The sequence below is a fragment of the Bradyrhizobium sp. IC3195 genome, assembly GCF_020193585.1.
In the GTDB taxonomy this organism is placed as follows: domain Bacteria; phylum Pseudomonadota; class Alphaproteobacteria; order Rhizobiales; family Xanthobacteraceae; genus Bradyrhizobium; species Bradyrhizobium yuanmingense.
Genome location: NZ_JADYVG010000017.1, coordinates 55,818 through 112,150, shown reverse-complemented (window position 1 = coordinate 112,150; position 56,333 = coordinate 55,818). Strand labels below are relative to the sequence as shown.

52 protein-coding genes, 1 tRNA gene and 1 riboswitch (2 of these 54 cut by a window edge) are annotated in these 56,333 nt (G+C 65.2%); of the genes, 33 read left to right on the top strand and 20 right to left on the bottom strand.

Annotation, left to right across the window (positions count from 1 at the left end; genetic code table 11):
* The 3 genes in view from tsaD to I6F09_RS26945 are tightly spaced (at most 2 nt apart) and all read left to right on the top strand, a layout consistent with a single transcriptional unit that may run on beyond the window.
* Window positions 1-687 carry the 3' portion of a tRNA (adenosine(37)-N6)-threonylcarbamoyltransferase complex transferase subunit TsaD gene (tsaD, locus tag I6F09_RS26955; RefSeq protein WP_193374949.1) on the top strand. Its footprint begins 381 nt before the window's first position, so 687 of the gene's 1,068 nt are visible here — the last part of the coding sequence; the start codon falls outside the window, past its left edge; the stop codon is at window positions 685-687.
* A gap of 2 nt (window positions 688-689) precedes the next feature.
* The gene (locus I6F09_RS26950) at window positions 690-1,670 is read left to right on the top strand and encodes an NAD(P)H-dependent glycerol-3-phosphate dehydrogenase (protein WP_225189460.1); all 981 of its coding nucleotides are present in this window, start codon (window positions 690-692) and stop codon (window positions 1,668-1,670) included.
* A gap of 2 nt (window positions 1,671-1,672) precedes the next feature.
* Window positions 1,673-2,086: an EVE domain-containing protein gene (locus I6F09_RS26945; RefSeq protein ID WP_225135576.1), complete on the top strand. Its 414-nt coding sequence runs from the start codon at window positions 1,673-1,675 to the stop codon at window positions 2,084-2,086.
* Between the two features lie 92 nt (window positions 2,087-2,178).
* On the opposite strand, the gene I6F09_RS26940 is transcribed toward I6F09_RS26945, so the two are convergent.
* On the bottom strand, window positions 2,179-3,273 hold the full coding sequence (locus I6F09_RS26940; protein WP_225189476.1) for an adenylate/guanylate cyclase domain-containing protein: 1,095 nt from the start codon (window positions 3,271-3,273) through the stop codon (window positions 2,179-2,181).
* 101 nt (window positions 3,274-3,374) lie between these two features.
* Between I6F09_RS26940 and I6F09_RS26935 the strand changes: the two genes are divergently transcribed.
* Window positions 3,375-3,830, top strand: coding sequence for an SRPBCC domain-containing protein (locus I6F09_RS26935; protein ID WP_036002934.1), 456 nt, complete (start codon window positions 3,375-3,377; stop codon window positions 3,828-3,830).
* Between the two features lie 110 nt (window positions 3,831-3,940).
* On the opposite strand, the gene I6F09_RS26930 is transcribed toward I6F09_RS26935, so the two are convergent.
* Window positions 3,941-5,110, bottom strand: coding sequence for a DNA topoisomerase IB (locus tag I6F09_RS26930; protein ID WP_225189459.1), 1,170 nt, complete (start codon window positions 5,108-5,110; stop codon window positions 3,941-3,943).
* 392 nt (window positions 5,111-5,502) lie between these two features.
* On the opposite strand from I6F09_RS26930, the gene acs reads away from it, so the two are divergent.
* Together acs and I6F09_RS26920 are read left to right on the top strand one after the other, a co-directional pair.
* Window positions 5,503-7,449, top strand: a complete 1,947-nt coding sequence (acs, locus tag I6F09_RS26925; protein ID WP_225135575.1) for an acetate--CoA ligase — start codon at window positions 5,503-5,505, stop codon at window positions 7,447-7,449.
* A 441-nt stretch (window positions 7,450-7,890) separates the two neighbouring features.
* Entirely contained in the window at window positions 7,891-8,406 is a 516-nt protein-coding gene (locus I6F09_RS26920; protein WP_225189458.1) for a L,D-transpeptidase, read from the top strand.
* Window positions 8,407-8,460: 54 nt separating this feature from the next.
* Here I6F09_RS26920 and I6F09_RS26915 read toward each other — a convergent pair whose 3' ends face one another.
* A complete protein-coding gene (locus tag I6F09_RS26915) occupies window positions 8,461-9,045 on the bottom strand; it encodes a thermonuclease family protein (protein ID WP_036024234.1) in 585 nt (194 codons plus the stop codon).
* A gap of 202 nt (window positions 9,046-9,247) precedes the next feature.
* Between I6F09_RS26915 and I6F09_RS26910 the strand changes: the two genes are divergently transcribed.
* The 4 genes from I6F09_RS26910 to cysN all read left to right on the top strand — a co-directional run bounded on the left by I6F09_RS26910 (window position 9,248) and on the right by cysN (window position 15,004).
* Entirely contained in the window at window positions 9,248-10,966 is a 1,719-nt protein-coding gene (locus tag I6F09_RS26910) for a methyl-accepting chemotaxis protein (protein WP_057025815.1), read from the top strand.
* A 155-nt stretch (window positions 10,967-11,121) separates the two neighbouring features.
* A complete protein-coding gene (locus I6F09_RS26905) occupies window positions 11,122-12,141 on the top strand; it encodes a sulfotransferase family protein (RefSeq protein ID WP_225144191.1) in 1,020 nt (339 codons plus the stop codon).
* A gap of 5 nt (window positions 12,142-12,146) precedes the next feature.
* Complete coding sequence (gene cysD, locus I6F09_RS26900) at window positions 12,147-13,109, top strand: sulfate adenylyltransferase subunit CysD (RefSeq protein ID WP_225189457.1); 963 nt, start codon at window positions 12,147-12,149, stop codon at window positions 13,107-13,109.
* The gene (gene cysN / locus I6F09_RS26895) at window positions 13,109-15,004 is read left to right on the top strand and encodes a sulfate adenylyltransferase subunit CysN (RefSeq protein ID WP_225189456.1); all 1,896 of its coding nucleotides are present in this window, start codon (window positions 13,109-13,111) and stop codon (window positions 15,002-15,004) included. The genes cysD and cysN overlap by 1 nt, the downstream gene beginning before the upstream one ends.
* Before the next feature lie 49 nt (window positions 15,005-15,053).
* Here cysN and I6F09_RS26890 read toward each other — a convergent pair whose 3' ends face one another.
* Window positions 15,054-15,263 carry a DUF1674 domain-containing protein gene (locus I6F09_RS26890; RefSeq protein ID WP_036024240.1) on the bottom strand — a complete coding sequence of 70 codons (210 nt, stop codon included), beginning with the start codon at window positions 15,261-15,263 and terminating at the stop codon, window positions 15,054-15,056.
* Between the two features lie 188 nt (window positions 15,264-15,451).
* Here I6F09_RS26890 and I6F09_RS26885 point away from each other — a divergent pair, with 188 nt between their 5' ends.
* From I6F09_RS26885 to purH, 3 genes are all read left to right on the top strand, one after another.
* Window positions 15,452-16,798 (top strand): transcription antitermination factor NusB, encoded by a 1,347-nt coding sequence (locus I6F09_RS26885; protein ID WP_225189455.1) that lies wholly within the window; start codon window positions 15,452-15,454, stop codon window positions 16,796-16,798.
* 157 nt (window positions 16,799-16,955) lie between these two features.
* The gene (locus tag I6F09_RS26880) at window positions 16,956-18,674 is read left to right on the top strand and encodes a heparinase II/III family protein (protein ID WP_036002964.1); all 1,719 of its coding nucleotides are present in this window, start codon (window positions 16,956-16,958) and stop codon (window positions 18,672-18,674) included.
* Between the two features lie 59 nt (window positions 18,675-18,733).
* Window positions 18,734-18,815: riboswitch (ZMP/ZTP riboswitch) on the top strand.
* A gap of 24 nt (window positions 18,816-18,839) precedes the next feature.
* On the top strand, window positions 18,840-20,432 hold the full coding sequence (gene purH / locus I6F09_RS26875) for a bifunctional phosphoribosylaminoimidazolecarboxamide formyltransferase/IMP cyclohydrolase (protein ID WP_225189454.1): 1,593 nt from the start codon (window positions 18,840-18,842) through the stop codon (window positions 20,430-20,432).
* Between the two features lie 120 nt (window positions 20,433-20,552).
* Here the strand turns inward: purH and I6F09_RS26870 are convergent, their stop codons facing one another.
* Window positions 20,553-21,938, bottom strand: a complete 1,386-nt coding sequence (locus I6F09_RS26870; protein WP_036024247.1) for an MFS transporter — start codon at window positions 21,936-21,938, stop codon at window positions 20,553-20,555.
* A 100-nt stretch (window positions 21,939-22,038) separates the two neighbouring features.
* Between I6F09_RS26870 and ggt the strand changes: the two genes are divergently transcribed.
* A complete protein-coding gene (gene ggt / locus I6F09_RS26865; RefSeq protein ID WP_225189453.1) occupies window positions 22,039-23,790 on the top strand; it encodes a gamma-glutamyltransferase in 1,752 nt (583 codons plus the stop codon).
* Window positions 23,791-23,820: 30 nt separating this feature from the next.
* Here the strand turns inward: ggt and I6F09_RS26860 are convergent, their stop codons facing one another.
* A complete protein-coding gene (locus tag I6F09_RS26860; RefSeq protein ID WP_057025807.1) occupies window positions 23,821-24,486 on the bottom strand; it encodes a glutathione S-transferase in 666 nt (221 codons plus the stop codon).
* Between the two features lie 150 nt (window positions 24,487-24,636).
* Here I6F09_RS26860 and I6F09_RS26855 point away from each other — a divergent pair, with 150 nt between their 5' ends.
* The 4 genes from I6F09_RS26855 (at window position 24,637) to panE (ending at window position 28,401) form a co-directional block, all read left to right on the top strand.
* Complete coding sequence (locus tag I6F09_RS26855) at window positions 24,637-25,230, top strand: DUF2239 family protein (protein WP_225157715.1); 594 nt, start codon at window positions 24,637-24,639, stop codon at window positions 25,228-25,230.
* 88 nt (window positions 25,231-25,318) lie between these two features.
* Window positions 25,319-26,668, top strand: coding sequence for an MATE family efflux transporter (locus I6F09_RS26850; protein WP_225157714.1), 1,350 nt, complete (start codon window positions 25,319-25,321; stop codon window positions 26,666-26,668).
* Between the two features lie 101 nt (window positions 26,669-26,769).
* On the top strand, window positions 26,770-27,378 hold the full coding sequence (locus I6F09_RS26845) for a 2-hydroxychromene-2-carboxylate isomerase (RefSeq protein WP_225157713.1): 609 nt from the start codon (window positions 26,770-26,772) through the stop codon (window positions 27,376-27,378).
* 99 nt (window positions 27,379-27,477) lie between these two features.
* Window positions 27,478-28,401, top strand: a complete 924-nt coding sequence (gene panE, locus I6F09_RS26840) for a 2-dehydropantoate 2-reductase (protein ID WP_225127941.1) — start codon at window positions 27,478-27,480, stop codon at window positions 28,399-28,401.
* 90 nt (window positions 28,402-28,491) lie between these two features.
* Here the strand turns inward: panE and I6F09_RS26835 are convergent, their stop codons facing one another.
* The 7 genes from I6F09_RS26835 to I6F09_RS26805 all read right to left on the bottom strand — a co-directional run bounded on the left by I6F09_RS26835 (window position 28,492) and on the right by I6F09_RS26805 (window position 33,244).
* Entirely contained in the window at window positions 28,492-29,088 is a 597-nt protein-coding gene (locus I6F09_RS26835; protein ID WP_225157712.1) for a c-type cytochrome, read from the bottom strand.
* Window positions 29,089-29,279: 191 nt separating this feature from the next.
* Window positions 29,280-30,554, bottom strand: coding sequence for a PQQ-dependent sugar dehydrogenase (locus I6F09_RS26830; RefSeq protein WP_036003007.1), 1,275 nt, complete (start codon window positions 30,552-30,554; stop codon window positions 29,280-29,282).
* A gap of 381 nt (window positions 30,555-30,935) precedes the next feature.
* Complete coding sequence (locus I6F09_RS26825) at window positions 30,936-31,922, bottom strand: NAD(P)-dependent oxidoreductase (protein WP_225189452.1); 987 nt, start codon at window positions 31,920-31,922, stop codon at window positions 30,936-30,938.
* Window positions 31,919-32,305: a Fic family protein gene (locus I6F09_RS26820; protein WP_249784627.1), complete on the bottom strand. Its 387-nt coding sequence runs from the start codon at window positions 32,303-32,305 to the stop codon at window positions 31,919-31,921. The genes I6F09_RS26825 and I6F09_RS26820 overlap by 4 nt, the downstream gene beginning before the upstream one ends.
* Complete coding sequence (locus tag I6F09_RS26815) at window positions 32,281-32,646, bottom strand: hypothetical protein (RefSeq protein WP_225189451.1); 366 nt, start codon at window positions 32,644-32,646, stop codon at window positions 32,281-32,283. The genes I6F09_RS26820 and I6F09_RS26815 overlap by 25 nt, the downstream gene beginning before the upstream one ends.
* Window positions 32,643-32,897, bottom strand: coding sequence for a hypothetical protein (locus I6F09_RS26810; protein ID WP_036003012.1), 255 nt, complete (start codon window positions 32,895-32,897; stop codon window positions 32,643-32,645). Before I6F09_RS26810 ends, I6F09_RS26815 begins: the two co-directional genes overlap by 4 nt.
* A gap of 272 nt (window positions 32,898-33,169) precedes the next feature.
* Window positions 33,170-33,244 (bottom strand) — tRNA-Gly (locus I6F09_RS26805).
* A 271-nt stretch (window positions 33,245-33,515) separates the two neighbouring features.
* On the opposite strand from I6F09_RS26805, the gene trxA reads away from it, so the two are divergent.
* Together trxA and I6F09_RS26795 are read left to right on the top strand one after the other, a co-directional pair.
* Entirely contained in the window at window positions 33,516-34,439 is a 924-nt protein-coding gene (trxA, locus tag I6F09_RS26800; protein ID WP_025033093.1) for a thioredoxin, read from the top strand.
* A 105-nt stretch (window positions 34,440-34,544) separates the two neighbouring features.
* On the top strand, window positions 34,545-35,222 hold the full coding sequence (locus tag I6F09_RS26795) for an LON peptidase substrate-binding domain-containing protein (RefSeq protein ID WP_036003016.1): 678 nt from the start codon (window positions 34,545-34,547) through the stop codon (window positions 35,220-35,222).
* A gap of 136 nt (window positions 35,223-35,358) precedes the next feature.
* Here I6F09_RS26795 and I6F09_RS26790 read toward each other — a convergent pair whose 3' ends face one another.
* A complete protein-coding gene (locus tag I6F09_RS26790; RefSeq protein WP_225189450.1) occupies window positions 35,359-37,860 on the bottom strand; it encodes an EAL domain-containing protein in 2,502 nt (833 codons plus the stop codon).
* Window positions 37,861-38,212: 352 nt separating this feature from the next.
* The gene (locus I6F09_RS26785) at window positions 38,213-38,563 is read right to left on the bottom strand and encodes a hypothetical protein (protein WP_036003036.1); all 351 of its coding nucleotides are present in this window, start codon (window positions 38,561-38,563) and stop codon (window positions 38,213-38,215) included.
* A gap of 91 nt (window positions 38,564-38,654) precedes the next feature.
* Between I6F09_RS26785 and I6F09_RS26780 the strand changes: the two genes are divergently transcribed.
* Complete coding sequence (locus I6F09_RS26780; RefSeq protein WP_225189449.1) at window positions 38,655-39,185, top strand: TetR/AcrR family transcriptional regulator; 531 nt, start codon at window positions 38,655-38,657, stop codon at window positions 39,183-39,185.
* A 57-nt stretch (window positions 39,186-39,242) separates the two neighbouring features.
* The gene (locus I6F09_RS26775) at window positions 39,243-39,440 is read left to right on the top strand and encodes a Trm112 family protein (RefSeq protein ID WP_036003042.1); all 198 of its coding nucleotides are present in this window, start codon (window positions 39,243-39,245) and stop codon (window positions 39,438-39,440) included.
* A gap of 67 nt (window positions 39,441-39,507) precedes the next feature.
* Here I6F09_RS26775 and I6F09_RS26770 read toward each other — a convergent pair whose 3' ends face one another.
* The gene (locus I6F09_RS26770; protein ID WP_036024268.1) at window positions 39,508-40,728 is read right to left on the bottom strand and encodes a ubiquinone biosynthesis hydroxylase; all 1,221 of its coding nucleotides are present in this window, start codon (window positions 40,726-40,728) and stop codon (window positions 39,508-39,510) included.
* Between the two features lie 205 nt (window positions 40,729-40,933).
* On the opposite strand from I6F09_RS26770, the gene tesB reads away from it, so the two are divergent.
* Window positions 40,934-41,797, top strand: coding sequence for an acyl-CoA thioesterase II (gene tesB, locus I6F09_RS26765; protein WP_036003028.1), 864 nt, complete (start codon window positions 40,934-40,936; stop codon window positions 41,795-41,797).
* Between the two features lie 30 nt (window positions 41,798-41,827).
* On the opposite strand, the gene I6F09_RS26760 is transcribed toward tesB, so the two are convergent.
* The gene (locus I6F09_RS26760; RefSeq protein WP_036038878.1) at window positions 41,828-42,706 is read right to left on the bottom strand and encodes a DUF4339 domain-containing protein; all 879 of its coding nucleotides are present in this window, start codon (window positions 42,704-42,706) and stop codon (window positions 41,828-41,830) included.
* A 260-nt stretch (window positions 42,707-42,966) separates the two neighbouring features.
* Here I6F09_RS26760 and I6F09_RS26755 point away from each other — a divergent pair, with 260 nt between their 5' ends.
* The 8 genes from I6F09_RS26755 (at window position 42,967) to I6F09_RS26720 (ending at window position 52,731) form a co-directional block, all read left to right on the top strand.
* Window positions 42,967-43,305 carry a P-II family nitrogen regulator gene (locus I6F09_RS26755; protein WP_008142802.1) on the top strand — a complete coding sequence of 113 codons (339 nt, stop codon included), beginning with the start codon at window positions 42,967-42,969 and terminating at the stop codon, window positions 43,303-43,305.
* A 74-nt stretch (window positions 43,306-43,379) separates the two neighbouring features.
* Window positions 43,380-44,681 (top strand): ammonium transporter, encoded by a 1,302-nt coding sequence (locus I6F09_RS26750; RefSeq protein ID WP_225189448.1) that lies wholly within the window; start codon window positions 43,380-43,382, stop codon window positions 44,679-44,681.
* A gap of 309 nt (window positions 44,682-44,990) precedes the next feature.
* Window positions 44,991-45,329, top strand: a complete 339-nt coding sequence (locus tag I6F09_RS26745) for a P-II family nitrogen regulator (RefSeq protein ID WP_008142813.1) — start codon at window positions 44,991-44,993, stop codon at window positions 45,327-45,329.
* Window positions 45,330-45,366: 37 nt separating this feature from the next.
* A complete protein-coding gene (locus I6F09_RS26740) occupies window positions 45,367-46,815 on the top strand; it encodes an ammonium transporter (protein ID WP_036003055.1) in 1,449 nt (482 codons plus the stop codon).
* 324 nt (window positions 46,816-47,139) lie between these two features.
* Complete coding sequence (locus tag I6F09_RS26735) at window positions 47,140-48,354, top strand: aminotransferase class I/II-fold pyridoxal phosphate-dependent enzyme (RefSeq protein ID WP_057025794.1); 1,215 nt, start codon at window positions 47,140-47,142, stop codon at window positions 48,352-48,354.
* A 9-nt stretch (window positions 48,355-48,363) separates the two neighbouring features.
* Entirely contained in the window at window positions 48,364-50,844 is a 2,481-nt protein-coding gene (locus I6F09_RS26730) for a DNA translocase FtsK (RefSeq protein WP_225189447.1), read from the top strand.
* A 152-nt stretch (window positions 50,845-50,996) separates the two neighbouring features.
* On the top strand, window positions 50,997-51,755 hold the full coding sequence (locus tag I6F09_RS26725; RefSeq protein WP_036003066.1) for an outer membrane lipoprotein carrier protein LolA: 759 nt from the start codon (window positions 50,997-50,999) through the stop codon (window positions 51,753-51,755).
* Between the two features lie 160 nt (window positions 51,756-51,915).
* Complete coding sequence (locus tag I6F09_RS26720) at window positions 51,916-52,731, top strand: exodeoxyribonuclease III (RefSeq protein ID WP_036003067.1); 816 nt, start codon at window positions 51,916-51,918, stop codon at window positions 52,729-52,731.
* 148 nt (window positions 52,732-52,879) lie between these two features.
* On the opposite strand, the gene I6F09_RS26715 is transcribed toward I6F09_RS26720, so the two are convergent.
* A complete protein-coding gene (locus I6F09_RS26715; protein WP_025033074.1) occupies window positions 52,880-53,323 on the bottom strand; it encodes a cyclic nucleotide-binding domain-containing protein in 444 nt (147 codons plus the stop codon).
* 58 nt (window positions 53,324-53,381) lie between these two features.
* Entirely contained in the window at window positions 53,382-54,068 is a 687-nt protein-coding gene (locus I6F09_RS26710; RefSeq protein ID WP_008142830.1) for a response regulator, read from the bottom strand.
* 203 nt (window positions 54,069-54,271) lie between these two features.
* Here I6F09_RS26710 and I6F09_RS26705 point away from each other — a divergent pair, with 203 nt between their 5' ends.
* Window positions 54,272-54,841, top strand: a complete 570-nt coding sequence (locus I6F09_RS26705; protein WP_036024277.1) for a L,D-transpeptidase family protein — start codon at window positions 54,272-54,274, stop codon at window positions 54,839-54,841.
* Window positions 54,842-54,920: 79 nt separating this feature from the next.
* Here the strand turns inward: I6F09_RS26705 and I6F09_RS26700 are convergent, their stop codons facing one another.
* Complete coding sequence (locus tag I6F09_RS26700; RefSeq protein ID WP_036003069.1) at window positions 54,921-55,610, bottom strand: YggS family pyridoxal phosphate-dependent enzyme; 690 nt, start codon at window positions 55,608-55,610, stop codon at window positions 54,921-54,923.
* Between the two features lie 110 nt (window positions 55,611-55,720).
* On the opposite strand from I6F09_RS26700, the gene I6F09_RS26695 reads away from it, so the two are divergent.
* A protein-coding gene (locus tag I6F09_RS26695; RefSeq protein ID WP_225189446.1) for a diguanylate cyclase crosses the window boundary here: on the top strand, window positions 55,721-56,333 show its 5' end (the start). The gene runs 1,091 nt beyond the window's last position; 613 of the gene's 1,704 nt are visible here — the first part of the coding sequence; the start codon lies at window positions 55,721-55,723; its stop codon lies beyond the right edge, outside the window.

Here is a 56,333-nt window from a genome sequence, read left to right as displayed (position 1 = left end):
GAATTTCCCTATTGCCTGTTCCTCGCCTCCGGCGGCCATACCCAGATCGTCGCGGTCACCGGTGTCGGCCAATATGTGCGGCTTGGCACCACGGTTGACGACGCCATCGGCGAGGCCTTCGACAAGGTCGCGAAGATGCTGGCCCTGCCGTATCCCGGCGGCCCGCAGGTCGAGCGCGCGGCGGCAGGTGGCGATGCCACGCGCTTTGCGTTTCCCCGGCCGATGCAGGGGCGCCCCGATGCCAATTTCTCGCTGTCGGGACTGAAGACGGCGGTGCGCACCGAAGCGAGCCGGCTGGCCGAGCTCACGCCGCAGGACATCAGCGATCTCTGCGCGAGCTTCCAGGCCGCCGTGCTCGATTCAACGGCCGACCGGCTGAGCGTCGGCCTGAAGCTTTTCCGCGAGCAGTTCGGCGCACCGCGCGCGCTGGTCGCCGCCGGCGGCGTTGCCGCCAATCAGGCGATCCGCGGCGCGCTTGACGATGTCGCGAAGCAGGCCGGGACGCAGCTGATCATGCCACCGCCCGCGCTGTGCACCGACAACGGCGCCATGATCGCCTGGGCCGGCGCCGAGCGCCTGGCGCTTGGCCTGACCGACACGATGGACGCGCAGCCGCGCGCACGCTGGCTGCTCGATGCCAACGCGACCGCGCCCGCAGGCTACGGCAAGACTCGGGCGGGATTCTAGGGATGACCGCGTTCCAATCCGTCGCAGTGATCGGCGCGGGCGCCTGGGGTACGGCGCTGGCGACGGTGGCGGCGCGAGCAGGGCGAAACGTGACGCTGTGGGCACGCAATGCCGAGCACGCCGCGCGGATCGCATCGACGCGCGACAATCCGCGTCTGCCCGGGATTCGGATCGTGCCTGAGACCGTCGTGACGAGCGATCTGGCGCTCGCCGCGCGTGCCGACATGCTGCTGATCGCAACGCCGGCGCAACATTTGCGCGGTGCGGTCAACATGCTGGCCTCGCACATCACGAAGGCGGTGCCGATCGTCGCCTGCGCCAAGGGTATCGAGCACGGCACCCATAAGTTCATGACCGACGTGATCGCCGAGGCCGCGCCGCACGCGCAGCCGGCGATCCTGTCGGGGCCGAGCTTTGCCGACGACGTCGCACGCGGCCTGCCGACGGCAGTGACCCTGGCGGCAAGCGATGAGGCGCTCGCCAGCAGCCTGGTGCAGGCGCTGGGCTCGCGGACATTCCGCCCCTATCACTCCACCGACATTCGCGGCGTCGAGATCGGCGGCGCCGCCAAGAATGTGCTGGCGATCGCGGTCGGCATTGCGGTCGGGCGCGAGCTTGGCGCCTCCGCGCAGGCGGCGCTCACGACCCGCGGCTTTGCCGAGCTGACGCGCCTCGGCCGTGCGCTCGGCGCACGCAGCGAGACGCTCACCGGCCTGTCGGGCCTCGGTGATCTCATTCTGACCTGCTCGAGCCCGCAATCGCGCAACTTCGCGCTCGGCCTCGCGCTCGGCCGCGGCGAGCAGCCTCCCGCCGGCAAGCTCGCCGAGGGCGAGTTCACCGCCCCCGTGCTGATCGAGCTCGCCGCTTCGCAAAACATCGAGTTGCCGGTATCTGAGGCGGTCGCATCGATCCTGAGCGGCAAAAGCACGATCGATGCCGCGATCTCGGCGCTGATGACGCGCCCCTTCAAGGCAGAGGAATAAGCATGGCGTACTGGCTCGTGAAATCCGAACCGTCGGTGTGGTCCTGGGACCAGCAGGTTGCGAAGGGCGCCAAGGGCGAGGCCTGGACCGGCGTGCGCAATTTCACCGCCCGTCAGAACCTCGTGAACATGAAGAAGGGCGACAAGGCGTTCTTCTATCATTCCAACGAGGGCAAGGAGATCGTCGGCATCGCCGAGATCATCAAGGAGGCCTATCCCGATCCAACCGACAAGACCGGCAAATTCGTCTGCGTCGACATCAAGGCCGACAAACCCCTGAAGACGCCGGTGACGATGGCCGCGATCAAGGCCGAGAAGAAGCTCGAAGGTATGGCGCTGGTGAAATATTCGCGCCTCTCCGTGCAGCCGGTGACGGCAGAGGAGTGGAAGCTCGTCTGCAAGATGGGCGGGATGTAGTTGCGTCGTTTCGTAGCCCGGATGGAGCGCAGCGCAATCCGGGAAAGTCTCGATTGAAGCCCGATCCCGGATTACGCTTCGCTCCATCCGGGCTACGATATCCGGGCTTGCGACTCCTCCAGCGCAAACACCTCGCACGGCGCGGCAATGCCGCGCAGCTCATGCGTCCCAAGCGCAACCAGCGGCATCTCTGTCTCGGCGGCGAGCGCGCCCGACACCAGCACCGTCCGGCCCAGCGGCTTGCACAATCCCTCCAGACGGCTGGCGAGGTTGACGGCGGGGCCGATCGCGGTGAAGTCGAGCCGGTTCGCGGCGCCGATATTGCCCCAGAGCATCTCGCCGAGATGGAGCGCGGCGCCAAACGACAAAGGCGGCAGCCCTTGCGCGCGGCGCTCCTTGTTGAGATACGCCATCCCGGCTTCGGCTGCGCTTGCCGCGCGCAAAGCAGCGTCACAGGCGCGGCGCGGGGACGCCTCGAGCACCGGAAAGATCGCGAGCACGCCGTCGCCGATGAATTTCAGCACCTCGCCGCCGAAGGCGTGAACCGCGCCGGCGATGCGATCGAACCACGCGTCGAGCGCCGCGATGACATCGGCCGGCGGGACGGTCTCCGACAGGTTCGTGAAATTGCGCAGGTCCGCATAGAGCAGTGCGGCCTGGATAGTCTCGCCGAGATCGCGGCGCAGAGGCGCCGCCAGTACCCGCTCCGCGCTGCGCGTGCCGAGGTAAGCATCGAGCGTCGCCCGCAAGGTCGCGCGCGCGGCGAGGAGGGCCAGCGGCGTTGCGGCGAAACGCGCGGCCTGACGCAATTGCTCGATCTCATCCGCCGTGAACGGGCGCGGCCCGATCCAGCCGAGCAGCGGGCCATCGGGCTGTCCGGCGACATCTTCATGCACATCGCCGCCGGCGATATCGCGCAGCCAGCGGCGGCCGGCGTCGTCGGGTGGATCGGGCGCGAGGCCGCCCGGCGCGAAGCCGAGCGCTTCGATCACCTGGCCGCTGTCGGCACGCCACAGCCAGGTCCGCTTCGCGATCAGCGGATGCGGCACCTCCAGCGTCAGGGCGCCTGCCGCGAGCGGCACGCCATCGGCGGCCAGATGCGCGCCGAGCTCCGCGAGCAGGTGGTCGGCCCCGCGACAATCCGAGGCCGCATCGAGGAGCCAGGCGAGGGTCGGCGAGAGCTGCATCCGGCGATCATGGCGAAACAGGGCCGTCTTTGCCACGGGCAATCCTTGACGGAGCGCAGGGCCGCCGCCATGTCCCATCGTCAGACCAGGGATGATCGCCGATGCCCGAGCCATTCATAGTGCGACGCGAGACCCAGATCGCGGCCCCGCGCGCCACTGTCTTCGCCTACCTCACCGACCCCGAAAAGATCCTGAGCTGGATGGGCTCCGACGCAACCACGGAGCCTTATCCCGGCGGGCTCTACCTGCTCAAGGGCGTCAGCCCGGACGGCGCCGCCGCCCGCGGCGCGTTCCGCGAGGTCGTGCCGGTGCATCGTCTGGCCTATACGTTCGGCTGGGAGGGTGGTCAGGAAGTGCCGCCCGGCTCGAGCCTGATCGAGATCGACCTGATCGAGCAGGACGGCGGCACGCTGCTGCGCATGACCCATAGCGGCCTGCCGAACGAAGCGCAGGCGGCCGCTCATGCAACGGGTTGGGCGCACTACCTTGAGCGGCTCACGATCGCAGCCGCAGGCGGCGACCCCGGTCCTGACAAGGGTGTGTCAGATAAGAAGTAGCTCTCGTAGGGTGGACAAAGGCGCGCTCTTCGCGCCGTGCCCACCACCCGTCACCATGGGCAAATGGTGGGCACGCTTCGCTTTGCCCACCTTACGAGAGCGGCGCTTCGTTACACTGCCGCGGTCGCCACCACCTGCGCCAGCAGCTGCTCGCGCCTGGCCTGCGAGCGCTGACCCGTCATGGTCGCGGCGAAGCGCTCGAGGATGCCCTCCTCGAAGGCGGTGACGATGGTGTCGTGGACGTAGCTCTTGCGGCAGATCGCCGGCGTGTTGGAGAGCTGGTCGGCGGCGGCGCGGATCGCATCCAGCACCTGCTTCTTGCGGCCGCGCTGGCTGCTCGCCGGCGTGATCCGCGACAGCGATTCCACCACGACGGCGGACGCCATCAGCGTGCGGAAATCCTTCAGGGAAATCTTGATGCCGGCGATCTCGCGCAGAAACGCGTTCACCTGGGTGGTGTTGACCGCGCGCACGATGTCGGAGGCATCGCGATACTGGAACATGCGCTTGCCGGGAACGCTCTGCAAAATGCCGATGGCGCGCACCAGCTTGGCGGCGTCGCACTCCTTGCGCACCGCCTTGCCGCCCTTGGCCTTGAAGGTCAGCACGAAACAATCGTCTTCCAGCGTGACGTTTGACTTCAGCAGTGTGGTCGCGCCGCGGGTGCCGTTGAGGCGGGCGTAGGATTCGTTGCCGGGGCGGATCGCGGTGCGCGCGATCAGCTCGATCACGGCCGAGAGCGCGAACTCGCGCGTCGGCTCGTCCCCTGACAGGAACGCCGAGACCTTGCGCCGGATTTTCGGCAGCGCGCCGACGAGCTTTGCCAGGCGATGCGCCTTGCGCTGCTCGCGGACCTTCTCCCAGTCGGCGTGATAGCGATATTGCAGCCGGCCCGCGGCATCGCGGCCTACCGCCTGAAGGTGCAAGTTGGGATCGGCGGAGTAGCGTACCTCGCGATAGGCAGGCGGCACCGCCATGGCGTGCAGCCGGCGTATGGTGCGGGCGTCGCGGATATGCGCCCCGTTGGGACGGACGAAGGAATAGCCCTTGCCGCGCCTGATACGGCGGATGGTCAGCTCGTTCTGGTCGCCGAGCCGCAAGCCGAGCTCCTTGGCGAGGGCCTCGACCGTCGCCGCAGGCGCCGTGTCGTAGGTCTTCTTGGGGCTCGGGCGCCTGAAACCACCCGGTTTCGGCCATTGTCCGAGGGCCTTGGCCAGGGCAATGGCTGCAGGATCGGCTGAAGCGGGCCGTATCGTCCCGAGATTCTGCTGATCCATCATGGTCTTACGCCTTAGCCCTGTCCTGTTGTCGATCAATGCCGCTGTTGTGATTTTTGTTCCGAGGAGTCTCTTTGGACCCGGGTTGGCCATTTAGGGTGTTCCGAACACGATTGCGAGTCCCGAATCAGTGAGAAGAGGTTGCTAAATACCTCTCCTCGCCGCATGGGGGCTCTGCGGTCTCTGTTCTGGCGGTTTGGGTAGAGAGCCGGAAGGTGCCCGTCGGCCCTGTTTCAGATTTGCGACAGCGGGCCTTCCGGACCTTGATCCTTCGCATGGCCAGCTGCCCGCCGAAGGTCCAGCTTGTGCTCCTTGTCGGGTCCGGTTAGCCCGACGCATAATCCATCAAATGATGATGTCGGCATTGCCTGAGCTTGCCGCATGTGGAGGGAAGCATGTCCGAGAAGATCTACGATATCCCCGCGGAGTGGGCGAAGCGCGCCTGGGTCGACCAGGCCAAGTACAAGGAGATGTACGCCCGTTCGATCTCGGACCCGAACGGTTTCTGGGCGGAGCAGGCCAAGCGCATCGACTGGATGAAGGCGCCGACGAAAATCGAGAACGTCTCGTTCGCGCCGGGCAACATCTCGATCAAATGGTTCGAGGACGGCATCCTGAACGTCGCCTACAATTGCATCGACCGGCATCTCGCCAAACGCGCCAACCAGACCGCGATCATCTGGGAGGGCGACGATCCCTCGCAGTCCAAGCACATCACCTACAAGGAGCTGCATGACGAGGTCTGCCGGATGGCCAACATCCTGCGCACCCGCAACGTCGGGAAGGGCGACCGCGTCACCATCTACCTGCCGATGATTCCCGAGGCCGCCTATGCAATGCTGGCCTGCGCGCGGATCGGCGCGATCCACTCCGTGGTGTTCGCGGGCTTCTCACCTGACAGCCTCGCCCAACGCATCAACGACTGCCAATCCAAGGTGATCATCACGGCGGACGAAGGCCTACGCGGCGGCAAGAAGGTGCCGCTGAAGGCCAATGTCGATGCGGCGCTTGGCAAGGCCGACGGCGTCGACTGGGTCGTCGTGGTCAAGCGCACCGGCGCCAAGGTCGACATGAACCCCACGCGCGACCTCTGGTACCACGAGGCCGCGGCGATGGTGACCACGGAATGCCCGGTCGAGCACATGCACGCCGAGGATCCGCTGTTCATCCTCTACACGTCGGGCTCGACCGGCCAACCCAAGGGCGTGCTGCACACCTCCGGCGGCTATCTCGTGTTCGCCTCGATGACGCATCAATACGTCTTCGACTATCACGACGGCGACATCTACTGGTGCACCGCCGACGTCGGCTGGGTCACCGGCCACAGCTACATTCTCTATGGGCCGCTCGCCAACGGCGCGACCACGCTGATGTTCGAGGGCGTGCCGAATTATCCGGATAATTCGCGGTTCTGGAACGTCATCGACAAGCACAAGGTCAACATCTTCTACACCGCGCCGACCGCGATCCGCGCGCTGATGCAGTCCGGCGACGAACCGGTGAAGAAGACCTCGCGCGCCTCGCTCCGCCTGCTCGGCTCGGTCGGCGAGCCCATCAATCCCGAAGCCTGGGAGTGGTATCACCGCGTCGTCGGCGACGACCGCTGCCCGATCGTCGACACGTGGTGGCAGACCGAGACCGGCGGCATCCTGATCACGCCGCTGCCGGGCGCGACCAAGCTGAAGCCCGGCTCGGCGACGCAACCGTTCTTCGGCGTGGTGCCTGAGATCGTCGATGCCGACGGCAAGGTGCTGGAAGGCGAGACATCAGGCAATCTCTGCCTGACGCGGTCCTGGCCCGGCCAGATGCGCACGGTCTACGGCGACCACGCCCGCTTCGAACAAACTTACTTCTCGACCTACAAGGGCAAATACTTCACCGGCGACGGCTGCCGCCGCGACGCCGACGGCTATTACTGGATCACCGGCCGCGTCGACGACGTCATCAACGTCTCCGGCCACCGCATGGGCACCGCCGAAGTCGAGAGCGCGCTGGTCGCGCATGAGAAGGTGTCGGAAGCCGCCGTCGTCGGCTTCCCGCACGACATCAAGGGTCAGGGCATCTACGCCTATGTCACCCTGATGGCCGGCGTGCAGCCGAGCGACGAGTTGCGCAAGGAGCTCGTGACCTGGGTGCGCAAGGAGATCGGCCCGATCGCCTCGCCCGACCAGATCCAGTTCGCCCCGGGCCTGCCCAAGACCCGCTCCGGCAAGATCATGCGCCGCATCCTGCGCAAGATCGCCGAGGACGAGCCGGGCAGCCTCGGCGACACCTCGACGCTCGCCGATCCCGCCGTTGTCGATGATCTCGTCAAGAACCGGCAGAACAAGAAGTCGGCGTAAGGCGAGTTCGTGCCCCGGACGCAGCGCAGCGCTCCTTCAGCGGTGCGCTGCTGAGCCGGGGCCCATCTAAACGTCAGAACGTGTAGCTTCCTGGATCCCGGCTCTGCGCAGCAGCGTTTCCTGCTGCAGCGCATCCGGGACACGCGATTAGTTTTCGCGTCAGCGCGCCCTCTCACCAACGGCCATTCACACCCTCACGCTGTTGTCAGCGGGCGCGGCAGCGCGCCTGCATCTTTCCCGCCGAGTGTTGTTTTCAGGTCATTTACTTTATTTCGAACATTTTCTTTGTTCCCCCTGCTGGCCGGCCCTCGGCAGCCGCGGCTGGAAACCATTGGGTTAACGGGCGCGGTTAAGAATGAGCATCGACGAGGGCTTGGTGCGGCGACGATTGCCGGTTCTGCGTCATTTTGGACGATCCGTTTTGGGCAAGGGGAAGCATCGATGTCGATGAGGATTGCGGTGGCGCTGGCCGCCACCATCGCGGCTGGGGCCTTGACGTCGACGGCGGCGCAGGCGCGGCCGGAAATGGTGGGGGCACACCTGGCTGACTATTCGCCGGGCACCATCGTGGTCAAAACCAGCGAGCGGCGGCTTTATCTCATCCTCGGGAACGGCCAGGCCGTGCGCTATCCGGTCGGCGTCGGCAAAGCCGGCAAGCAGTGGGCCGGCACCACGAAGATCGACGGCAAATATCTCAATCCGGCCTGGGCGCCGCCCGCCGAGGTGAAGCGCGACAAGCCTGGTATCCCCGACGTCATTCCGGGCGGCTCGCCGCGCAACCCGATGGGCGTTGCGGCGATGACGCTCGCCGGCGGCGAATATGCGATCCACGGCACCAACGTGCCGGGCTCGATCGGCGGCTTCGTCTCCTATGGCTGCATCCGCATGCTCAACGACGACATCACCGATCTCTACGGCCGCGTCTTCGTCGGCACGACGGTGGTCGTGACGCGCTGATCGCCTGAATCAGCCGAGATGAAATAAAAAGGCCGCGTCTTCGACGCGGCCTTTTTATTGCCAGAACCGCCAGCCGCGCGCGCACCAGCCGTCGCGATGGCCGCCATTGTAGCTGCGCACGAAGCCGCCGGCGAGCAGTGCCGCCGAGACGTTCGCAGTCCGCCGGGTCGCGACGTCGGCGAGGACTCGGCCGTATTTGTCGGGAGCGAGATTGGTGATGGTCACGCCGCCCTGGCCGAGCAGATCGCGCAAGGCACGGGCCGCAGCTTCGGCCTTGTCCAGCTCCTCCTGGCAGGACGCTTTCAGTTCGGGCGCATCGATGCCGCGCAGCCGAATGCGGACCACGGGATCGCGTCCCTCGTGCAGACGAACACGGGCGAGAAAAGTGTCGCCATCGATGGCGCGGATGAATTCGACCGGACGCACATCCGCGTGGCCGGTCTGCTGAAGAACGATCTCGGCATCTCCATTGCGATCGGTATCGCGAACAAGCCAGTGCGTTCCATGACGGAATGTGAGCACGACGGCCAGCGCGATGCCCACCACGAACATCCAGGGCAATAGGCCGGAGAGGCGGCGGCCGAACGGCGAGCCGCTGAACTGCGGCCGGTAGGAATTGGGGCGATCCTGGAAACGCATCAACTCACGCTATGTCTGAGTCGGGGGAACTCACAAGCACGAGCGTGTCCATAAACGACGCCGAATGCGCCGGAGGCCATGCACGAAAGTTCCGTCTGTCAAAGAGGTTAGCCGTAGTTCTACTGGGGATCCGCGAATATTTTCCAAATCTCAATCATTGGTTGCGAATAGCTGTTATACGACAAACCGAGGGGAGATTGCCGTGAGGTCATTCAGGTTTCGCATTGGAACAAAGCTCGGCATCGTGACGGGCGTGAGCGTCGTGCTCGTCGGCGGCATGCTGACCAATCAGATGCTCGGCAACCGCTCCATTGCCGAATCCAATCGCCTCGTCACGATCAACTATCTCAACAAGGGCAATGCGCAGGCGGCTCAGACGGCGATGGCACGCGCGCAGCTCGCCGCTCTCGAACTCGGCTCGGCACCGTCAGCCGGAGAGGTCGACAGGCTCCTCGAGCTTCTCCGTACCCGGGCCGGCGAAGCCGGCACCGAAATCGATGCCGCGAGAGAGCGGGCGACCCGCAAGGTCACACAGGACGCTTACCGCGAGGCCAAGAAGTTCGTCGATGCGTATCTGGCCAGCGGCGTCGAGCTCGCCGCGGCGCAAAAGGCGGTCATCGCCGCCCCCGCGGGTGGCGCCAAGCTTGCAGCAGAGTCGGCCAAGGCAAGTATTCTCGCAGAGCATATGCGTCCGGCAGCGCAGGAAGTCAGCAAGCGCATCGACGATCTCGTCGGCGTCGCCAACGAATTCGCCGCGCGCCGCAAGGGCGAGATGCTGGCCGAGTTGGACCGCGTCGCCAATTTCGCTTTGATCGTCGGCCTATTCGTCGTCCTGACGTTGGTCGGCTCCGCAGTCTTTTCCGTCTTGAACGTCGCCCGTCCGATCCGTCGCATCGGCGATGTGCTCCTGCAGCTCGCCGGAGGCAACAAGGCGATCGAAATTCCCTACACCCGCCGTGGCGACGAGGTCGGCGACAACGCCCGCGCGGCACAGACCTTCAAGGACAATCTGATCCGCATCGAGCAGATGGAAGCCGAGCAGAAGAACCATCAAGCCGCTGCGGCCGCTCAGCGCAAGCAGGAGATGACGCGGCTTGCCAACGCGTTCGAAACTGCGGTCGGCGGCATCATCAACTCGGTGTCAGCCGCATCCCAGGAGCTCGAATCCGCGGCCGGCACGTTGTCGGGTACGGCCGAACAAACCCAGCAGCTCTCCGGAATGGTCGCCGCCGCCTCGGAGGAAGCCTCCACCAATGTCGGGGCCGTGGCGTCCGCGGCCGAGGAAATGAGCACGTCGGTCGTCGAGATCGGCCGTCAGGTGCACGATTCCAGCCGTATCGCCGGCGATGCGGTCAAGCAGGCCGAGCGCACCGATGCCCGGATCAACGAGCTGCTCAAGGCGGCGGGCCGCATCGGCGACGTCGTCAAATTGATCACGGCGATCGCCGAACAGACCAACCTCCTGGCGCTAAACGCAACGATCGAGGCGGCGCGCGCCGGCGAGTCAGGCCGCGGCTTTGCGGTCGTGGCGAGCGAGGTCAAGGCGCTCGCGGCGCAAACCGCGCGAGCGACCGAGGAAATCAGCGCGCAGATCGCCGGCATGCAATCGGCAACGCAGGACTCCGTCGGAGCGATCAAGGAAATCGGAACGACCATCGGCCGCATCTCCGATATTTCCACGACCATTGCCGCGACGATCGAACAGCAGGGCGCAGCGACGGCCGAGATTGCGCGAAACGTCAGCGAAGCCGCCAAGGGAACGGTCGAAGTCGCGGACAAGATCGCCCAGGTCAGCCATGGCGCGAGCGCGACCGGCGCGGCGTCGGGACAAGTGTTGGCGTCGGCGCGTTCACTGTCGAGCGAAAGCAGCCTCCTGAAGACGGAGGTCGAGAAGTTCCTCAGCACCGTGCGCGCTGCGTAATGCACAACGAAGCCGCGAGCACGATTGCCGTGCTCGCCGGACATTTATGAAGCCCCCGGGATTTCCCGGGTTTGACCGGGGTCGTAATCAACACTAGGTTGAACATTGAGCCGTAAGCAACTGGCTTGCGGAACCTGTTCAGCGAGTCCCCCGCCATGAATATCGATGCGTCGTCCCCCGATTCGCTCGAGCGAATCGCCGAACTCGTTCGTCGGCAAGATAGTTCTCTCGACACCACGCTGCTTCCGCCGGTGGAGGGGTTCCAAACCAGGACCGTCGCGCTCGAAACACTGATGCGCGAGGTGACGGAGTGCCTGGCGGACGGCTTCCGGCATCGCTCGCCGCAAGACTTTCCCATGCTCTATTTTGCATGCGGCAAGGCGCGCGTCGGATCGACGGCCCTGAGCAATCTGTTCGGCATGACCGGGATGCCTTCCTACTATCAGCCTTTGAAGGCCATGCTGCGCGATGCGCTCGTCGGCAAGAGGCCGGCGCCGTGGGCCGTGCCGTCGGCAGACGACGAGCCGCACATCTTCAGCAAGGAAACGATCGGGCCCTACGTGCTCGCCGAGAGCCTGTTCAATCCGCTCAAGCTGCTGATCGAGGCGGGCTATCCGCGGCACCGGCTGCATCTCATCATGCTCGACCGTGAGCCGGCGAGTTCACTGGCATCGTGGCTCGACAAGCTGATCTCGCGCGCGCCTGAAGATGTATTGCTGCGGCACTATGTCGTCGCCGCGCTCAGCGCGGCTCAAGTCGCAAGCTACGCCCAGCGACAGGGCGTTGCCGTCACTCACTACGTCTACGAGGTGAGCAAGGAGGCCGTGTCCTCGGTTCGTGTCCTGTTCGAACGGATCGGCCTTTCGGGCAGCTTCAACGAGAATGCCGTGACGTCCTGGCGTGAGCCGGGAGACTCGCACGCGAACAATGCGCGCGTCATCTTCCCGAGCGAAGCGACGATCTACAAGGTGCCCAATTTGCACACCTCCGACAGTGCCTATCGCTACCAGCGCCGTGCGACGGCCTCTCTGAGCGAAGCGCAACGCGAGGCTCTGGAGCGCTGCGGGGTCAATGATGCCTATCGCGTCGCGGTCGCCGCCTGTGTTCGCGATCTCGGCCTGAATGCGGCACTGTCGCAACGTCTGTTCGGCGACTGGTTTGCTGCGGCTGCGTGATGGTCATGCTGGACGTTCCCACCGGAGCCGATTCCGCACTCCGTGAAGGTGCTGGCGGCAAGCAGCGTCACGTCGCCAGCCACCTCCGCCGTCTGGAGGCGGAAAGCATCCACATCCTGCGAGAGACGGCGGCCGAGTTCCGCAAGCCGGTCATGCTGTATTCCATCGGGAAGGATTCCTCGGTGCTGCTGCATCTGGCGATGAAGGCCTTCGATCCCGGCAAGCCGCCGTTTCCGCTGCTGCATGTCGATACGACCTGGAAGTTTCGCGAGATGATCGCGTTTCGGGACCGACGCGCGCGCGAGCTCGGCCTCGACCTGATCGTCCATACCAATAATGACGGATTGAGCCAGGGCATCGACCCTTTCACCCACGGCTCGGCCCGCTACACCGACGTCATGAAGACGCAAGCGCTGCGACAGGCGCTGGACTTCCACGGCTTCGACGCCGCGATCGGAGGCGCGCGGCGCGACGAGGAGAAGTCGCGCGCCAAGGAGCGCGTGTTCTCACACCGCAGCGCTGCGCATCGCTGGGATCCGAAGAACCAGCGGCCGGAGCTGTGGGGCTTGTACAACACGAGGCTCGCGCCCGGCGAGAGCATGCGGGTGTTTCCGCTGTCGAACTGGACCGAGATCGACGTGTGGGACTACATCCTGCTCGAGGACATCCCGATCGTTCCGCTCTATCTCGCAGCGGCGCGCCCCGTGGTCGAGCGCGACGGAGCATTGATCATGGTGGACGACGACCGGATGCCGCTGCAGCCCGGCGAGGAGCCGCAATCGCGCTCCGTCAGGTTTCGCACCCTCGGCTGCTATCCCCTCACCGGTGCAACGAGCTCGACGGCGGCAACCCTGCCCGAGATCGTGCAGGAGATGATGGCGTCGCGCACCTCCGAACGACAGGGACGCATGATCGACCGGGACAGTCCCGCATCGATGGAGCGCAAGAAGGCGGAAGGTTATTTCTGATGTCCTATCACGAGGCACCGGCGATCGCCGCCGCCGATGCGCCGCAGCTCGAGCAAGACGATCGCCCGACGTTGCGTTTCGTCACCTGCGGCAGCGTCGACGACGGCAAGAGCACGCTGGTCGGTCGGCTGCTCTACGATTCGAAGACGCTGCTCGACGACCAGCTCGACGCGCTCGCCTCGGAGAGCAGGACCGCCGGCACCACCGGCGGCGACCTCGACTTCGCGCTGCTGGTCGACGGGTTGCAGGCCGAGCGCGAGCAGGGCATCACCATCGACGTGGCCTACCGCTTCTTCGCCACGAAGCTGCGCCGCTTCATCGTCGCCGACACGCCGGGACATGCGCAATATACGCGCAACATGGCGACCGGTGCCTCCAATGCTGATCTCGCCGTGGTGCTGGTCGACGCGCGCAAGGGCGTTATCACGCAGACGCGGCGTCACAGCCACATCCTGTCGCTGCTCGGCGTCCGCCACGTCGTGCTCGCCGTGAACAAGATGGACCTGATCGGATTTGACGGCGATCGCTTCGCTTCCATCACCGCCGAATACCTGACTCTGGCCGGTCAGCTCGGGATCTCCCAGGTCCAGTGCATCCCGGTCGTGGCGCCCGACGGCGACAATATCGTCGCCGCGAGCACGCGCATGCCCTGGTACGAGGGACCGACCGTTACGGCCTATCTGGAATCCGTGGACGTGGCCGGGGACACCTCGCAGCAGCCGTTCCGGCTGCCGGTGCAATGGGTGAGCCGGCCGCATGCGGATTTTCGCGGCTTCTGCGGACGGATCACGAGCGGAACGATCTCGGTGGGCGATGCCGTTCGCGCGCAACCGTCGGGACACCAGACCCGCATCGCGCGCATTCTCACGCCCGCCGGCGAGCGCAATCACGCAAGGTCGGGCGAGTCCATCACCCTAACGCTCGCCGATGAGATCGACGTCAGCCGCGGCGACGTGCTGACCGCCGGATCTGCAGCGCCGGTGTCGGATCAGCTCGCGGCCCATCTCGTCTGGTTCGATGGCGAGGCCATGGTCGCCGGCCGGCGCTATTTGCTCCGGTGCGGTACCGCCTCGACCGGCGCGGTGATCACGGAACTCAAGCACCGGATCGCCATCGACACCATGGCGCGGGAAAGCGCCGCCACGCTCGACGTCAATGAGATCGGCTATGTCCATCTCGATCTCGACCGCCCGCTGGTGTTCGAGGCCTATCGCGACAACCGCGAGATGGGCAGTTTCATCTTGATCGACCCGATCAGCCATCGCACTGCCGCGGCGGGAATGATCGACATGTCGCTCCGCCGCGCCACCAACGTTCATTGGCAGCGGCTTGCGGTCGACAAATCCGTGCGAGCCCGGCTGAAGCAGCAACGGCCCTGCGTGCTCTGGTTCACGGGGCTGAGCGGCGCCGGCAAATCGACCATCGCCAATCTCGTCGACAGCCGGCTCGCCGAGCTCGGGCGCCATGCCGCGTTGCTCGACGGCGACAATCTTCGTCACGGCATCAACCGCGACCTCGGCTTTTCCAACGCGGAGAGAACGGAGAACGTCCGGCGCGTCGCGGAGATCGCGGGGCTGTTCGTCGATGCCGGCTTGATCGCGCTGGTGGCGGTGATCTCGCCGTTCCGCAGCGAGCGCCAGCTGGCGCGCCAGCGGCTCGAGGCGGGCGAGTTCATCGAGATCCATGTCGCGACGCCGCTTGCCGAATGCGAGCGCCGCGATCCCAAGGGGCTCTATCGCAAGGCTAGGTCGGGCCAGCTGCCGGCATTCACCGGCATCGATGCCCCCTACGAAGCGCCGCTGGCGCCCGACATCACCATCGACACCTCGGAGCTGTCGAGCGAGGCGGCCTGCGAACGCATCATCCGCTACTTGCGAGCGCACAACTACCTGTGACGACCGGGACGAGATCTGCCGGCGTTATCCAGCCGCTCCGACTGCAAGCTCAGAAGTCGGAAGCGATGCCCTTGCGCTCCCAATCGCCGTAGCGGGTGGGCTCGGGCCCCTTCGGCCCCTGCAGCTCCTTCGCCTTGGTCTTGTTCTTGGCCTCATCCTTGGCCTTGGCGGCCGCAGCCTGCCGGCGCGCCTCGGCCTCGGCCAGCGCGCGCTGGGCGGCCGGCGACAGCGGCTTGCGATCGGGAACGGGGTCACTCATCGCCGCGCTTTCTAGCGCAGGACCGGGCACAACGCGATGCCCAATAACGCATTCCTGAAATCGGCTCGGAGCGCTGAAAAACCCGCAAGCGATTCTTACATTTGGCATATTCGCGTGTCAGAGATCGCCTTCTCAAGGCATGCGCCCATCGCGGCGGAACTGCCGCTCGTTCAGAACCTTGCTTCCGCATGCCATCTCAACGTTTCGTCCCTCCGTCCGAAGTGCCCGGCCTTGCGGCGCGACGGATTGCCGCCGACATCGTCGACGGCGTGCTGCACAAGCACCGCACGCTCGACGACCAGCTCGACGGCGGCGGTGCCCATCCCGGACTGAAGACGCTGGCCGACCGCGACCGCGCGCTGATGCGGCGCCTGGTCGCCACGGTGCTGCGCCGGCTCGGCACGCTCGGCCATGTGCTGTCCCGCCTGCTCGACAAGGGCGTTCCCTCCGACGCGCCACGCGCGCAGAGCGCACTTTTGATCGGCGCCGCCCAGATCCTCTGGATGGACGTGCCGGATCACGCCGCGGTCGATCTCTCCGTCCGCCTCGTGCAATCCGACCGCCGCGCCGCGCGCTATGCCGGGCTCGTCAACGCCGTGCTGCGCCGCTGTGCGCGCGAGGGCAAGGCGCTGGTCGAGGAGGTCGCGACGCAATCGCTGGATCTGCCGCCATGGCTGCTCGCGCGCTGGAGCGCTCATTATGGCGAGGCGACCGCACGAGACATGGCATCAGCGCTCGGCCACGAGCCCTCGCTCGATCTCACGGTGAAATCGGATCCCGCCCAATGGGCAAGCCGCCTGCATGGTGAGACGCTGCCGACGGGAACGGTGCGGATGCTGCTGCATGGTTCGGTGACCATGCTGCCCGGCTTCGCCGAAGGACAATGGTGGGTACAGGACGCCGCTGCTGCGTTGCCCGCCCGGCTGTTCGGCGATGTCAAAGGCAAGTCCATTGCCGATCTCTGCGCCGCCCCCGGCGGCAAGACCGCGCAGCTGGTGCTCTCGGGCGCGCAGGTCACGGCGATCGACCGCTCGCCGGCACGGGTGGCGCGTTTGCGCGAAAACCTGGCCCGGCTGTCGCTGCAGGCCGAGACCGTCGTCGCTGACGCCGTGGAATGGGCCGGCCCGGCCGAGGCCTTCGACGGTATTCTGATCGATGCTCCCTGCACCTCCACCGGCACGATCCGCCGGCATCCCGACGTCGCATGGCTGCGGCAGGACTCCGACATCGCGACCCTGGCCGCGCTCCAGCAGCGGCTGCTGCGCAAGTCGGTGTCGCTGCTCAAGCCGGGCGGGACGCTGGTCTATTGCACCTGTTCGCTGGAACCCGAGGAGGGCGAGCAGGCGGTGGCCGCACTGCTCGCCGCCGAGCCCGCGCTTCGCCGCGCTCCGATCGTGGCATCGGAGGTTGCGGGCCTCGACGAAATCCTCAACGGGGACGGCGACCTGCGCACCCTGCCCTGCCATCTGCCGAACGCCGATCCCAGGCTCGGCGGGCTCGACGGATTTTTCGCGGCCCGGCTCGTTAAATCCTGATTTTGCACTGGATTTTGCGACCACGACCCTGATTCGCGCCGTTCAAGGTGGTGTCAGGCGTCCGATTTTGGGATTAATAAGGATTCGTCACTGATCCTCTCCCCCATCAAGGCAAGGCGTGTCGGTCGCTCAACGCAGACGTATCTCGACGCTGGTCATGAACCGCTTCGCGCGGAACATGCTCGCGCGCGCGAGCGGCGGTTCCGTTGTGCTGTCGCGGGTCTGGCCCGGCCGCACCGACCGGCTGATCATCGCGCCGCATGACCTGCGGACCGCGGATGCGACTCGCGCTGCCGAGATCTATGCCGGTCGCTTCGTCTTCGCCGGCAAGATCGTCAATTGCCATGGCCGCTCGATCTTCGACCTCGAGCCGCCGTCGGAGGATTGGGAGGTTGCGCTGCTCGGCTTCGGCTGGCTGCGGCACTTGCGCGCCGCCGATACGGCGCTGACGCGGGCGAATGCGCGCGCGCTGATCGAGGACTGGATCTCGAATCCCGCCAACAAGCGCCGCCCCGTCGCGCGCCGCGCCGACGTACTGGCGAGGCGCGTGATTTCGCTGCTCTCGCAGGCGCCGCTGGTGCTGAGCGAGACCGACAACAAGTTCTACCGCCGTTACTTGCGGGCGCTGGCGCGCGAGATCCGCTTCCTGCGCTACACCATGGTCGACATTCCGGACGGGGTGCCGAAGCTGCAGGTGCTGATCGCGCTGTGCTATGCGTCCCTGTGCCTCGCCAACCAGACGCGTCACATCCGCAGCGCCTCCAAGAAGCTGTCCGACGAATTGCAGCGGCAGATCCTGCCCGATGGCGGCCACATCTCGCGCAATCCGGGCGCGCTGATCGAGCTCCTGATCGACCTCTTGCCGCTGCGGCAGACTTTTGCCGCGCGCAATATCGCGCCGCCGCCGGCCCTGCTCAATGCGATCGACCGCATGATGCCGATGCTGCGCTTCTTCCGGCACGGCGACGGCAATTTCGCCCTGTTCAACGGCATGAGCGCGACCTCGTCCGACCTGCTCGCCACGCTGCTTGCCTATGACGACACCCACGGCGCACCGATGGCGAACATGCCGCATACCGGCTTTCAGCGCCTTGATGCCGGCCAGACCACTGTGATCATCGACACCGGCCCGCCGCCGCCGGCCGGCGTCAGTCACGACGCCCATGCCGGCTGCCTCTCGTTCGAATTGTCGTCCGGCATCAGCCGCATCGTCACCAATTGCGGCATGCCGACCACCGGCCGCGACAATTGGCGGCCGTTCGCGCGCAGCACGGCGGCGCATTCGACGCTGACCTATCATGAGTCGTCGTCATGCCAGTTCGTCGAGATGTCGGCGATGAAGCGGCTCCTGCACGGCGCGCCCGTCACCAGCGGCCCGGTCGAGGTCGAGAGCTATCGCGAGGTCGTGCAGAACGGCACGCTGCTCACGACCTCACATGACGGCTATCTCGCCAAGTTCGGCGCGATCCACCGCCGCGTGCTGATGATCGCCAATGACGGCGCGCGCATCGACGGCGAGGACGCGCTGTCGCCGCCGCAGGGCGGACGCTTCAAGGGCGCCGATGCCGATTTCGCGCTGCGCTTCCATCTGCATCCCGCAGTGAAGGCAAGCCGGCTGTCGGATGCGCGCGGCGTCATGCTGGTGCTGCCGAACCGCGACGTCTGGACCTTCGAGGCATTGGACGACAAGGTCGATCTCGAGGACAGCGTGTTCCTGGCCGGCAATGACGGCCCGCGCCGCACCGCCCAGATCGTGATCCGTCAGAACGCCCGCCAGGCGCCGTCGATCCGCTGGAGCTTTGTCCGCTCCACCGCCTCGCCCGCAGTGACCAATGCCCGCCGCAACGCCCGGCGCGAGCCGGAACTTCCGTTGTAAACAGGCGCGATCCGGCCCTATCTACCCGTTGAGAGCGACGCCAAAAGCTGCTATCGAGCGCTCGCTCGCGCGACTGGCGACCTTGGATGGAGCACCATCGGGAAGCGCGGGACATATAAGCCGCGCGCCTGGGCATAGACACTCCCTGAACAGAGGATCTTGCTCATGACTGACCGTCCCCGCCGCGTCACCCGCGCCCTTCTCTCCGTCTCCGACAAGACCGGCCTGATCGAGTTCGCCAAGGCGCTCGCCGCGCACGATGTCGAGCTGGTCTCGACCGGCGGCACCGCGAAAGCAATCGCCGCGGCCGGCCTTAAGGTGAAGGACGTCTCCGACCTCACCGGATTCCCCGAGATGATGGACGGCCGCGTCAAGACGCTGCATCCGAAGGTGCATGGCGGCCTGCTCGCGATCCGCGACAATAAGGACCATGCGGAGGCGATGAAAGCGCACGGCATCGCGCCGATCGACCTGCTCGTCGTCAATCTCTATCCGTTCGAGGCGACCGTCGACAAAGGCGCGGGCTTCGAGGATTGCATCGAGAACATCGACATCGGCGGCCCCGCGATGATCCGCGCCGCCGCCAAGAATCACGACGACGTTGTCGTCGTGGTCGAGGCGCAGGACTATCAGGCCGTGCTCGACGAGCTTGCCGCCAACAAGGGCGCGACCACGCTAAAGCTGCGCCGGCGGCTCGCCGCGAAGGCCTATGCCCGCACTGCGGCCTATGACGCCGCGATCTCGAACTGGTTCAACCGTCAGCTCGAGATCGACGCGCCCGACTTCCGCGCTTTCGGCGGCAGGCTGATCCAGTCGTTGCGCTACGGCGAGAACCCGCACCAGACCGCCGCATTCTATGCGACGCCGGACAAGCGCCCCGGCGTCTCGACCGCGCGGCAGCTCCAGGGCAAGGAGCTCTCCTACAACAACATCAACGACACCGATGCCGCCTATGAATGCATCGGCGAGTTCGACGCCAAGCGCACCGCGGCCTGCGTCATCGTCAAGCATGCCAATCCCTGCGGCGTCGCCGAAGGGCCGAACCTCGTCGAGGCCTATCGCAGGGCGCTGGCCTGCGATTCCACCTCGGCCTTCGGCGGCATCATCGCGATGAACCGCGCCCTCGATGCCGATACCGCGCGCGAGATTACCAAGATCTTCACTGAGGTCATCATCGCGCCCGATGCCAGCGAAGAGGCGATCGCCATCATCGGCGGCAAGAAGAACCTGCGCCTGCTGCTCGCCGGCAGCCTGCCCGATCCGCGTGCGCCGGGCCTGACCGCCAAGACGGTGGCCGGCGGCCTGCTGGTGCAAAGCCGCGACAACGCCGTTGTCGACGACATGACGTTCAAGGTCGTCACCAAGCGCGCGCCGACGGATGCGGAGATGCGTGATCTGAAGTTTGCGTTCCGGGTGGCAAAACACGTCAAGTCCAACACCATCATCTACGCCAAGGATCTCGCCACCGTCGGTATCGGCGCGGGTCAGATGAGCCGGGTGGATTCAGCGCGGATCGCCGCACGCAAGGCGCAGGATGCTGCCAGCGAGCTGAAGCTCGCCGAACCGCTCACCAAGGGTTCGGTGGTGGCCTCGGATGCATTCTTCCCGTTCGCCGACGGCATGCTCGCCTGCATCGAAGCCGGCGCCACCGCCGTGGTGCAGCCCGGCGGCTCCATGCGCGACGACGAGGTGATCAAGGCCGCCGACGAGCACGGCATCGCCATGGTGTTCACGGGAACGCGGCACTTCAGGCACTGAGTTGCTGTCATTCCGGGGCGCGCGAAGCGCGAACCCGGACTCCATTGTGCAGGGTCCCATGCGGAGAAATGGATTCCGGGCTCGCGCCAAGCGGCGCGCCCCGGAATGACGATGGGGATGCTAATCCCGCACCCGCATCAACAGCCCCAATCCCGCAACGAAGAACACCACCAGCACGGCCATGCCGGCCTTCTGGCTGGCGGTCAGCGCGGTGACCAGGCCGATCAGGAGCGGGCCGATGAAGGACGTCACCTTTCCCGTCAGCGCAAACAGGCCGAAATATTGCGCGATGCGATCCTTCGGCGCGAGATGGATCAGCAGCGTGCGGGAAGCGGCCTGGAGCGGGCCGCCGGCTGCACCGATCAGGCAGCCCAGCACGAGATAGGCGCGCTCGGCCGTACTCGAGAACAGGGCAGCGCCCGCTTGCGGCGGCGCGGTCTTGACGAACAGGACGCTGTCCTTGTCGACGAGGAGAATCGCGGCCACCGACAGCAGCAGGACCAGCAGGCTGCCGGCGATGACGCGCTTCGGCCCGAGACGATCATCCAGCTTGCCGCCGAACCAGGCGCCGAGCGCGCCGGCGATCGCGAGCATGATGCCGAACGTCCCGATCTGGATGGTGTGCCAGCCGAAGGTGCCCGCGGCATAGATGCCGCCGAAGGCGAACAGCGACACCAGACCATCGGTGTAGATCATGTTGGCGAGCAGGAATGCCGCGAGCGATTTCTGCCTCGGCAGACTCTTGATCGACTGCTTCAGCTCCGACAGGCCTTCGCGCAACGCCTCGCCCAGCGGGCGCTTCGCCGGATAATCCGGCGTGAACAGGAACATCGGCGTCACGAAGATGATGAACCACAGCGCGGTCAGCGGCCCCGCGGCACGATCGCCCTGACGTGTGAGGGGATCGAGGCCGAAGAGCGGCGTGACGCCGAGCAGCGTGCGGCCGGTCTCGGGATTGGCGGCGAGCAGGCCGAGCACGATGATCAGGCTGACGATGCCGCCAATGTAGCCCGTGGCCCAGCCGGTGCCGGAGAGACGGCCGATTCGCTCCGGCGGCACCAGCGTCGGCATCATCGCGTTGTTGAAGAGCGTGGCAAATTCCGCACCGACGCTGGCGAGCGCAACTGCGGTGAGCACAAGCGGAATGACCGCATGATCGCCGGGCTTGCCGATCCAGAGCGTGCAGGACGCCAGCACCAGCACCGTACCGAAACCTGCGATCCACGGTTTCCTGCGGCCCGAAGCGTCGGCGATGGCGCCGAGCACCGGCGACAACAGCGCGATCGCAAGGCCCGCGGCCGCCATCGCAAAGCCCCACAAGGATTGACCGGCGGCGGGATTTGGCGCAATGGCCGTCGCGAAATAGGGCGCGAACACGAAGGTCGTGATCAGCGTGAAATATGGCTGCGCGGCCCAATCGAAGAAGATCCAACTCACGACGGCGGCGCGCGGCGGATAGGTCCGCGCCACGCCGGCCATGCGCGCATCCGGAGCGATTGTCGTCATCACGCAGCACCCATCACGAACAGTTTTGCCTCTCTTAGAGCAAACGGTATAGCATTACAGTGACGGGTGTGAACCGGTGCAACGCCACGGCGGGAATTCGATGATGTCGTCATATTCGACACGGCGGAGATTTTTAGCCGCCATTGCCGTCCTGGTGCTCGGTCTCGCCCCTGCGACCGCTCAGGATGCACGGCAGGGCTATGTTCCGCCCGCACGCGAGGCAGTGCGCGCCGTCGCCGCCGAGCACGGCATGGTGGTGGCGCAGGAGAAGATCTCCGCGCAGATCGGCGCCGACATCCTGCGGCGCGGCGGCAATGCCATCGACGCTGCGGTCGCGACCGGCTTCGCGATGGCCGTGACCTATCCGCGTGCCGGCAATATCGGCGGCGGCGGCTTCATGGTGATCCATTCCGCCGATCGCAATGAAGACATCACGATCGACTATCGCGAAACCGCGCCGGCCGCGACCACGCCGCAGATCTTCCTCGGCGCCGACGGCAAGCCCGACGCGACGAAGTCACGGGATTCCGCGCTCGGCATCGGCGTGCCCGGCACCGTCGCCGGCCTTGCGCTCGCGCTCGAGAAATACGGCTCGGGTCAGTTCACGCTGGCGCAACTGCTGGCGCCTGCGATCGCGCTCGCACGCGATGGCTTCATCGTCAGCGACGACATGGCCGATACGTTGCCGGGCTGGCACCGGCGGCTGGCACGCTGGCCTTCTTCGGCCAGGATATTCTCGCGTCCGGATGGCACGCCGCTGGGCGAAGGCGATCGGCTGGTGCAGGGCGATCTCGCCGAAACGCTGGCGGCCGTCGCTGCACAGGGGCCGCGGGGATTCTACGAGGGGCCGGTCGCCGAGAAGCTCGCCAAGGCCGTGACCGATGCCGGCGGCATCATGACGCCGGCCGACCTCAAGGCCTATCAGCCGGTCATCCGCACGCCGGTGCGTGGCAGCTACCGCGGCTATGACATCGTGTCGATGCCGCTACCCTCATCCGGCGGCGTCGTGCTGATGGAGACGCTCAACATCCTCGAGGGCTTCCCTCTGGCCGATCTGAAGCAGGGATCGGCGGCGTCGCTGCATCTCTTGATCGAAGCCATGAAGCGCGCTTATGCCGATCGCGCCCGCTATCTCGGTGATCCCGCCTTCGTCAACGCGCCGATCGAGACCCTCATTGCGAAGGACTATGCCGCGAAGCTGCGCGCGCACATTTCCCCCGAACGCGCCACGCCGTCAAAAGAGCTCGTGGCCTCTCCTGCCGCGCCGCGTGAGGGCAGCAACACCACGCATTTTTCCGTCGTCGATGCCCGCGGCAACGCCGTCAGCAACACTTACACGCTGAACTTCAGCTACGGCGTCGGCCTCGTCGCCGACGGCACCGGCGTGCTGCTCAACAACGAGCTCGACGATTTCACCGCGGCAATCGGCGCCTCCAATGCCTATGGCCTCGTCGGCTTCGAAGCGAACCTTCCCGGACCCGGTAAGCGGCCGCTGTCGTCGATGTCACCGACCATCGTGCTGAGGGACGGCAAGCCGGTGCTGGTGACGGGCTCGCCCGGCGGCAGCCGCATCATCTCGACCGTGCTGCAGGTGATCGTGAACGTGCTCGACTACAAGATGGATGTTGCGGCCGCGGTCGCAGCGCCGCGGCTGCACCACCAATGGCTGCCGGATGAAGTGCGCGTCGAGCGCGGCTTTCCCGAGGGCGTGCTGCTCGAGCTGAAGGCGATGGGGCACCTCGTCCTCGAGCCGATGGGGCAGACATCTGCCAACTCGATTCTGGTGACGCCGAACGGAACGCTGGGCGCAGCCGATCCGCGCACGCGCGGCGCGGAGGCGGCGGGGCAGTAACCTGCTCCCGGAATGACGGGGTAAGGGAGCTTACCGCCCGACCTGATACGGCCCGCCCTTCTCCAGCGCGCGCGCATATGCAGGCCGGGCGTGGATGCGCTCCAGGAACGCCATCGCCTTGGGATGGCCCTGCTCGAGGCCGCCGCGAGCTTGGGCGGCTTCGAGCGGAAAGCTCATCTGGATGTCAGCCGCGGTGAACTCGCTGCCGGCGAACCATTCGCTCTTGCCGAGCTCGCCTTCCCAATAGTCCATGTGCTGCTTCAGCTGCGGATTGACCAGCGCGGTCAGCGCCTGGTTGCAGACCTTGCGCACCAGCGGGCGCAGCAGGGCCGGCGCACGCTTCGGCATCAGCGTGAACAGCAGCTTGAGCAGCAGCGGCTGCATCGCGGATCCTTCCGCATAGTGCAGCCAATAGGTGTAGCGCAGCCGCTCCGGCGTGCCCGGCGCGGGGATCAGCTGTCCGTTGCCATAGGTGGCGATGAGATACTCGATGATCGCGCCTGACTCGGCGATGGTGTTGCCGTTGTCGGTGATGACGGGCGATTTGCCGAGCGGATGGATGGCGCGCAGCTCCTTCGGCGCGCGCATGTCCGGCTGACGCTGATAGCGCACGATCTCGTAGGGAACGCCCAGCTCCTCGAGCAGCCACAGCACGCGCTGCGAGCGGGAATTGTTGAGGTGGTGAACGGTCAGCATCGCGGGGTCCTCAAGGCTTGGTCGTGGTCATCGGCCGCGCCGTTGGTGCCAGCCCGGGAACACATTGTCGAGCCGTCGCTGCAGATATTTTCACCCGGGTATATTGACGCGGCGAATTTACCCGGGTATTAAACCGGCAACGCGATCAATATGGCAATGATTCCAATGCAAGGGACCTACACAGCCTTCACCGGCCAGCGCCGGCTGGCCTCCGGCACTGCGGGCGACGTCGCGCTTGCCGTCAAGCGTGCCACGCAGCCGCTGGACCAGCCAATTATCATCTTCGACGACGGCACCGGGCGGTCGATCGATTTCGACCTGCGCGGCGACGACCGCGAGGTGCTGGCCCGGCTAGCAACGCTCATGCCGCAAGCCGAGACGGCCGAAGCACCCGCAGAGCCGCGCGGTCGCGGCCGGCCGAAGCTCGGCGTGGTCGCGCGCGAGGTGACCTTGCTGCCGCGGCACTGGGAGTGGCTCAACGCACAGGCCGGCGGCGCTTCGGTCGCGCTGCGCAAGCTCGTCGACGAAGCCAGGCGCGCCAGCGGCGACAAGGACCGCGAGCGGCAGGCGCGCGATGCGGCCTACCACTTCATGTCGACCATGGCCGGCGATCTGCCGCAGTTCGAGGAAGCCTCGCGCGCCCTGTTCGCGGATGACCGGCGACGCTTCACCGGCCTGATCGCCGACTGGCCGACCGACATCCGCGACCACATCGTCAAGCTCGCCTACAGCGACCGCGCTTAAACCGCGCGCCGCTTCTCACGCCCCATCGACGGCCGAGCCGCGCATTGCGCGGCAACGGCTTCGCACGCCCTGATGAAAGGCCAATGCCATGTCTGCCGCAAAGCCGCTCTGGACCACATTCCTCCGCTTTCTCGCACCCCTGATGCTGAGCAACGCGCTGCAATCGCTGTTCGGCACCGTCAGCAACGTCTATCTCGGCCAGATGGTCGGCGTCGGCGCGCTCGCCGCGGTCTCGGCGTTTTTCCCGGTGATGTTCTTCCTGTTCGCCTTCGTCATGGGCCTCAGCACCGGCGCCACCGTGCTGATCGGCCAGGCCTTCGGCGCCGGCGAGCATGGCCGGATCAAGATCATCGTCGGCACGACACTCGCCGTCGGCCTGCTGCTCTCGATAGCGATTGCACTCGTTGGCGGGATCTTCAGCCGGCCCCTGATGGTGATGCTCGCCACGCCCGCGGACATTCTCGATGAAGCCAGCGCCTATGCGCGCATCATGCTGTTGACGATGCCGCTCGGCTTCATCTTCCTGCTGATGACGGCGATGATCCGCGGCGTCGGCGATGGAGTGACACCGCTGCTGGCGCTGGCCTTGTCGACGGCGATCGGCCTGATCCTGACGCCGATGCTGATCCGCGGCACGTTCGGATTGCCGGTGGCCGGCATCACCAGTCCTGCCTGGGCGGCTGCGATCGCGAACACGCTGACGCTGATCGTGCTGGCTGCCTATCTGCTGCGGAGAAAGCACGCGCTCGCGCCGGATGCGACGCTGCTGCGTCACCTCCGACTAAACGGCGCCGTGCTCGGCAAAGTCCTCGGGATCGGCCTGCCGAGCGCGATCGGCATGGTGGTGATGGCGATCGCCGAGCTTGTGCTGCTCGGCCTCGTCAACGGCTTCGGCTCGAATGCCACCGCGGCCTATGGCGCCGTCAACCAGGTGATGGGCTACACCCAGTTCACGGCGATGTCGATTTCGATCGCGGTCTCGATCCTCGGCGCCCAGGCCGTCGGCGGCGGCGACCGGGCCCAGCTTGACGGCATCGTGCGGATGGGCCTTGCGTTCAATATCGTCCTGACCGGCGGGTTGGTGGCGCTGATCTACCTCGCGCCACGCGCGGTGCTCGGTATCTTCATCACCGACGGCGCCGTGCTGGATCTGGCGAAGGGATTGCTCAACATCGCCTTGTGGAGCTCGGTGCCGTTCGGGCTCGCCACGGTGTTCTCGGGCGCAATGCGCGGCGCCGGCGTCGCGTTGACGCCGATGCTGCTGTCGATCTTCGCGATCGCCGCAATCGAGCTGCCGGCTGCAATCATCCTCAGCCACACGGTCGGCCTGACCGGCGTGTGGGCCGCCTATCCCATCGTGTTCTGCGCCATGTTGATTCTGCAGATGGGCTATTACCATCTGGTGTGGCGCAAGCGGGCGATGCAGCGCCTGATCTGACGGTCAAAGTATTATGACCGTCATTAAACGATAGACCTGTGGCGCGGCCTGCGCCACAATGAGAAAAAGCCGCTCAGAAAGCCAGGCCAGGGAGAATGATTTTGACCCGCACCGCCCCGCAATTCCTGTTCGATTTCGGTAGCCCCAACGCCTATCTCAGCCATCTGGCGATTCCAGCCATCGAACAGCGGATCGGCGTCAAGTTCGAATATGTGCCGATCCTGCTCGGCGGCATCTTCAAGTCGACCAACAACAAGTCGCCGGCCGAGACGCTCGCCGGCATCAAGAACAAGCGGGAGTTCCAGCAGGTCGAGACCGAGCGCTTCATCAAACGCTTCCATGTCCAGCCCTATGTCTGGAATCCGCACTTTCCCGTCAACACGCTGAACCTGATGCGCGCAGCGATCGCAGCGCAGCTCGAGGGCGTGTTCGAGACATATGTCGAGGCCACCTTCCACCACATGTGGCGCGAGCCGAAGAAGATGGACGATCCCGAGATCGCGGCGAAGGCGCTGGCGTCGTCTGGTCTCGATGCGCAAAAGCTGTTCGCCCGCGCCGGGGAACCCGAGGTGAAGGCCAAGCTGATCAAGAACACCGAGGAGGCGGTCGCCCGCGGCGCCTTCGGCTCGCCGACCTTCTTCGTCGACAATGAAATGTTCTTCGGCAAGGAGCAGTTGCGCGAGGTCGAGGAGATGGTGTCGGGAAAGTGAAGCGCGCGAATGGCGAGTAGCGAATAGCGAGTGGAAATCGCGCCCACTATTCGCTACTCCCTATTCGCCATTCGCCAATAGTAAAAGCGGAGTTCTCCCATGCGCATCCTCGTGGTCGGCGCCGGCGCCATCGGCGGCTATTTCGGTGGCAGGCTGTTGCAGGCCGGCCGCGACGTGACCTTCCTGGTTAGGCCTCGCCGCGCCGACGAGCTCGCGAGCGCCGGCCTCGTCATCAAGAGCCCGAACGGCGATGTGACCTTGAAGAACCCGCCGACGGTTCAGGCCGACGCAATCAAGGACACGTTCGACGTCGTGCTGCTCAGCTGCAAGGCATTCGACCTCGACGATGCCATCAAGTCGTTCGTCCCCGCGGTGGGGCCGAACACCGCAATCATCCCGATGCTCAACGGCATGAAGCATCTCGACACGCTGGACACGAAGTTCGGCAAGGAGCGCGTACTCGGCGGCCTCTGCGCCATTGCGGCCACGCTGAACGAGAAGCGCGAGGTGGTGCAGCTCCAGCCGATGCAGTCGCTCAGCTACGGCGAGCGCGACGGCGGGATGTCGGACCGGGTGAAGGCGATCGACGAGGCCTTCAAGAGCGGCATCAATGGCGCCAGCGCCAGCCAGAACATCATGCAGGACATGTGGGAGAAGTGGGTGTTCCTGTCCTCGCTCGCAGCAAGCACCAGCCTGATGCGGACGTCCGTCGGCAATATCCTCGCCGCGCCCGGCGGCCGGGAGTTCCTGCTCGGCATGTTGGATGAGACCAGCGCGGTTGCCACGGCGTCCGGCTATCCGCCGGGCGGCCCGTTCTTCGATCGCGTCAAAGGCAATCTCACCACCGAGGGCTCGCCGCTGACGGCGTCGATGTTCCGCGACATCAAGGCCGGCCTGCCTGTCGAGGCCGATCACGTCATTGGCGATCTCATCGCGCGCGCCGACTCCGCCAAGGTGCCGGTGCCGAAGCTGCGCATCGCCTATACGCATCTGAAGGCGTATGAGAGGCAGCGGGCGGGGTAGGGCGTAACCACACATTCGGTGTCGTCCCGGGGCTCGCGACTGTGTCGCGCCCCGGGGATGACGAGCTGCGATTGACGAAACAGCTCAGCGCTATTTCAAGTGCGCGAGATAGTGCGAGACGGCGGTGATCTCCTCATCGCTCATGTGATAGGCGACGTCGGCCATCGCGGCGACGCCGCCGCCGACACGCTGGCCGGCCTTGTAATCGTGCAGCGCCTTGACGAGATATTCCTCACGTTGCCCCGCGAGCCGCGCCACCGCCTTGGTGCCGGCATAGCTGTCGGTATGGCATGAGCCGCAGCGGCGGCCGGCGGCCACCTGCGCCCCCTTCTTCGACAGGTCGGGATCCCCGTCTTCGGGTCCCTTCGGCGGCGCCAGCGAGGCGAAGTAAGCGCCGAAATTGCGGATGTCCTCGTTGGTGATCCCTTCCACGATCGGCTGCATCTGATCGTTCTTGCGCGCGCCGGCGCGGAAGAACACGAGCTGCCATTGCAGGAATTGATCGGGCTGGCCGGCGAGCGAGGGGATGTTCTCGGTCTGCGAAATGCCGTTCTCGCCGTGGCAGCCGGAGCAGGCGGCGGCCTTCTCCTTGATCGCGGCATTGTCGGCGGCCGTAGCCGGGATGAAGGCGTCGAGCGTCAGGAGCGCAACCGCGCTGATTGCGTGCGAAATGATCTGCCGGCGCATGGGGGAGGATTCCGATCTATCGAGCTCGTCATTCCGGGGCGTGCGGAGCACGAGCCCGGAATCCATAACCACGAGCCGGGGTTATGGGTTCCGGACTTGCGCTGCGGCGCAATCCAGAACGACAGCATGAGGCACTGAAACGGAAGAAGCTGCGGCCGTCACCCGGTCGCAGCTTTCTCCGTCAGGTCGCGCTACTTCTTGCTGTAGCTGATGCGATAGATCGCGCCGGCCCAATCGTCGGCCACAAGGATTGATCCGTCCTTGGCGATGATGATGTCGTTGGGACGGCCGAGATAGCCCTGGTCACCCTCGAGCCAGCCGGAGGCGAAGACCTCCCGCTTCGGGTTCTTGCCGTCAGGCCCGACGATCACCCGCACGATGCGCGCGCCCTGGTACTTGTGGCGATTCCAGGAGCCGTGCTCCGCGATCAGGATGTTGTTCTTGTAGTCGGCGGGGAACTGGTCGCCGGTGTAGAACTTCATGCCGAGCGGTGCGACATGGGCACCGAGGTTCAGTACGGGCGGCGTGAACTCGGAGCATTTGTGGCCCATCGCGAACTTGTCGTCAGGCAGATTGCCCTGATGGCAATAGGGATAGCCGAAATGCTCGCCGATCCGGTTGATCATGTTCAGCTTGTCCGAGGGCAGATCATCGCTGATCCAGTCGCGGGCATTCTCCGTGAACCAGAGCTTGCCGGTGCGCGGATCGACGTCGCCGCCGACCGAGTTGCGGACGCCGAGCGCCCAGATTTCGGCGTTGCCGGTCTTGGGATCGACGCGCCGGATCTGCGACACGCTGGTCGGCGGAATGCCGATGTTGAAGGGCGGGCCGAACGGCAGGAAGAACCAGCCTTCCTTGTCGACCGCGATGTACTTCCAGCCATGCGCGGCATAGGACGGCATGTCGTCATAAACGACCTTGCCCTGGCCGAGATTGTCGAGATTGGCTTCGGCGTTGTCGTAGCGGATCAGCTTGTCGACGGCGATGACATAGAGCGCGCCGTCCTTGAAGGCGAGACCGGTGGGCATGTTCAGGCCCTTGAGGACGGTCTTGACCTCTTTCTTTCCGTTGTTGTCCTTGATGGCATAGACGTTGCCGAGACCGAACGAGCCGACGAACAACGTGCCCTTGTCGCCCCAGGCCATCTGCCGCGCGGCCAGCACGCCGGAGGCGTAGACCTCGATCTTGAAGCCCGGGGGCAGCTTGATCTTCTTGACGATGTTGGCGAGCTCGGCGTCGGAGGCGCCGGTCGGCGGGCCCGACGGCGGCGCGAGGCCCTTCTGCGCCTCGGTCTCGTCACCAAGGAACCAGTCATCCGGCGGATGGGTCCAGAACTCCTTGGTGCTGGAATCGTATTTCTTCAGCGGCTTGTTCTTGTCCTGCTGCTGCGCGTTGCCGGCGCCGGTCCCCGCGAGAAGGGCCACGGCTGCAAGCGCCAACACGGATCGATGGAACATCGATGTCATCGCATCACTCCCCTAAGGCAGCCATCAGGGCTGCGCATTATTTTCTTTTGCTAGTCGAGAGGCGAAGTCTTGAGCCCGTCGGGACGACAGGCGCAAAAAGGTTAGCACATCTGCCCATCGTGAGAAGCGCGCCGGATGCAGCGCGGCTGCGCGCAGCAAAAATTGAGACGGAATGTCAATGAACGGATGAACGCTGCGACGACCGCGCCTCGCGCTGCAACGCGGAATCAACAGCGCGCGCGCAACGTCGTCAGGCGGTCCGCCGGGGTGGGCATACAAAAGTGCGAAAACAACCCCATGCACAGTAGAACTGCGCAAGTTGATCCGCGCGCGGTGACGCCGGACAATCATTTGAAGCGTCGAGTAAAATAATCGCGGCGCTCACGGGGCGACGGGGTAGGGTCCGTCGTCGAACAGCGTGTCGTGGTAGCCTTTCGATCCGACCTCACGCGCCAGCGTGCTGCGGACGTCGCGGCCATCGCGCAGGCTGCGCAGCACATGCGCGAAGTCGAATTCGGGTCGCCAGCCGAGCTCCCGCCGCGCGCGCTCGTTGACATAGACCCGGTCAATCGCGGGGAAGAGCCGCCAGCCGCGCGCCGCATAGAGCTGCGCGCACTCCGGATAGAGCTCGCGCACGACGCCGGCGGCATCGCGCGCCAGCGCTCCGAGATGACGTTGCTCGAACGGGCTCGTCGCCGAGACGATGTAGCGGGCGAAGCCGATGCCGGGCGCGCGCTCGACGGCGAGCAGATGCGCGCTTACCGCGTCCGCGATATCCAGCCGGCGGTAGAGCAGCTCGTTGGCCTGCGCGTTCTCCAGCGTGTAGGCCGACCGCATCGCCGGATCGTCGTCGTCCTCCGGAAAGAAGCGCGAGGTCCGCAAGGTAACGATCGGTAGCGCGCGCTCGCGAAAGAACAGCTCGCAGAGGTTCTCGGCCATCAGCTTGGTCGTGCCGTAGATGTTCTTCGGCACCGATGGCAGCTCCTCGGTGACCCACACCGCCGCCTGTCCCGCCTCGGGCCGCAGCTGCGAGCCGAATGCGCTGGTGGTGCTGGTGAAGACAAAGCTCTTCACGCCGGCCGCGACTGCCGCCTCGAGCAGGTTCAGCGTTCCTGACACGTTGGTGTCGACAAAATCCTGCTTGGAATGGGTCGCCACATGCGGCTTGTGCAGCGTCGCGGTGTGGATCACGGCAATGACGCCGTCCATCTGGCGCCGCACGAAGGCGGGATCGACGATGGAGCCGACGGCATCGGTGAAGGGGGAGGGCTTGAGATCGACGCCGCGGGCGGGCGACCCGCGCCCACGGAGCGTCCGCAGGACCGCCTCCCCGAGATGGCCAGCGCTACCGGTGACCAGGATTGTCATTGCAAGTCTCGCCCGCCGTTGCGCTTGGCTTTTTGCTCTTCGTATTGCGCCTGGAGCATTGGATTGCTCGTCTCGCCTGCGACTGTGTCTGCGTTGCCGCCGTCCAGGCCCGGCGCGGCCTTGATCCCGTCGGCGATGTTGCTCTCCAAGCCCTTGCGGATGAATGGCTTAAGGTAAGCATCAAGTTTGCCCTTGCCCGGCTCTTCGAGCTCCTGCGTCAGGGCTGCGAGATACTGAACTTTGTCCGTGGCGGCCCAATCGATGCTGATGCCTGCACGCCGCGCAAGTTCCGCATGGATCAGCATGATAGTGCGGCCATTGCCGTCCAGGAATGGATGGCCATAGGCGAGATAGCCCATCACTTCGCCGGGCTTTTCCGCCATGAACGCCTCGTCTTGTCCCTTCTCCAACGCGTAGTCGATAGCTTTGCGGATGAATTGGGATGGGCGAAGATCACAGAGCCCTTCTTTACGAAGATGTGGGACGCGTTCGTATGACGGTCCTCTCCAGCCCAGGGGAACACTCCTTCAAAGAACGTTTTGTGTGTTTGGAGGACATCGGCGTAGCTTAGGGAAGGCTGCGCCTTGAGATGATCCAAGGCTGCATCGATGCCGGTCAGAAAGGAATTGTGCAGGAGGCGCTGAACGATTCCGGGATCTTTGGCCTTCGCGACGTTGCGCAAATAACCGCGCGTCGCAAAATCTCCAAACGGATCAAACGTCACAGACGGCTTTCGCGAAGATAGCGCGCTTGAAGACGCACCGCTTGGACACGATCCAAAATCCCGGCGCGCTGGAGTGCGACGATGGTATTCTCGATAGGATCGAAATTCACGTCATCGCCGGAGAGCCGCGTCACGTGATGGGCAAAGACATCGTTCGATGTCGCGATCACTGCCACGTTGTTAGCGGCCGCCAACCGCTGGATTACACCAGCGGTATACTGGGCCTTGGTGGCGGAGCGCTGAGCAGACATGGAAACTCCTCTCCCCAAATATAGTGAACCAAGGCCTGAGAATCCATTGAGTTGCTGCCTTCCCGGCGTCTTCACTTGCCCGTAAACTACCGAAAGACCTTCAAAATTGCTCCGGCCTCGGTTTGAGGCCGCTCTCGCAAGCGCGGACAGCAAATCGCCGTACGAGGCGGCTCATGCCCAACAACAGCTCGCGCTTGCCCTTTGGAGTCTTTGAGGCTCATACAATGCTCTCCGAGGTTGGAGAGCGCTTCCTAGGCCAGCCTAGGAAAAACTGGAGCGGGCGAAGGGGCTCGAACCCTCGACCCCGACCTTGGCAAGGTCGTGCTCTACCACTGAGCTACACCCGCATCCTGTGTCGGTCGCGTGACGCGCCGACAACGGCTGTCGTATGCCAAAAGCGGGAGGGGAATGCAACAGCTACAGGCGGCCTCAATTCGCAATTCGGACCCCGTATGGAGCCCGAAGCCGGCCAAATCGACCGGAAACGTCTCGGAACCGGCGAATCGGGGTGCCTGGATTGAAATTCGGCCCATTCGGCCCAATTTAGGAGCCGACCACAAGCATATGACGCGGCGGCGTGCTAAAGAGCCGCCATTCCAGACATGACGAGGGAATCCCGTGACGATCATCGACCAGGGTAACGGAGCGGCGGGCCCGGCTGCGGCCGACCTGATCAAGGACACCACCACCCAGACCTTCGTGAAGGACGTCATCGAGGAATCGAAGCGCCAGCCCGTGCTGATCGATTTCTGGGCGGAATGGTGCGGCCCCTGCAAGCAGCTCACCCCCGTCCTGGAGAAGGCGGTGAAGGCGGCCAAGGGCAAGGTCAAGCTGGTCAAGATGAACATCGACCATCATCCGGCGATCCCGGGCCAGATGGGCATCCAGTCGATCCCGGCCGTGATCGCCTTCGTCAACGGCCAGCCGGCCGACGGCTTCATGGGCGCGGTGCCGGAGAGCCAGGTCAACGCCTTCATCGAGCGGCTGACCAAGGGCGTCACCGCGCCGGGCGAGGTCAACGTCGCCGAGATCGTGCAGGAGGCCGACGCGGTGCTCGCCGAGGGCGACGCGGCGGCGGCGGCGCAGATCTATGCCGAGGCGCTGCAGCATGATTCCACCAACATCGCGGCGCTTGCGGGCCTTGCGAAGTGCTACGCCGTTTCCGGCGCGATGGAGCAGGCCAAGCAGACGCTGGCCATGGTGCCGGAATCCAAGCGCAACGACCCGGCCGTGAAGGCGGTGCAGACCGCGATCGATCTCGCCGAGCAGGCGAAATCGCTCGGACCGGTTGCCGAGCTGGAACAGAAAGTCGCCGCAAACCCGCTCGATCATCAGGCCCGATTCGACCTCGCCACCGCGCTCAACGCCCAAGGCAACCGCGCGGCGGCGACCGAGCAGCTGCTCGAGATCATCAAGCGCGACCGCAAATGGAACGACGACGGCGCCCGCAAGCAGCTGGTGCAGTTCTTCGAGGCCTGGGGCGGCACGGATGATGCAACCGTCGAAGGCCGCAAACGTTTGTCGACGATCCTGTTTTCGTAACGGCCTTTTTTGAGCATGATCTGTTCGGAAAACCGCTCCACACTTTGCGCTAACGCGGTCCTTCGGATCCGGATCATGCGCTAGCAACGCCAGGGGACCGGGCAGATGCCGATCAACATCGAATATCGCGGGCCCGCCGACCTCCCGGAGATCATTCCGGTCTTCCCGCTGCCGGGCGCGCTGCTGCTGCCCCGCGGTCAGATGCCGCTCAACATCTTCGAGCCGCGCTACCTTTCGATGGTCGACGATTCCTTCCGCGACGGCCATCGCCTGATCGGCATGATCCAGCCCGACATCGCGCATTCGCGGAAGGATTCCGACAAGCCGGCGCTGTTCCGCGTCGGCTGCGTCGGCCGCATCACCCAGCTCGCCGAGTCCGGCGACGGCCGCTACATCCTCGAGCTCACCGGCGTTTCGCGCTTCAAGGTGGTCGAGGAGCTCGAGGTGCTCACCCCCTACCGGCAGTGCAAGGTGGACTTCTTCGCCTACGTCGACGATTTCACCGCGCGCCGCGGCGAGGAGGAGGTCGACCGCGAGGCGCTGCTGGCGGTGCTGGCGGACTTCCTGAAGGCCAACAACCTCAAGGTCGACTGGGAGGGCGTCGAGAGCGCGCCCAATGAAGCCCTCGTCAATGCGCTCGCGATGATGTCGCCTTACGGCCCCGCCGAGAAGCAGGCCATGCTGGAGGCGCCCGACCTGAAGACCCGCGCCGAGATCCTGATCGCCGTCACCGAGATGGACCTCGCCAAGAAGCGCACCAGCGGCGACCCGCCGCTGCAGTGATCGTCAAGCGACCCAAAGCGCGATGCGATTAGGATGAATCCTCATCGCGCTTTGGGTTTTTTGGTTTGAGCATGATCTTTTCGGAAAACCGCTACACACTTTGCGCTGACGCGGCCCTTCGGGTCCGGATCATGCTCTATGCGGCAAACTCGCCGGCCTCGGCCTTTCGATCCGCAAGCCGCGCGATCGTCGAGGCCCGTATCGGCGGGCTGAGGTGGAAGCCCTGGGCCTCGACGCAGCCCTCCTGGCGCAGGATGTCCAGCTGCTCGGCGGTTTCGACGCCTTCGGCGGTGGACGTCTTGCCGAGACTCGTGGCGAACTGGACCACGGCCCGCGCGATCCGATGGGGCTCCTCCATCGGACTGGACAGCTCGCTGACGAAGCTGCGATCGATCTTGATCTTGTCGAAGGGAAACTTCTGCAGAAAGCTGAGCGACGAATAGCCGGTGCCGAAATCGTCGAGGGCAATCCGCACCCCGAGCTCGCGCAGCTGGCTGAGTGCTGCGAATACGGTCCCGCTGTCATGCATGATGACGGTTTCGGTGACCTCGAGCTCGAGCCGGTCTGAAGCAATCCCCGACGCCGCCAGTGCGCTCACGATCGTCGACACGAGCTCCTTGCTCCTGAATTGCGCTGGAGACAGGTTGATCGCGATCTTCAGGTCGGAACGCCATTTTGCCGCTTCGGCACAGGCGGTTCTCAACACCCATTCCCCCAGCGGCAGGATCAAGCCAGTTTCCTCCGCGACGGGAATGAATTCGCCGGGCGAGACCAGACCCCGCTCGGGGTGATGCCAACGCAGCAACGCCTCGAAGCCACAGGTCTCGCCGCTCTTCAAATTGACGAACGGCTGGTAGTGGAGCTCGAATTCGCTCCTCGCAAGCGCCTTCCGCAGATCCCGCTCCAGGTTGCGGCGCGCATGCAGGAGCCGGTCCAGCTCCGGCTCGAAGAAGCGGAATGCACCACGTCCGCCGCTCTTGGCCGAGTAGAGGGCAAGATCTGCGCTCCTGAGGATCGTGTCGGAATCGGCGCCGTCTCGGGGCGCAAGGGCGATCCCGATGCTGGTGCCGACAATGACCTGATGATCGCCGAGATCGAACGGCTCGCTGAGCGCGCCATGGATCGCCTCGGCGAGAGAGGCCGCGTCCGCAGCCGGATTGGTCACGTAGTCGACGATTGCGAATTCGTCGCCGCCCAGTCGGGCGACGAACGTCGTCTCCCTGATGCAATCCAGCAAGCGCGCCGCGACTGAGCGCAGCAGCAGGTCGCCCGCCGGATGTCCGAGCGTGTCGTTGACCTCCTTGAAGCGGTCGAGGTCGAGCAGGAGAACCGCCAGATGGAGATTTCCGCCACGCGTATCGGCGAGTGCAGGCTCCAGACGCGCCTTGAGCAGCACGCGGTTCGGCAACTCGGTGAGCGCATCGTGTTCCGCCATGTAGGTGATCTTCGCCTCGGACCGGCGTTGCTCGGTGACATCCAGATGCGTAGCCACCCAGCCGCCGCCGGCCATCGGCTGCCGCGTCACGCAGATCAGCCGCCCATCGGCGAACGCATCGATGCGGCTCGAGACGGCATGGATCGGCAGTGCTTCGAGCCTGGCGATCTGCCGTTCGGCGGCGAAATCGCTGGCCTCGCCTTCGAGTATGCCGCTGGTGACGCGATGACGGATGATGTCGCGGTGCGGAGTTCCCGCACGCAGCAATTCCGGCGGCAGCCGGTACAAACGGGCGTAACGCTCGTTGCAGATGACGAGCCGCTTCCCGGCGTCGAACATGCAAAGGCCCTCGACCATATGGTTGATGGCCGTGTCCAGCCTCAGCTTCTGTTCCTTGAGCTCGTTCTGCGACCCTTCGAGCTGCTGCCGGGCGATGGAGAGCTGGCTGATGATCTCCTCGAACCTGGCGGTTCTGGTCGCCAGACGACGATCGGCCAGCACTCCGATCAGGCTCATGCCCAGCACGGACAATGCGACGCCGGCGATGGCGAGCGCGAGGAAGGCCGGAGACAGCGAAAGCGTATCGGTCGCGAGCGCCGGATCCGGTGTGATCTGCACGGCGCCCATGGCCGTGAAGTGATGCGACACGATGGCGAGCGTCAGCAGGGTGGCGGCTGCCAGCGTGCCGCTATAACCCTGACGGGTGAGCGCTGCCGCCAGCGCAGCGTAGCCAAAACACATGCCCAGAACGATGGAGAGGAGCACGAGGTCCACGGACCAGGAGACTCGGCCCGGCACTTCGAGCGCCCACATTCCGAGATAGTGCATGCTGGCAATGCCGCCACCGATGATGACGCCGCCAGCCGCCGCGCGCCAGGGGCCGGACGTGACGACCGCGACGCCGAAGCCGACCGAGGTCAGCAGCATTGCCGCCGCGAGAGAGGACGCCGTCAACACGATGCCGTAGCCCGTCGTGACCCCGGGCTCGTAGGCGAGCATCGCGACGAAATGCGTAGCCCAAATGCCGTATCCGATGGCCGCGCCGGCAATGGCGATCCAGATCCACCGGGTTCTCCCGCGCGTTGCGATCGCGCGGTGGAAGATGCTGACCGCGACGATGCTGGCAACGAAGCAGACCAGAGCAGCGAGCACGACGAGCCGCCAATCGTGTTCGGCCGTAAGGCAGGAGAAAACGCGGAACATTCAGTTTCGCCCCATCGTCGATATTGTTGATGTTTGTCGATGCTGGACCGGCTAATCGCCCTTCGCGTTAATTTTGTGCCGCGCCTGATCGCATGCTTAGCGGCTTGCCAACACCGTCCGTAAAATTTGATCTGTGGGGCTAACACGTTCCGCGCGCCGGTCGCGCCGGAAGCCCGCTGCGCGCGTTTGCGGATGACTGGAGATGGACGCGGATGCGCTTGCGTCCGGTGATCATCGCGCTGCAGGAGTCCCATCAGCGCCACGCCAGCAACGTGGAGCACGAAAGGGACGAGACGGCATCCGAAGAATGCCTGGTCGATCGGTAACGGATCTGGTCCGCTTTAGATGAGTTCTAGTACCCGGCAACCGACATCACGACGACCGCACTGAGCGCCATCCAGCCGAAATGCCGGCCCCGCGTCGCCCAGGCGTTGGCGAGGGCGGAGCAGCCGAACACGCAGGCCATGGTCGCGACGATCCAGTGACGAGCCGGCTCCGATTGCATCCACGGCGCCGCGATCAGCAGCACGCCACCGCCGATCCAGGCCACGGTCGAGGCCTGCCACACCAGCCGGATCAAGGTGCGGAGGCGCTCCGGCTCGATGCGCGCGCGGGCGAAGACCTTAGCTTCGCCGAGGTAGCCGTGAACGAGCGCAACGGCGATGGTCACGACGCCCGCACACTGGAGCAGCAGATCCCGCATCGACGCCTCCATACACTCATGTATGTTTCGATAGCGTCTGGCCAAGCGCTTGTCAATACACTAGTGTATGGTGCGCTTTTCGGGAAACGACATGAACCAACAGCTCTCCGCTGACGATTGGACTGGCCAGGGCCTCAAGGCCCTGGCCAAGAGCGGCTTCACGGCCTTGAAGGCCGAGCCGCTCGCCAAGGCCATGGGCGTATCGCGCGGCAGCTTCTATTGGCATTTCGCCGATCTCGCCGCGTTTCACGCCGCGGTGCTGAAGCGCTGGCGCGAGATCGCGGCCGAGCGGATCATCGCCGACGTCGAAGCCGCCGGCGACGAGCCGGTCAAGATGCTGCTGCGGAGATCCTTCGGCGCGCGGCTCGACCTCGAACGCGCGGTGCGCAATTGGGCGGCGTTCGATGCTAGCGCGCAAGGGGCGGTGCGTGCCATCGATCGCCGCAGGCTCGATTATATCGAGGAGCTGCTGCAAAAGCGGGGGCTCGCCCCGGCACCGGCGCAGGCCCGCGCGCAGATCCTGTACTGGACATTTCTCGGTTTCGCCCTGTCAGGCCCGTCAATCCCGGCCGCGCGGCTGCGGACCATCCTCGACGAGCTCCTGGCGATGGTCTCCGCCTAAAGCGCGATGGCGGGCGCGAATTTCTATGCTAAAGGCAAGCAAGTGCCGGAGACTTCCATGAACGCGCCCACCGAACGTCCCGAAGCCAGCGTCGATCCAAAATTGCTGGAGATCCTGGTCTGCCCGCTGACCAAGGGCCCGCTGGAATTCGATGCTGAGCGGCAGGAGCTGATCTCGCGCAGCGCCAAGCTCGCTTATCCCATTCGCGACGGCATCCCGATCATGCTGCCGGAAGAGGCGCGCAAGATCGATTGATAACAGCGAGTGGGGAGTGGCGAATGGCGAATGGGTCCACTCGCCACTCGATACTCACCATTCGCCCTTACAACGCCTCGCCCTTCAACAGCCGCGGCACCTCGCCGGTGAGGCCTGCGGCCTGGCGGATGAAGAGGTTCTTCAGCGGCGGGGCGCGGTCGACGAGGCCGAGGCCGATGTCGCGCACCGTGCGCAACAGCGTCGACTGGTTGGAGAACAGGAAGTTCAGCGAGTTGGTGGCGACGCCCATCGCCATGGTGTCGAACCGGCGCCAGCGCTGGTAGCGTTCGAGCACGTCCGCCCCGCCGATATCCAGGCCGAGCCGCGCGGCATCGACCACCACTTCCGCCAGCGCAGCGACGTCCTTCAGGCCCATGTTGAGGCCCTGGCCCGCGATGGGGTGGATGACATGGGCAGCGTCGCCGACCAGCGCGAGGCGCTCGGCGATGAAGGATCGCGCGACGAAATAAGACAGCGGAAACGCCCGCGGCTTGTCGAGCACCTTGACCTCGCCGAGATGCAGGCCGAAGCGCTGCTCGAGCTCGGCGTGGAATTCCTCGTCGCTGAGGGCGATGATGCGCGCGGCCTCAGTGCGGCGCTCGGTCCACACCAGCGAGGAGCGTTTGCCGGTGAGCGGCAGGATCGCGAACGGGCCGGCCGGCAGGAAGTGTTCCTCGGCGCGGCCCTCGTGATCGCGCTCGTGGCCGACGGTGACGACGATGCCGGACTGATCGTACTCCCAGCCATGAGTGACGATGCCGGCGCGCTCGCGCAGCTTCGACCGCGCGCCATCGGCGGCGACCAAGAGGCCCGCCGCGATCACGCTGCCGTCGCCGAGCGTCACCTCGATGCCGTCGGTGCGCGCATCGTAGGAGGCGACCGGGGTGGCGCGAAGATCGATGCCGTCGGCCTCGGCGCGCACCACCAGCGCGTCGATCAGGCGGCGGTTCTCGATCATATGCGCGAAGGGCTCGCCCGGCGCGACGTCGCCGGCGAAGTTCAGGAATACCGGGCGGGTGGCGTCCTCGAGCTTGGAATCGGTGACGACCATGTCGAGGATCGGCTGGGCCTCGCCCCGGACGTCGTCCCAGGCGCCGATCGTCTCGAACAGGCGGCGGCAGGCGGCGACGATCGCGGTGGCGCGGGGGTCGCGGCTCGGCCGCGTGCCGAGCGCGGGATCGGCGACGATGATTGGGATCTCGGGCCCGAGCCCCTGGCGTAGTGCCAAGGCCAGCGCAAGGCCGGCAAACGCGCCGCCACCGATGACAATGCTACCCTGTACCGACATACCAAAGCTTCCCGGACAATTCTCGGTCTTGCTAGCAGACTTGAGCTGGGCGAAACAGTGCGGTGAAACGAGGACCGCTAGCCCTTCGTTCCGTCATTCCGGGGCGCGCAACGCGCGTACCCGGAATCCGGAGGTTTATCAGCTCGAGATTTTCGGGTTCGCACCGCGTGCGCCCCGGAATGAGGCATCACTGGAAAGCACCATCATGTCCAAAGGACTGATCGACCTCATCGGGATCCTCGACCTCGAGCAGCTCGAGGTGAACCTGTTCCGCGGCAACAGCCCGAAGACGAGCTGGCAGCGGGTGTTCGGCGGCCAGGTGATCGGGCAGGCGATGGTCGCGGCCTGCCGCACCGTGGAGGGCCGGCTGCCGCATTCGCTGCATTGCTATTTCATCCTGCCGGGCGATCCGCAGATCCCGATCATCTATCAGGTCGAGCGCCTGCGCGACGGCAAAAGCTACTCGACCCGCCGCGTCACCGCGATCCAGCACGGCAACGCGATCTTCTCGATCATGGTCTCGTTCCACGCCGAGGAGGAGACTGCGTTCGACCACCAGGACAAGATGCCGGACGTGCCGCCGCCGGAAAAGCTCACGGCGGAGGAGGTGGCGAAGCAGCCGATGTTCAAGGAGATGCCGGACTTCATCCGCCGGTATTACGAATCCGATCGGCCGATCGAGCTGCGCCCGGTCGAGCTCGGCCGTTATTTCGGCCAGAAGATCGACGACGGCCGCATCCACGTCTGGATCAAGACCGCCGCCAAGCTGCCCGACGATCCGGCGCTGCACATGTGCGCGCTCGCTTACGCCTCGGACTTCTCGCTGCTCGATGCGATCATGGCGCGCTATGGCCGCACGCTGTTCGACAAGCGCATGATGCCGGCGAGTCTCGACCACGCGATGTGGTTCCATCGCCCGTTCCGCGCCGACGAATGGCTGCTCTACGCGCAGGATTCGCCGAGCGCGCAATCGGGACGGGGGCTGACCCGCGGCTCGATCTTCAAGCCGGACGGCACGCTGGTCGCCTCCGTCGCGCAGGAAGGCTCGGTGCGCGAACGGAAGGCCTGATCGCTTCAAGCAGCGCCTGAAGCGTTCGGATCATGCCCCGAGCGAGCCGCGCGGCGCGAGCTCGGTCTGCGAGGCGAACCAGTTCATGATCCAGCGGTACACCCACGGGATCGGGATGATGAAGCACATCAGGATGGCGGCCACGATGCCGCGCCAGAGGATATCGAGGCCGCTGCCCTTGAACACGATCTCGCGCCGGGTGCCCTCGACGTTGCGGCAGAACCAGCGCATCTGGGCCGCGGCCACCCAGGCCCAGCCGATGATGGTGATGATGGAAATCGCGAACAACAGATTCCAGCCGATATAGGCCCAGACCGAACCGGTGAAGCTGAGGCCCAGCGGCTGCTCGTTGGAGGCGAGGTTCGCGACCATCCATTTGATCAGGAGCCAGTAGAGCACGATCTGCACGATGAACAGCAGATTGCTCAATATCTCGCTGCCGACGAAGCCGAGCGCGATGGCGAGAACGATGAAGCCGAAATACCACGGCACCAATGTCATCGCATTGCCGGTGAAGCTGAGGTTCGGCCGCCCAGGGACCTTCACGCAGGAGACGATCCATCTGGTGTACCAGACGAAGGCCCAGGGCGCCGGGATGACGAAGATCATTCCGATCAGCAGGACGATGCTGCGCCAGGTGAATTCGAGGATGCTGAAATCGACCGAGAGCGATCCACCGCTTGCATAGCCGGCAGCGCCGCCATAGCCACTTCCGCCCGTCGGGACCATCGGCGGCGCACCGCCGCCGATCAGGCCGGGAATTTCGGCGGCCTTCTGCCAGCCGGCCATGCCCTCGGTCCAGACCAGGGTGTCCGGACGCACGACGCCCTGCGCAACGAGGTCGCGGAATTGCCCTTCCGGAAAGGGCCCCTGCTGCTTGCCCTCGGATGCGTAAAACCAACTCGCCATGGAACGTCCCCCTCGAAGTTACGTATGTACCGGCCGGGACGCTTCGGTTCACGCGTGGGTTCACCGCATCCATGCCAAAAATGCATTGTGAATGATGAACAGCTGCCCTGTACAGAGGCGGCCGTTCACATGATCGCCCTTGGCCAAACGTTTTTCCGCTTCAATCTGCAACTTTTTTGTGCCATTTGCCCGGAAAGATGCCAGATTGACGCAGCGCCGGGGACATACGGCGCGGCGCATCCCGGGGAATAGGCCTGACCATGAAACTCGTCGTCGCGATCATCAAACCCTTCAAGCTCGATGAGGTCCGCCAGGCCCTAACGGCGATCGGCGTGCACGGCATGACCGTGACCGAGGTGAAAGGCTATGGCCGGCAGAAGGGCCACACCGAGATCTATCGCGGCGCCGAATATGTCGTGAACTTCCTGCCGAAGCTGCGCATCGAGATCGCGGTCGCTTCCGACGTCGCCGACAAGGCGGTCGCCGTGATCACCGCGACGGCGCGCACCGGCCAGATCGGCGACGGCAAGATCTTCGTCACGCCGATCGACCACGCGCTGCGCATCCGCACCGGCGAGACCGACAGCGACGCGCTTTAACACAAATTATTCTTCGATCGCACCGGGCAACGACGCCACAGCGTGCGACGCCAATTGATGCCGGGGGGAACGATATGGCGGGATTGTCGCGCCGCGCAGCTGCAATGGCTGCGCCAATCGGATTTGTGTCCGCCATGGCTTCGCCGGCGCACGCGGCGGCCAACGAGATCAGCACCGCCGACACCGCCTGGATGATCGTCGCGACAGCGCTGGTGCTGATGATGACGATCCCGGGGCTTGCGCTGTTCTACTCCGGCATGGTGCGCAAGAAGAACGTGCTCGCCACCATGGCGCAGAGCCTGGCCGCGGTAACGCTGATCTCAATCCTCTGGGTGGCGTTCGGCTACTCGCTGTGCTTCGTCGGCGACGGCCCCTGGATCGGCACGCTCGATCGCTGGTTTCTCGCCGGCATGACCATGGACAGCGTCAACCCGGCGGCGAAGACGATCCCGGAATCGCTGTTCATGCTGTACCAGATGACGTTTGCCATCATCACGGTGGCGCTGGTCGCCGGCTCGGTCGCCGACCGCATGCGGTTCTCCGCCTATCTCCTGTTCTCGGTCGCCTGGTTCATCTTCGTCTACATTCCGCTGGCGCATTGGGTGTGGGGCGGCGGCTTCCTCGCCAGCATGGGCGTGCTCGATTTCGCCGGCGGTCTCGTCGTGCATCTGTCGGCCGGCACCGGCGGCCTCGTTGCAGCCAAGGTGATGGGACGCCGTCACGGCTACGGCACCGAGAATCTCTCGCCGTTCGATCTGTCGCTCGCAGTGATGGGCACCGGCCTGTTGTGGGTCGGCTGGTTCGGCTTCAACGGCGGCTCGGCACTCGGAGCGAACTCACGCGCGGTGATGGCGATCATCGCGACCCATCTGGCCGCCTGCGCGGGCGCGCTGACCTGGGGCGCGATCGAATGGGCGACGCGGCGCAAGCCCTCGGTGCTCGGCATGATCTCCGGCGCGGTCGCAGGTCTCGGCACCATCACGCCGGCCTCGGGCTTCGTCGCGCCATGGCACGGCATCGTCATCGGCATCATTGCCGGTGCGCTCTGCTACTGGGCCTGTACCTGGCTGAAGCACCGCTTCGACTACGACGATTCGCTCGACGTCTTCGGCGTCCACGGCATCGGCGGCCTGACCGGCACCCTGCTCGGCGGCGTGTTCGCCACCAGCGCCATCGGCGGCACCGCCGGCCTGCTGGAGGGCCATCCGCAGCAGCTCCTGATCCAGTTCTATGGGGTCGCCGTGACCTTCGTCTGGTCGGCGGGCGTCAGCTTCATCCTGCTCAAGCTGGTCGGCCTGTTCGTGCCCTTGCGCGTATCCCGTGAGCACGAGCTGGAGGGTCTGGATATTTCGCAGCACGGTGAAGCCCTGCAGTAGGCGCCGACGCTACGTAAATACCGCCTCGCTGCCCGACACGTGAGCAACATTGTGTCGGGAGCCTGTCTTGCCCTTATTTTCAGCAGGCGTGACCACGTTTTGAGCGCGACGTAATAGCGCACTGCATCGCAGCACCCGCCAAAGGCGAAAACCCCCGTCTTCATAGTCCGTTAGGCAATCCGCCTGATCTGGCACGGCATTTGATTCTAGGGGTCCGGCTGTGCCCGCGTAGTGAAACTTCTCCCTCGTGGCGAACCAGTCGAGAACGCCCGGCCACGTCCGGACCGGGCCCAAGCGGGGATAGGACCCATGAAAATTGTTATGGCGATCATCAAGCCATTCAAGCTTGAAGAAGTCCGTGACGCCCTGACCGCCATCGGCGTTCACGGTCTCACGGTGACGGAAGTCAAGGGGTATGGCCGCCAGAAGGGCCATACGGAAATCTATCGCGGCGCCGAATATGCCGTGAGCTTCCTGCCCAAGATCAAGATCGAGGTCGCTGTCGCCTCCGACCAGGTCGACAAGACCATCGATGCCATCACGTCCGCGGCGAAAACCGGACAGATCGGCGACGGCAAGATCTTCGTCATCAACCTCGACCACGCGGTGCGTATCCGCACCGGCGAGGCCGATGCCGCGGCCCTCTGATTTCGCGCTCAACCTTATCCAAGCAGGAGTAAACAATATGACGTTCAAGCGTCCCTATGGCGCGGGACTGGCGGCTCTCGCAGTCGGCCTGTTCGCTGCGACCGCAGCCTACGCCGAGCCAACGGTCAACAAGGGAGACAACGCCTGGATGCTGACATCGACAGTGCTGGTGCTGTTGATGACGATCCCCGGCCTCGCGCTGTTCTACGGCGGTCTGGTTCGTTCCAAGAACATGCTCTCCGTTCTGATGCAGGTGTTCTACACCGTCTGCGTCGTCTGCGTGATCTGGGCCGTATACGGCTACAGCCTCACCTTCACCGGCGGCTCCGACTTCATCGGCGGCTTCTCCAAGGCCTTCATGATGGGCGTCACCACCGACACGAAGGCCGCGACCTTCTCGGTCGACGCCAACATCTCGGAGCTGATTTACGTCTGCTTCCAGATGACCTTCGCGGCGATCACGCCCGCTCTCATCGTCGGCGCCTTCGCCGAGCGCATGAAGTTCGCGGCGATCGCGCTGTTCGTTCCGCTCTGGGTGACGCTGGTCTATTTCCCGATCGCGCACATGGTCTGGTACTGGCAGGGTCCGGACCTGATCCAGGATGCGGCCAAAGCGTTGGCTGCCGCTACTGACGCGGCGGCGAAGACCGCGGCCCAGGCCAAGCTCGACGAGCTCAACGCCGATGCCGGCTGGATCTTCAAGATGGGCGCGATCGACTTCGCGGGCGGCACCGTGGTGCACATCAACGCCGGTATCGCGGGCCTGGTCGGCGCTCTCCTGATCGGCAAGCGCGTCGGATACGGCAAGGAGCTGATGGCCCCGCACTCGCTGACCATGTCGATGATCGGCGCCTCGCTGCTCTGGGTCGGCTGGTTCGGCTTCAATGCCGGCTCCAATCTCGAGGCCAGCGGCGGCGCTGCGCTCGCCATGACCAACTCCTTCGTCGCCACCGCAGCCGCCGCGCTGTCGTGGATGTTCGCGGAGTGGATCATCAAGGGTCATCCCTCCGTGCTCGGCGTGATCTCAGGCGCCGTCGCGGGCCTCGTGGCCGTCACGCCCGCCGCCGGCTTCTCCGGCGTCATGGGAGCGATCGTCCTCGGCCTCGTCGTCGGCGTGGTCTGCCTGTTCTTCTGCACCGTGGTGAAGAACGCGCTCGGCTACGATGACTCCCTCGATGTGTTCGGCGTGCACTGCATCGGCGGCATCGTCGGCGCCATCGGCACCGGCATTCTGGTCAACCCCGCGCTCGGCGGCGCCGGCATCATCGACTATTCGGCGATCCCGCCGAAGGTCGCCGATTACGACTTCGCCACGCAGATGCTCGCCCAGATCAAGGCCGTCTGCACCACGCTGGTGTGGTCGGGCGTCGGCTCGGCGATCCTCTTCAAGGTTGTCGATGTGATCGTCGGCCTCCGCGCCAATGTCGAGAGCGAGCGTGAAGGCCTCGACATCACCGAGCACACCGAGCGCGCCTACAACATGTGACCCTCTCCTCCCGGGCGCGGTCTCTTCGGGGACCGCGTCCACAACTACGGTTCGGGCACATACCCGGCAATGCCCTGACCGTTGAGGGGCTCCAGCGCAAGCTGGAGCCCCTTTCTTTTGATGGCTCCGCCTGCAGGCACCTCCGGGGGAGGGGGACCGTCCATGCACGCCGCTGTCTCCGGCCCCATTATTCCCGCTCTGGACGCGGGCGGCGGCCGATGGTTAATCGCGTCTTAACCTCGCCCTATCTATGGTGAACTGAACCGCTTCCCGCCGGCGCCTATGGTAGCGACCGGCCGTTCCAAGAGTACTGGCGCCCAACGAATGGCTCTGACCGCTTCATCCCGTGCGCCGCAGGGCGGTAATGGCTCCGACTCCGAACGCTCGCCCTTCGTCCGGCTGAACGAGCTGCTGGCCCCGCATCAGCCGGGCAAGCCCTTGATTTCGCTTGCGGTCGGCGAGCCCCAGCATCCCGTGCCCGACTTCGTCGGCCCGGTGCTGGCCAAGCACATCGCCGATTTCGGCCGTTATCCCGCGAACAAGGGTACCGATCCGTTCCGCAACGCCGCCGGGGCCTGGCTGTCGACGCGCTTCAAGCTGCCGCGGCCGCTCGACCCCGAGAGCGAGATTCTCGTCCTCAATGGCAGCCGCGAGGGGCTGTTCCTCGCCGCGATCGCGGCCGCGCGCTATGTCGGCCCGCGTCCGGGCAAGCCCGCGATCCTGATGCCGAACCCGTTCTATCCGGTCTACGGCGCGGGCGCGCTTGCGGCCGCTTGCGAGCCGGTCCATCTGCCGACCACGGTCGAGAACGGCTTCCTGCCCGACCTCGACGCGATCGACGAAGCGACCCTGGCGCGCACGGTGGCGTTCTACCTGGCTTCGCCCGCCAATCCGCAGGGCTCGGTGGCGAGGCCCGGCTACTTCAAGCGCTTGAAGCAGCTCGCCGACCGCTACGGCTTCGTGATCCTCAGCGACGAATGTTATTCCGAGATCTACACCCGCGAGGCACCCGGCAGCGCGCTGGAATGCGCCGGCCCCGACTTCACGCGCGTGGTCGCGTTCCAGTCACTGTCGAAGCGCTCCAACCTGCCGGGCCTGCGCGTCGGCTTTGCCGCCGGCGACAAGAGGTTCATTGGCATGTTCCTCGAGCTGCGCAACATCGCCGCGCCCCAGGTGCCGGTGCCGCTGCAGCATGTCGCGACGGTCGCCTATGGCGACGAGGCGCATGTCGAGGAGAATCGGCGGCTGTACCGGATCAAGTTCGACCTCGCCGACCAGATCATCGGCAATCGTTACGGCTATCGCCGGCCCGATGGCGGCTTCTGCGTCTGGCTCAACACCTCCGAGATCGGCGACGACGTGTCGGTGACGCTCAAGCTGTTCAGGGAAGCCGGCGTGCGCGTGGTGCCCGGCAGCTTCCTGGCGCGACAGCAGCCTGACGGATTCAATCCCGGCGCAGGCTATATCCGCCTCGCACTGGTGCAGGACGGCGAGACCACGGCGCAGGCGCTGCACCGGCTGGTCGAGACTCTGGGTTAGGCGGGGCCCGTGAGCATGTCGGCAATCGAACGCGTCATTCCTCTGGTCGGCCATCTGCCGCCCTCGATCCGCGAGGGGCTGGCGCGGCGCATGCGCGAGCTCGCCGGCCTCGGCCTGATCGCGCTGGCGGGCATCGCCGCGGCGGCGCTGATGACGTGGTCGGTGCAGGATCCCAGTCTCAGCCACGCGACCTCGCGGCCGATCCGCAACATCCTCGGCTATGCCGGCGCGATCGGCGCCGATCTCGCCATGCAGATCCTGGGGCTCGGCGCGATCATGCTGGTCCTGACCGTTGCGGTCTGGGGCTGGCGTATGATGACGCATCGGCCGTTCGACCGCGAAGCGCTGCGGCTCGGCTCCTGGATTCTCTGCACGGTGATCGCGGCAGGCTTCGTCAGTTGCTTTCAGCATGGCGGGGCCTGGCCGCTGCCGACCGGCCTCGGCGGCGTGGTCGGCGATGCGCTGGTGCGCGCGCCCGCGGTGATCTTCGGGCCGGCCGGTACGATCTATCGCATCGTGCTGGGCACGATCCTGTTCGCCGCGATGACAGCGACCTTCCTGATCGCCTGCGGCCTCGGCGCGCGCGAGCAAGACGACGAGATCGCTGAGGTCGCCGATGACGACAAGCCGCTCGACGAAGACGAGGAGAGCGATCGGGGTTCGGTCTCGCTGGGCTGGCTGTTCCATGCATTGATGAGCACCAAGGCGCGGCTGATCTGGCTGTGTGGTGCCGCCTACCGCTCGCTGGTCTCGAGCGGACCGAAGACCAAGTCCGCCCAGTTCAGCCGGCAGGAGCCGAATCTCGGCGGCGGCCGCTCGGCGCCGTCGATCTCGCCGCAGTCTCAAGACGAGGACTACGAGGACGAGCACGAAGACGAATTGGAGGACGAGGAGGAGGAAGAGGAGGAGCCCGCCGCGCGCGCCCCGAAGAAGAAAGCCGCGCCGAAGCCCGTTTCCAAGAAATCCTCCGACAAGTTCGACCTCCCGTCCGTCTCCATGCTGGCCGCACCAAAGGCCGGCGATCGCCAGCCGCTCAGCAAGGCCGAGCTGGAGAACAATTCCCGTTCGCTCGAAGGCGTGCTGCAGGATTTCGGCGTGCGCGGCGAGATCGTGAAGGCTAATCCCGGTCCGGTCGTTACGCTGTACGAGCTGGAGCCGGCGCCCGGCATCAAGTCCTCGCGCGTGATCGGCCTCGCCGACGACATCGCCCGCTCGATGAGCGCGCTGTCGGCACGCGTCGCCGTCGTGCCCGGCCGCAACGCGATCGGCATCGAGCTGCCGAACGCGCATCGCGAGAAAGTCTATTTGCGCGAATTGCTGGTGGCGAAGGAGGCGACCGACACGGTGGCGAAGCTGCCGCTCTGCCTCGGCAAGACCATCGGCGGCGACCCCGTCATCATCGACCTCGCGCGCACCCCGCACATGCTGATCGCCGGTACCACCGGCTCGGGCAAGTCGGTCGCGATCAACACCATGATCCTCAGCCTGGTCTACCGGCTGCGGCCGGACCAGTGCCGCCTGATCATGGTCGATCCGAAGATGCTCGAGCTCTCCGTCTATGACGGCATTCCCCATCTGCTCACGCCTGTTGTGACCGACCCGAAGAAGGCGGTGGTCGCGCTGAAATGGGCCGTGCGCGAGATGGAAGAGCGCTACAAGAACATGGCCAAGCTCGGTGTGCGCAACATCGACGGTTACAACACGCGCCTGCTCGAATTGAAGGCCAAGGGCGAGGAGCCGACGCGCACGGTGCATACCGGCTTCGACAAGGAGACCGGCAAGGCGATCTACGAGGAAGAGAAGCTCTCGCTCGATCCGCTGCCCTACATCGTCATCATCGTCGACGAAATGGCCGACCTGATGATGGTCGCCGGCAAGGACATCGAAGGCGCGGTGCAGCGTCTGGCGCAGATGGCGCGGGCCGCAGGCCTGCACGTGATCCTGGCGACGCAGCGTCCGTCGGTCGACGTCATCACCGGCACCATCAAGGCGAACTTCCCGACCCGTATCGCCTTCCAGGTCACCTCCAAGATCGACAGCCGCACCATTCTCGGCGAGATGGGCGCCGAGCAGCTGCTCGGCCAGGGCGACATGCTCTACATGGCGGGCGGCGGCCGCATCAGCCGCGTGCACGGACCGTTCGCCTCCGACGAGGAAGTCGAGAAGGTGGTGCGTCACCTCAAGACGCAGGGACAGCCGGAATATCTCGAAGCCGTCACCGCCGAAGAGCCGACCGAGGACGAGGACGGTGCCGTGTTCGACGCCACCGGCATGGGCGGCGATGGCGGCGGCGATCTCTTCCAGCAGGCGGTTGCGATCGTCAAACGCGATCGCAAGGCCTCGACCAGCTACATCCAGCGCCGTCTGCAAATCGGCTACAACCGCGCCGCATCGCTGATGGAGCGCATGGAACTGGAAGGCATCGTCGGTCCCGCCAACCATGCCGGCAAGCGCGAGATTCTGGTCGAGGAAGAAGACAGCCATATGTGAGGCGAGGAGCCTCTGAGCAACATTTCACGCAAATTCGATATCTGCTTTTGCCCGAAATCACGGTAAAAGGGCGCCCAGCCACACAGGACGACGCGTTGATCAGACATCCGGACATTCGATTCGCTGCCACCATCGCCGCGCGAAGCGCGCGCATGGCCGGCGTGCTTCTCGTCACCGCCGCGATGGTGACCGCTGCGTCGTTCGCGCAGACCGTGCCGGTGCCGAAGCCCGCGCCGAAGGGGCGTGACGGCGGCGCGACCGCCGGTGGGCCGGCCGTCACCGGCGCGACGCAGGCGCCGCCCAATCCGGTGATCCCGGATCCGCGGCGCAACGTTCCGAGCAGCATCTTCCAGACCTTCGACGCCAACCAGAAAGCGCAGGCGGCCAAGGTCAGCGCCTATCTGTCGTCGCTGCAGACGTTGGTCGGGAATTTCGTCCAGGTCGGTCCCGACGGCAGCAAGACGCAGGGCGACTTCTACATCCAGAAACCCGGCAAGGTACGCTTCGAATATGATGCGCCGAGCCCGATCGACATCGTCGCCGACGGATCCTCGCTCGTGGTGCGCGACCGCAAGCTCGCGACCCAGGACGTCTACCCGCTGTCGCAGACGCCGCTGCGCTTTCTATTGTCCGACCGCATCGACCTGATGAGGGACACCAATGTCGTTGGCGTCTCGGCCGACGACGTCTTCGTCAGCGTCACCATCGAGGAGAAGCAGGCCCTGGTCGGCACCAGCCGCTTGCTGCTGATGTTCGGCGCCAAGGACGGCCAGCTCAAGCAGTGGACCGTCACCGATCCGCAGGGCTACGACACGACGATTGCGGTGTACAATCTGGACTCGAGCAAGAAGCTCGACCCCAACATGTTCAAGATCGATTTCACCAATTACAACACGCCGTCGCGGGGTTGAGCGCTCCGCTGCCGTAGGGTGGGCAAAGGCGCTCTTGCGCCGTGCCCACCACCTCTCCTCACGGCCATCACGGTGGGCACGCTTCGCTTCGCCCACCCTACGAGAGCTCGCTGTGGACAAGCATTTTCCCCACGCCAATCCATGCTAAGACGCATTTCCTATGCGTCTTTCCCTGACAACCTGGAACATCAATTCGGTGCGGCTACGCATCGACCTGGTCGCGAAATTTCTCAAGAGCGCGCGGCCAGAAGTGCTGTGCCTGCAGGAGACTAAGTGCATCGACGATGCTTTTCCGCTGAAGCGCTTCAAGCGGCTCGGCTACGAGCACGTCGCGCTGAACGGTCAGAAGGGCTATCACGGCGTCGCCATCATCTCGAAGATCCCGTTCGAATCGAAGGACATCCGCACCTTCTGCGACAAGGTGGATTCGCGCCACATCTCGGTGTCGTTCGGTGAAAAGGCGGGCATCGCAAAACCACTGGTGCTGCATAATTTCTACGTGCCCGCGGGCGGCGACATTCCCGATCCCGCGCTGAACGAGAAATTCGACCACAAGCTCCGCTTCCTCGACGAGATGAAAGCGTGCGAGCCGCTGCATCCGCGCGGTGAGGACCGCCACATCCTGGTCGGCGATCTCAACGTCGCCCCGCACGAGAACGACGTGTGGTCGCACAAGCAGCTGCTGAAAGTGGTCTCGCACACGCCTGTCGAAACGGAGAAGCTGAAGGCGGCGCTCGCGGCCGGCGAATGGGTCGACGTCGCGCGCGAGCGCATCCCGATGTCGGAGAAGGTCTATACGTGGTGGAGCTACCGCTCCGCCGACTGGACCATCGGCGATCGCGGCCGCAGGCTCGACCACATCTGGGTCTCGCGCGCGCTGAAAGATGCAGTCAGCGATTTCAGGATTCTGCGCGATGCGCGCAGCTGGGAGCGGCCATCGGACCACGTGCCTGTGACGGTGACGCTGGAGGTGTGAGCCGCCCTCGTCATTCCGGGGCGCGCCACTTGGCGCGAGCCCGGAATCCATTCATCAACTGACTCTGCCGCTCAATGGATTCTCAGGTGCGCAATTGCGCACCATAGTTCGCGACTTCGTCGCGCCCCGGAATGACGAGTGGAGAGAGCTACGACGTCAGCTTCGCACCCGCCATCAAAATATCGCTGGCGATCTGGCTGGAGCGCACCGCGAACTCGTCGCGCAGGCGCACCGCCGCAGCGGGATCGCTTTCGAGCACGCGCTGGAACAGGCTGCGGGCGACGCGGATGACGGAGGAATGCTCCAGCGCGACCGCGCTCGACGGCCGCTTCATCGGCACCACCAGCGCGAGCTCGCCGATCAACGCGCCGGGACCGGCGATCATTTCGGCGCCGGCGCCGTCTTCAACCCGGAAGGCGCCGCGCTGGACCACGAAGCCGGCGTCGGCGTCGTCGCCGAGATTGAACAGCACGTCGCCGCGGACGAAATCACGCTGCTCCGAGCCGATCGCCAGCATGCGCAACGAGGCGTCTCCCAACAGGCGCAGTGTCGGGACACGCTCGAGAAGCGCTACATCATCGTCGATTGACATTCAGGTCCGAGGCTCGAAGGCGTGCGATCTAAAACGATTCGCACGCCATCGAAGCGTATCACGGCACCAGCTTGTAGCCACCGGCTTCCGTCACCAGGATCTCCGGGTTGGCGGCGTCCTTCTCGATCTTCTGGCGGAGGCGGTAGATGTGGGTTTCCAGCGTGTGCGTGGTGACGCCGGAATTATAGCCCCAAACCTCCTGGAGCAGGGTCTCGCGCGACACCGGCATCTGGCCGGCCCGGTAGAGGAAGCGGAGAATTGCGGTTTCCTTCTCGGTGAGGCGGACCTTGCGGGCATTGGCCGCGGTGAGCATCTTCGAGCCGGGACGGAAGGAGTAGGGTCCGACCGAGAACACCGCGTCCTCGCTGGCTTCATGCTGACGGAGCTGGGCGCGGATGCGCGCCAGCAGCACCGCGAAACGGAAGGGCTTTGCCACATAGTCGTTGGCGCCGGATTCCAGGCCCAGGATCGTGTCGGAATCGGTGTCGTGCCCGGTCAGCATGATGATCGGGGCCTTGAAGCCGCCCTTCCGCAGCGAGCGGACAACCTCGCGGCCGTCGGTGTCGGGCAGGCCGACATCCATCAGAACCAAATCGGGGGAATTGGCCTTCGCGGCGCTGGCGCCCTTGGCGCCGGTATCGACCGCAGAGGCTTCGAATTCTTCGTGTAGCGATAATTGCTCCACCAACGTGTCGCGCAGATCGGTATCGTCATCCACGATCAGGATCTTGCGGGCATTGGCCATGGGGGGTCATCCTTTTGGGGTCCGGCTCGGCGGCACATCCATGCCGCACCCAGCCGCGAGGGGAAGTTTAAGGTCGCCGTGATTATTGTTGTTCGTGTTGAAGTAGTGGGCTGTTACCGATTCACAAGCCAGAAGCACTCTAACTCAGAATAGCAGGACGTTTTGATGAATGTCCTGTAATGAATTCGACATTGCACGTTCACATGAAAAACAAAGCAGCTTCAGTCGGTTACATCAGGAATCGAGGCCCCGGGCCGCTCTCGGCGATCCGCGTTAAGCCTGCTGCCGGCAATCCGCGCCGAGGCTGGCTGACGGCGGGAGCGCTGACCATTCCGGTTGCGCTGGGGCGAGGCGGCATTCTCGCCAACAAGCGCGAGGGCGATGGCGGCACCCCCAGAGGCAGCTTCCGGCCCAGGCAATTGTGGTGGCGGGGCGACCGGCACAGCCGTCCCCGGACGTTCCTGCCGGCCCGGATGATCACCGGCGTGGACGCCTGGTGCGAGGATCCGCGGGACCGCCGCTACAACCAGAGCATCCGGCTCGGCGAGGGGCAGGGCGGCGACCGGCTCCAGCGCGCCGACCATCTCTACGACTTCATCATCGAGATCGACCACAACACCCGACCCCGCATCGCCGGCCGCGGCAGCGCGGTGTTCCTGCACCTTGCCCGCGACAATTTCGGCCCGACCGCCGGCTGCGTCTCCATGACGAAATCCGCCATGCTGCAATTGCTGCGGCGCCTGGGCCCGCGCACAAAGATCATCATCGGGTGAGGCACACCGCCGTCATTGCGAGGAGCCCTTGCGACAATATTGACAGCGTTCGGGCGGCATCCTCCCTCGCCAACGGCAATTACCGATGCCCGAAGATCGCGCTGCCGACGCGCACATGGGTGGCGCCGAGCATGATGGCGGTCGCGAAATCGGCGCTCATGCCCATCGAGAGATTCGTCAAGCCATTGCGCGCGGCGATCTTGGCGGTGAGCGCAAAGTGCGCGGCGGGCGGCTCGTCGACCGGCGGGATGCACATCAATCCGGAGATCGTCAGCCCGTAGGTGTCGCGGCAGCTTGCAATGAAGGCATCGGCCTCGCCCGGGGCAATCCCGGCCTTCTGCGGCTCCTCGCCGGTGTTGATCTGGACGAACAGCTGCGGGTGCCTGTTCTGGGATTCGATTTCCTTGGCTAATGCTTGGCAAATGCTCGGACGGTCGACCGAATGGATGGCGTCGAACAGCGCGACCGCCTCTTTCGCCTTGTTGGATTGCAGCGGCCCGATCAGATGCAGCGCGATATCGGGGTAAGCAGACGTTAACGCCGGCCACTTGGCTTTGGCCTCCTGCACCCGATTCTCGCCAAATACGCGCTGTCCTGCGGCGATAACCGGGATAATTGCATCCGCCGCGAACGTCTTGGACACGGCGATCAGCGTGACCGAGGCGCGGTCACGCTGCGCGTCCCTGCAGGCGCGTGCAATTTCGGCTTCGACCGCGGCGAGCGCGTTTGGTGAATGGCCGGTGACCGGCGCGACGTTGGCTTCCGTCATGACGTCTCTTGGTTGTGACCTTAAGCCCGAGTTAGGTCCAATTTTACCGAGTTCAAGAAACAGTTTTTGAACCCTTCGCTTTACCTTAGCCCGCGGGGTGGGTAGCGAAAATGGCAAGCGTCAGTCTCAACCGCAAGCGCGCGAAACTCAAGCAGGTTCTCGGTATCCGGGCGCGGCTTGCGTTGCTCGCGGTGATTCTTGTGACGCCCTTGATGATCGAGCGCATCCGTTCCCTCGAAGACACGCGCGCGCGGCAAGTTGCGCAGGCCGCGGCTGAATTCACCACGGTGGCGAGGCACAGCGCCGATGCGCAGCGCCAGGTGATCTCGTCAGTCGAGACCATTCTGAAATCGGAGGCCTTCATCCGCGCCTCCGCCGGCGGCATCAGCAAGAGCTGCGACGTGCTGCGCGCGAGCCTGCCGTCGAGCCTGCCCTGGATCCGCACGCTTCTGATCGCCGGCCAGGACGGCCGCATCCAATGCGCCACCAACAACATGTATGTCGGCCTCGATCTCAGCGACCGACCGTACTTCCAGCAGGCCCAGGAAACCGGCCGCTTCGTGCTGAGCGACTTCATCATGTCGCGACCGGTACCGTCGCCAACGGTGATGGCGGTCTATCCGGTCTCCGCCTTCAGCGGTGTGGCCGATGCCGTCGTGCTCGCCACCGTCAATCTCGACTGGATGTCGAAGGTCATGAACAATCTGGGCGGTCGCGCCGGCA

Bases quoted from the DNA above. Each gene is read 5' to 3' on its own strand.
- I6F09_RS26950 (WP_225189460.1), top strand. From the start codon at position 690: ATGACCGCGTTCCAATCCGTCGCAGTGATCGGCGCGGGCGCCTGGGGT.
- I6F09_RS26945 (WP_225135576.1), top strand. From the start codon at position 1,673: ATGGCGTACTGGCTCGTGAAATCCGAACCGTCGGTGTGGTCCTGGGAC.
- I6F09_RS26940 (WP_225189476.1), bottom strand. From the start codon at position 3,273: ATGCAGCTCTCGCCGACCCTCGCCTGGCTCCTCGATGCGGCCTCGGAT.
- I6F09_RS26935 (WP_036002934.1), top strand. From the start codon at position 3,375: ATGCCCGAGCCATTCATAGTGCGACGCGAGACCCAGATCGCGGCCCCG.
- I6F09_RS26930 (WP_225189459.1), bottom strand. From the start codon at position 5,110: ATGATGGATCAGCAGAATCTCGGGACGATACGGCCCGCTTCAGCCGAT.
- acs (WP_225135575.1), top strand. From the start codon at position 5,503: ATGTCCGAGAAGATCTACGATATCCCCGCGGAGTGGGCGAAGCGCGCC.
- I6F09_RS26920 (WP_225189458.1), top strand. From the start codon at position 7,891: ATGTCGATGAGGATTGCGGTGGCGCTGGCCGCCACCATCGCGGCTGGG.
- I6F09_RS26915 (WP_036024234.1), bottom strand. From the start codon at position 9,045: ATGCGTTTCCAGGATCGCCCCAATTCCTACCGGCCGCAGTTCAGCGGC.
- I6F09_RS26905 (WP_225144191.1), top strand. From the start codon at position 11,122: ATGAATATCGATGCGTCGTCCCCCGATTCGCTCGAGCGAATCGCCGAA.
- cysD (WP_225189457.1), top strand. From the start codon at position 12,147: ATGCTGGACGTTCCCACCGGAGCCGATTCCGCACTCCGTGAAGGTGCT.
- cysN (WP_225189456.1), top strand. From the start codon at position 13,109: ATGTCCTATCACGAGGCACCGGCGATCGCCGCCGCCGATGCGCCGCAG.
- I6F09_RS26890 (WP_036024240.1), bottom strand. From the start codon at position 15,263: ATGAGTGACCCCGTTCCCGATCGCAAGCCGCTGTCGCCGGCCGCCCAG.
- I6F09_RS26885 (WP_225189455.1), top strand. From the start codon at position 15,452: ATGCCATCTCAACGTTTCGTCCCTCCGTCCGAAGTGCCCGGCCTTGCG.
- I6F09_RS26880 (WP_036002964.1), top strand. From the start codon at position 16,956: ATGAACCGCTTCGCGCGGAACATGCTCGCGCGCGCGAGCGGCGGTTCC.
- purH (WP_225189454.1), top strand. From the start codon at position 18,840: ATGACTGACCGTCCCCGCCGCGTCACCCGCGCCCTTCTCTCCGTCTCC.
- I6F09_RS26870 (WP_036024247.1), bottom strand. From the start codon at position 21,938: ATGACGACAATCGCTCCGGATGCGCGCATGGCCGGCGTGGCGCGGACC.
- ggt (WP_225189453.1), top strand. From the start codon at position 22,039: ATGATGTCGTCATATTCGACACGGCGGAGATTTTTAGCCGCCATTGCC.
- I6F09_RS26860 (WP_057025807.1), bottom strand. From the start codon at position 24,486: ATGCTGACCGTTCACCACCTCAACAATTCCCGCTCGCAGCGCGTGCTG.
- I6F09_RS26855 (WP_225157715.1), top strand. From the start codon at position 24,637: ATGGCAATGATTCCAATGCAAGGGACCTACACAGCCTTCACCGGCCAG.
- I6F09_RS26850 (WP_225157714.1), top strand. From the start codon at position 25,319: ATGTCTGCCGCAAAGCCGCTCTGGACCACATTCCTCCGCTTTCTCGCA.
- panE (WP_225127941.1), top strand. From the start codon at position 27,478: ATGCGCATCCTCGTGGTCGGCGCCGGCGCCATCGGCGGCTATTTCGGT.
- I6F09_RS26835 (WP_225157712.1), bottom strand. From the start codon at position 29,088: ATGCGCCGGCAGATCATTTCGCACGCAATCAGCGCGGTTGCGCTCCTG.
- I6F09_RS26830 (WP_036003007.1), bottom strand. From the start codon at position 30,554: ATGACATCGATGTTCCATCGATCCGTGTTGGCGCTTGCAGCCGTGGCC.
- I6F09_RS26825 (WP_225189452.1), bottom strand. From the start codon at position 31,922: ATGACAATCCTGGTCACCGGTAGCGCTGGCCATCTCGGGGAGGCGGTC.
- I6F09_RS26820 (WP_249784627.1), bottom strand. From the start codon at position 32,305: ATGGCGGAAAAGCCCGGCGAAGTGATGGGCTATCTCGCCTATGGCCAT.
- I6F09_RS26810 (WP_036003012.1), bottom strand. From the start codon at position 32,897: ATGTCTGCTCAGCGCTCCGCCACCAAGGCCCAGTATACCGCTGGTGTA.
- I6F09_RS26795 (WP_036003016.1), top strand. From the start codon at position 34,545: ATGCCGATCAACATCGAATATCGCGGGCCCGCCGACCTCCCGGAGATC.
- I6F09_RS26790 (WP_225189450.1), bottom strand. From the start codon at position 37,860: ATGTTCCGCGTTTTCTCCTGCCTTACGGCCGAACACGATTGGCGGCTC.
- I6F09_RS26785 (WP_036003036.1), bottom strand. From the start codon at position 38,563: ATGCGGGATCTGCTGCTCCAGTGTGCGGGCGTCGTGACCATCGCCGTT.
- I6F09_RS26780 (WP_225189449.1), top strand. From the start codon at position 38,655: ATGAACCAACAGCTCTCCGCTGACGATTGGACTGGCCAGGGCCTCAAG.
- I6F09_RS26775 (WP_036003042.1), top strand. From the start codon at position 39,243: ATGAACGCGCCCACCGAACGTCCCGAAGCCAGCGTCGATCCAAAATTG.
- I6F09_RS26770 (WP_036024268.1), bottom strand. From the start codon at position 40,728: ATGTCGGTACAGGGTAGCATTGTCATCGGTGGCGGCGCGTTTGCCGGC.
- tesB (WP_036003028.1), top strand. From the start codon at position 40,934: ATGTCCAAAGGACTGATCGACCTCATCGGGATCCTCGACCTCGAGCAG.
- I6F09_RS26760 (WP_036038878.1), bottom strand. From the start codon at position 42,706: ATGGCGAGTTGGTTTTACGCATCCGAGGGCAAGCAGCAGGGGCCCTTT.
- I6F09_RS26755 (WP_008142802.1), top strand. From the start codon at position 42,967: ATGAAACTCGTCGTCGCGATCATCAAACCCTTCAAGCTCGATGAGGTC.
- I6F09_RS26750 (WP_225189448.1), top strand. From the start codon at position 43,380: ATGGCGGGATTGTCGCGCCGCGCAGCTGCAATGGCTGCGCCAATCGGA.
- I6F09_RS26745 (WP_008142813.1), top strand. From the start codon at position 44,991: ATGAAAATTGTTATGGCGATCATCAAGCCATTCAAGCTTGAAGAAGTC.
- I6F09_RS26740 (WP_036003055.1), top strand. From the start codon at position 45,367: ATGACGTTCAAGCGTCCCTATGGCGCGGGACTGGCGGCTCTCGCAGTC.
- I6F09_RS26735 (WP_057025794.1), top strand. From the start codon at position 47,140: ATGGCTCTGACCGCTTCATCCCGTGCGCCGCAGGGCGGTAATGGCTCC.
- I6F09_RS26725 (WP_036003066.1), top strand. From the start codon at position 50,997: ATGGCCGGCGTGCTTCTCGTCACCGCCGCGATGGTGACCGCTGCGTCG.
- I6F09_RS26720 (WP_036003067.1), top strand. From the start codon at position 51,916: ATGCGTCTTTCCCTGACAACCTGGAACATCAATTCGGTGCGGCTACGC.
- I6F09_RS26715 (WP_025033074.1), bottom strand. From the start codon at position 53,323: ATGTCAATCGACGATGATGTAGCGCTTCTCGAGCGTGTCCCGACACTG.
- I6F09_RS26710 (WP_008142830.1), bottom strand. From the start codon at position 54,068: ATGGCCAATGCCCGCAAGATCCTGATCGTGGATGACGATACCGATCTG.
- I6F09_RS26705 (WP_036024277.1), top strand. From the start codon at position 54,272: ATGAAAAACAAAGCAGCTTCAGTCGGTTACATCAGGAATCGAGGCCCC.
- I6F09_RS26700 (WP_036003069.1), bottom strand. From the start codon at position 55,610: ATGACGGAAGCCAACGTCGCGCCGGTCACCGGCCATTCACCAAACGCG.